We start from the raw sequence: 57,452 nt of genomic DNA, 5'->3' as shown, positions 1-57,452 counted from the left end.
TTTTTTGAATTGCGGATCGTCCTTACGCAGCATACAGCCGTAGGCTTCTTCCGATTGCGCGGTGCCGACGATATCCCACTGATCCGCATTTTTGGCTTTGGCGCGTTCGCCGGCCAGCAAGGCGTCATCCATCATAAAGGCCACCGCGCGGCCGCTTTCCAGCGTACGGAAAGAGTCGCCGTGGTCTTTGGCGCTGATGATGCGCAATTTCAGCTGTTTCTCTTCGTTCAGCTTATTGAGCAGAATCTCGGACGTGGTGCCGGAGGTCACCACCACGGTTTTACCCGCCAGATCCGGGAAATCTTTGATGCCGGAATCTTTTTTGGTCAACAAACGGGTGCCGACAACGAAAATCGTATTGGAGAAAGCGGCCTGTTTCTGGCGTTCAAGGTTGTTGGTCGTCGAGCCGCATTCCAGATCGAAGGTGCCGTTCTGCAAGAGCGGAATACGGTTTTGCGAGGTGATGGGCAACAATTTAACCTGCAGATTAGGCGCATCTATCTTCTGCTTGACGGCTTCGACGATTTTATCGGCGTAGGCCTGAGAATAGCCGACAACTTTTTGCTGGTTATCGTAGTAAGAAAAAGGAACGGATGACTCGCGATGGCCGATAACGATAACGCCATTATCTTTTACTTTTTTCAGCGTACCCGCCAATTCTTCGGCCTGAGCCGCCAGACTGGCTGTAGTACCAAGCAGAAGCAGTGATAGTGCCAGTTTACGCATTTGCATGTTCTAACTCCTTTGCTGTAGTGATGGCGCTGTAGTTGCAGATCTATAGCTGCGGATCTGTCATGGTCGATCTTGTTGTTGTCGATCTAGCGCAGTGCCGCTAAATCAGTGATGACGTTCCGCTCTGCGGTACAAAAATCATGCACCGCTAAAGAGCGAAGTAACGACGTATACTGTTAAAAAATAGCTCATTGTAAATGGATTGATGTAAAAATGTTTGTTTTTTGCGAGTTAATGCGCACCAAGGAGCAGCATAAAAATCGCGTCGCACTAATTTGGTGCGAGGCTTGCCCCAAATGTGAGCGCTTTCGCAGCAAAACCGCAAAAAAACATTGCGACAATCATTTACAAGATATTAAGAGGCAAAGATCGTGCCAATGAATGCCTCAAGGCATGGGTTAACATGCCTTTGGCGTGAAGTCTTGGAGAGGAGGGTTAACGGCGACGCAGGCTGAAGATAATGGCGCTAAAACCGCCCAGCAGGGTAATTACCCATAGCGGCCAGGAGCCGAAACGGGCGTAGGGAGTGAGCCCGGAAGCGGGAACGACCTGGGTATCCAGCACCGCGCGGGTAAACTGCGGCAGGCTGGCGCTGATGGCGCCGTCAGGGGAGATCACGGCGGTAACGCCGTTGTTGGTGCCGCGCACCAAAGGACGGCCCAACTCCAGCGCGCGCATCCGCGCCATCTGGAAGTGCTGCCACGGCCCGATGGAGTGGCCGAACCAGGCGTCGTTCGAAATGGTCAGCAGCATATCCGTGTCTTCACGGAAGTTATCCCGCATCTGCTGGCCCAGGATAATTTCGTAGCAGATGGCCGGGGTCAGCTTATGGCCGTCAACGTTCAACTGCGGCTGGATGTAATTGCCGCGGCTGAAAGAGGACATGGGTAAATCGAAAAGCGGCGCCAGCGGGCGCAGCAGCGCTTCCAGCGGAACAAATTCGCCAAACGGCACCAGGTGGTGCTTATTGTAACGGTTCGCGGTCGGATAGCGGTAAGGGGTTTTATCACCCAGCACGATAATGCTGTTGTAATCATCAAACAGGGAGCCATTGCGACGCGAGTCGACAATACCGGTAACCAGGCGGCTATTGTGGCTGCGCAGCAGCTCATCGAGCCGCGCAAGGTAAGGCTCCTGGCGTACCTCGATGTCCGGAATGGCCGATTCGGGCCAGATGATAATCGGCGCCTTATCCAGATAAGGCAGGCTGTTATCCAGATAGACTCTCAGCGTACTCAGCAGCTGTTCCGGGTTCCATTTCAGTTCCTGAGGAATATTGCCCTGCACCAGCGCGACATTTACCGCGCGTTCCGGCCGCAGGTCATACCATTGAATATTACGCAGCGACCATGGCAAGGCCAGCAGCGTCAGGGCGATAACCGCTGGTCCGATGCGGCGTTGATGCAGGGCGAAAACCAGCAGGCCGCTGATGCTCACCAGCAGGAAGGTAATGGCGTCGACGCCCAGAATTGGCGCGATTCCTTTCAGCGGGCCGCTAATCTGGCTGTAGCCGAACTGCAGCCACGGAAAACCGGTGAGCACCCAGCCGCGCAGAAATTCGGTCACCTGCCACAGCACGGGCGCGGCGATCGCCAGGCGCCACCAGGTGGTTTTGGGCCACAAACGCGCCAGCAGAACGGAAAGCAGCAACGGATAGAGCGCCAGATAGGCGGCCAGCAGCACCACCAGCGCGACGTTGACCGGCTCGGGCATGCCGCCGAACTGGGCAATGCTGACGTATACCCAGTTTACGCCGCTGCCGAACAGGCCGAATCCCCAGCCGAAGCCGATCCAGGCTGACTGGCGTACGGTTCGATTCAGCAGCAGGGCCTGCAATCCCATCAAGGCGAGCGGCGCCGCCGGCCAGATATCAAACGGAGAAAACGCCAATGTGCCGCAGGCGCCAAACAAGAGCGCCAGCAGGACGCGAACCTGCTGGCGTTGCAGTAAAGAGAGGACGGCCATTGTCAAATTAGTCTTCCAGTTGCGGTTGAGGCGCGTTGTCAGGGATCCGGACGTGTACCTGAATGATACGGCGGCTGTCGGCCATGGCAACTTTAAACAGGTAACCTTCTATTTCGATGGTTTCCCCGCGGGCGGGCAGGTGGCCGAAAGACTGCATGATTAAACCGCCGATGGTATCGACCTCTTCGTCGCTGAACTGCGTGCCGAACACTTCATTGAAGTCTTCAATGTCGGTGAGCGCGCGCACGGTATAGGTGTTGCGGTTGAGCTGGCGAATATCGCGGTCTTCCTCGTCGTCGTATTCGTCTTCAATCTCGCCGACGATCAATTCAAGAATGTCTTCAATGGTGACCAGACCGGAAACGCCGCCAAATTCGTCAATCACGATGGCCATGTGATAGCGCAGAGAGCGGAATTCGTTCAGCATCCGGTCGACGCGTTTGCTTTCCGGCACCACCACCGCGGAGCGCAGCACTTTATCCATGCTGAACGGCTCGGAATCGCTGCGCATAAACGGCAGCAGGTCCTTGGCCATCAGGATCCCTTCGATATGATCTTTATCTTCGCTGATGACGGGAAAGCGGGAATGGGCGGATTCGATAATGACATCCAGGCACTCTTCCAGCGTTTGATTCTGTTTCAGGGTAATCATCTGCGAACGCGGGATCATGATATCGCGCACGCGCTGCTCGGCGATATCCATCACGCCCTCGAGCATATCGCGGGTTTCCGGATCAATCAGGTCGTTCTGTTCCGAATCACGGATAAGCGTCAGCAGATCGTTGCGATCTTTTGGTTCACCGTGAAAAAGCTGATTGAGAATAAGGGAAAAGAAACCCTTCTTGGGACTGGGGCTATCGCTGTTTTGAGAATGGTCGTCGCTCATGGCGTTTTAGTGAATATCACTCATGTTAATGAATAATTATCAGCAGGTTGGGTGTAAACATGATGCAGCCTGACTGACGTGGAAATAAGCAATTGCGTAAAATCAAATTGGCTATTTAATCGGCAAGGCCGTCTTTTTCCGCAAGATAGGGATCGGCATACCCCATATTTTGCATAATCTCCGTTTCCAGCGCCTCCATCTCTTCGGCTTCGCTGTCTTCGATATGGTCATACCCTAGCAGATGCAGACTACCATGGACAACCATATGTGCCCAGTGCTCCTCCGGCGTCTTTTCCTGCTCGGCCGCTTCCTGTTCCACCACCTGACGGCAGATGATTAAATCGCCCAGCAGGGGAAGCTCCACTTCCGGCGGCGCTTCAAACGGGAAGGAGAGCACGTTGGTCGGCTTGTCTTTACCCCGGTAGGTGTGATTCAGGTGGCGGCTTTCCGCCTCGTCCACGATGCGGATGGTCACCTCTGAAACCGCCTGAAACTGGGGCAGCACCCCATCCAGCCAGCGCTGGAAATCTTTTTCATCAGGCAGGCCCAGGGTCTGCTCGCTGGCGATTTGTAAATCGAGAATGACCTGACTCATTTGCGTTCCTGCTCTGCGGCCGACTGCGCTTCCCGTTTGCGTTGTTCCGCCAGCGCGTCTTTGCGTTTCTGGTCTGCAATCTCCCAGGCTTCATAGGCATTGACGATTCGGGCCACTACCGGGTGGCGCACCACGTCTTCGCTGTTGAAGAAATTAAAGCTGATTTCCTCGACGTCGGCCAGTACTTCGATGGCGTGGCGCAGGCCCGATTTCTGGTTGCGCGGCAGGTCGATCTGCGTGACGTCGCCGGTGATCACCGCCTTGGAGTTAAAGCCGATGCGGGTCAGAAACATCTTCATTTGCTCAATGCTGGTATTCTGGCTTTCATCCAGAATGATAAACGCATCGTTCAGGGTACGGCCACGCATGTAAGCCAACGGCGCTACTTCGATCACATTACGTTCAATCAGCTTTTCGACTTTCTCGAACCCGAGCATCTCAAACAGGGCGTCATACAGCGGGCGCAGGTAGGGATCGACCTTCTGACTCAGATCGCCGGGCAGAAAGCCCAGTTTCTCGCCGGCTTCCACGGCGGGGCGCGTCAGCAGAATACGGCGGATTTCCTGACGTTCGAGGGCGTCGACGGCGGCGGCCACGGCCAGATAGGTTTTCCCCGTTCCCGCCGGGCCGACGCCGAAGGTGATGTCGTGATCCAGCACGTTGGCGATATATTGCGCCTGATTGGGGGTACGCGGTTTAATCACGCCGCGCTTGGTGCGGATGTTAATCGCTTTGCCGTAATCCGGAACGCTTTCGGCCGACTGTTCCAGCGCGCGCGATTCTTTAATGGCGAGGTGAATCTGCTCGGGCTCGACATCGCCGATGGCGCCGCGCACCGGAGCGGTATCGACGTACAGACGGTGCAGAATATCGGCGGCGGCCTCTACGCAGAGCGTTTTGCCGACCAGCTTGAATCTATTATCCTGCCGATTAATCTCAATGCCTAAACGGCGCTCCAACTGCTTAACGTTGTCGTCAAACGGGCCGCAGAGGCTTTGCAGGCGTTGGTTATCTGCGGGTTCAAGGGCAATCTCTCTTGTCGTTACGTTCAAATTATTCCTCTTGGTCTTTAGCGGCAGGCCGCGTGACGACCTGTATCAGATAGCGCAGTTTTCGCTGCGCCGCATGCATGAATTATTTATCGCTAATGGCAAATAGTGCAAGTAGCAATCTGCTGACAAAGTCCATGATACACCACGGTCTTCCTCCGCGGTCCCACTTCCGTCATTCCCGCGAAAGCGGGAATCTGCCGATGGCTGTTTGCGGTTTCAGGGGGAGATTCCCGCCTACTGCCGCGGGAATGACGGGGTTGGGAAGGTTTGTCAGCAACCTCAATGGGTGGCAACGCCACCCACAGTTTGGAGGTGCGACCCGCTTCGCAGATCAGGGCTGGTAGATCCCCACGCCGATTTCGTTCTCTTTACGGGTGCGGGCAATCACCGCGGAAGGGGATTCGTGCACGCGCAGATCCATCTGATCTTCGGTGCGCACCACAATACCGCGTAACGAGTTAGGGTAAACGTCGACGATTTCCACATCGACAAATTTACCGATCATGTCCGGCGTGCCTTCAAAGTTGACCACGCGGTTGTTCTCCGTGCGTCCTGACAGCTCCATCACGCTCTTGCGCGAGGTGCCTTCCACCAGAATGCGCTGGATGGTGCCCTGCATGCGGCGGCTGTATTGCATCGCCTGCTGACTGATGCGCTCCTGCAAAATGTACAGACGCTGCTTTTTCTCTTCTTCCGTGACGTCGTCCACCATGTCCGCCGCCGGGGTTCCCGGTCGAGCGGAGTATATAAAGCTGAAACTCATATCGAAATTGACATCGGCGATCAGCTTCATGGTCTGTTCAAAGTCCGCCTGCGTTTCGCCGGGGAAGCCGACGATAAAGTCGGAACTTACCTGAATATCCGGGCGCGCGTTGCGCAGCTTGCGAATGATCGCCTTATATTCAAGCGCGGTGTGGTTACGCTTCATCATGTTCAGCACGCGGTCGGAGCCGCTCTGTACCGGCAAATGCAGGAAGCTGACCAGTTCCGGCGTGTCTTCATAGACGCTGATGATGTCGTCGGTGAACTCAATCGGATAGCTGGTGGTGAAACGAATGCGGTCGATGCCGTCGATGGCCGCCACCAGGCGCAGCAGTTCGGCGAATGAGCAGATTTCACCATTGTAGGCGGCGCCGCGGTAGGCGTTGACGTTCTGCCCCAGCAGGTTTACTTCACGCACCCCTTGCGCGGCCAACTGGGCGATTTCAAACAGCACGTCATCGCACGGACGGCTGACTTCTTCGCCGCGGGTATAAGGCACGACGCAGTAGGTACAATATTTGTTGCACCCTTCCATAATGGAGACGAACGCCGTCGGGCCTTCCGCCTTCGGTTCCGGCAGCCGGTCGAACTTCTCTATTTCAGGGAAGCTGATATCCACTATCGGGCTACGGGTGCCCTGAACGTGGTTAATCATTTCCGGCAGGCGATGTAATGTTTGCGGGCCGAAAATGACATCGACATAGTGCGCGCGTTCCCGGATGTGCGCGCCTTCCTGCGAAGCCACGCAGCCGCCAACGCCGATAATCAGCTCTGGGTTGTTCTCTTTCAGCGCTCTCCAGCGGCCAAGTTGATGGAAGACCTTTTCCTGCGCTTTTTCACGGATGGAGCAGGTGTTCAGCAGCAGAACATCGGCCTCTTCCGCGATCTCGGTTAGTTCATAACCGTGCGTACTTCCCAGTAAGTCGGCTATCTTGGATGAGTCGTACTCATTCATCTGACAGCCCCAGGTTTTAATATGCAGTTTTTTTGTCATCGACTTGCCATTACTCAGTGCGGGTAAGAAAGCTTTCCCTTTATTGGGGGCGCGTATTGTAATCTTTTGCTGCCGTTGTGACCAGAGTCCGCAAACATTCGCCTTGGCGGGGCGGCCGGCTTTTATAAAAAGTCGGCCTGAAATCCAGTACACTGTTTTCTATTATATTGCTGATAAGAAGCATAGCCAGATAGGGATAAACCAGTATGCATTATGATGCGATCGTTGTCGGGGGCGGAATGGTGGGGGCTGCTGTTGCATTGGGATTGGCCCGCAATGGTTTTCAGGTGGCGGTGATCGAGCAGGAATTACCCGTCCCTTTTGACCCCGCCAGCCCGCCGGACTTACGCATTTCGGCGATCGGTCAGGGTTCCGTTGCCCTGCTGAAACAGCTTGGCGCCTGGCCGCGGGTACAACAGATGCGCAGCGCTCCTTATCGCCGTCTGGAAACCTGGGAATGGGATAATGCCCGCGTGGTGTTCGATGCGGCGGATATCCGGTTACCCGAGCTGGGTTTTATGGTGGAAAACCGGGTGTTGCAACTGGCGCTATGGTCCTCCCTGAATGAGGTTGAGCGCTGCCGTTGCTACTGCCCGAGCGGTCTGCAAGGCATGCAGCGCACGGACGCGGGATGGCGGCTGCGGCTTGATGACGGCCAGAGCCTGACGACGCCGCTGGTAATAGGCGCTGACGGCGCCAACTCCCGCATCCGCCAGTGGGCGGGGATTGGCGTCAGCGGCTGGCAGTATCGCCAGTCCTGCATGCTGATCGGCGTGGAGACCTCGCTCCCCCAGCAGGATGTTACCTGGCAGCAGTTTACGCCCGCCGGACCGCGCGCCTTTCTGCCGCTGTTCGACCACTGGGGATCGCTGGTGTGGTATGACAGCCCGCAGCGCATCCGTCAGCTTCAGGCCATGCCGCTCGCCCAGTTGGATAAGGAGATAGCGGCGACCTTCCCGCCGCGCCTGGGACGGGTGAAAGCGCTGGCCGCCGGCTCCTTTCCTTTGGTGCGGCGCCATGCGCAAACCTATGTGCAGCCGGGGCTGGCGCTGCTGGGCGACGCGGCGCATACCATCAATCCGCTGGCCGGGCAGGGGGTGAATCTGGGGTATCGGGACGTGGAAGCATTGCTGGAGGTATTAACCCATGCCCGCGATGCCGGCGAGGAGTGGTGCTCGGAGCCGGTATTACGCCGTTACCAGCGTCGCCGTATGCCGGATAATCTGCTGATGCAAAGCGGCATGGATTTGTTCTACAGCGCTTTCAGCAATTCGCTTGCGCCGCTCGGCGTGGCGCGCAATCTGGCATTGATGGCCGCGCAGCGCGCCGGCGGATTAAAACAGCGTGCGTTGAAGTATGCGATAGGTGTTTAAGCGGGAGATTATTGGCTTCGTACCGTCGGCAATCTTTATGATTGCCCGCCATAAAAAAAGCCCGCGTTAGCGGGCTCAGACTGTTGACAAAGTCCTGGCCTCCCGGTCAGGACTTTGATCTAATAAGGTCAGTGCAAAAAACGGACTGACCGCCATGCTCAGAGAACCCGCCCCACAGCAGTACCAGTTTGAAATGGTTACCCTCGAAGAACTGGTGCCTGAAGACCATCTGGTGCGCAAAATTGATGCCGCCATCGATTTCGAATTTATCCGCGACACCGTCGCCCACCTCTATTGCCCCAATAACGGACGTCCCGCCATCGACCCGGTGCGACTGATTAAAATGATGCTGCTCGGCTACCTCTTCGGTATCCCTTCCGAGCGCCGTCTGGTGAAAGAAATCCAGGTCAATAATGCCTACCGCTGGTTCCTGCGCATGGGCCTGACTGAAAAAGTGCCTGACGCCTCCACCCTCAGCCAGAACCGCATCCGCCGCTTCAACGACAGCGAGGTCTTCCAGCAGATTTTTGACCATATCGTCGAGCAGGCGCTGGCAAACGGCATGGCCAATGGCCGGGTGCTTTATACCGACAGCACACACCTCAAGGCGGACGCCAACCCGCGCAAGGCGGTGAATGAACTGCGCCCTGAAGGGGTGAGCGAGTATCTGGAACAGCTTAACGCCGCCGTGGAGGCCGACCGGAAGCAACACGAAAAAAAGCCGCTGCCCGCCGTAAAAAAGCAGCCAGAAAGCGAAGCCGCCGTTAAGAACACCAAGGCCAGCACCACCGACCCGGAAAGCGGCTTCATGCACCGGGACAACAAGCCGCAGGGCTTCTTCTATCTGGACCACCGCACGGTGGACGGGAAACACGGCATCATCATGGATACCCATGTGACGCCGGGCAACGTGCATGACAGCCAGCCGTATATAGGCCGACTTGAGCGGCAGATACAACGCTTCGGGCTGGAGCCGGTGGCGGCGGGGGTGGACGCGGGGTACTTTACGGCGGCGGTGTGTCATCTGACGCAGGAGATGGGCGTGGCGCTGGTGCCGGGTTACCGGCGACCGAACAAGGGAAAGAATGTCTATCAGAAAAAACACTTTACCTATGACCCGGAGCGGGATGTGTATATCTGTCCGGCGGAAAGGTTACTGACGTACGGTACGACAGACCGTAACGGCTACCGGCACTACCGTTCGGATGCCCGCGTCTGTGTCGGATGTCCGTTACGAGATAACTGTACGAAAAACAAAAAGGGAGAGAAAACCCTTACCCGACATGTCTGGGAAGAGGCAAAGGAGAAGGCGAATGCGCTGCGGCTGACGACATGGGGTAAAAAGATATACGCACGGCGCAAGGAAACGGTGGAGCGGAGCTTCGCGGATGCGAAACAACATCACGGTCATCGGTATGCGCGGTTCCGGGGGCTGATGAAAGTGCAGATGCAATGCCTGCTGGCGGCCACGGCGCAGAATATGAAGAAGATGGCGCTGCTGGCGCTGTTTTGTCTGGTGTTGCTGGCTGAATGCGGCCTGATAAGGCGCAATAAGAAGCGGATGATGACACTAAACGTGGTCATGGGCTGAAGGCAAAAAATATCGCGCTCGCGACCTACGGTCGCTTATAAAACAAGAACCCCACGGAAAATGTGGGGTTCGTCAGCAATCTGAGCCCGCGTTAGCGGGCTTCTTTATTTGGCTGGGGTACCAGGATTCGAACCTGGGAATGCCGGAATCAGAATCCGGTGCCTTACCGCTTGGCGATACCCCAAAAATGTGGTGGCTACGACGGGAATCGAACCTGTGACCCCAGCATTATGAGTGCTGTGCTCTAACCAGCTGAGCTACGTAGCCGAATTGTACTGCCGTTTTTGTTATGTTTCAACAAAAATCTTTAAACATCAATTAGATGGCTGGGGTACCTGGATTCGAACCAGGGAATGCTGGTATCAAAAACCAGTGCCTTACCGCTTGGCGATACCCCAACAGGGCAATTACTTTTCAGTAATGCTGCTTAAATATGGCTGGGGTACCAGGATTCGAACCTGGGAATGCTGGTATCAAAAACCAGTGCCTTACCGCTTGGCGATACCCCAAAACTAAATAAAACCATTATCAAGCTTCGAAAAGCTATTTCAAGCCGTGAAAGTAATGGTGCGGGAGGCGAGACTTGAACTCGCACACCTTGCGGCGCCAGAACCTAAATCTGGTGCGTCTACCAATTTCGCCACTCCCGCAAAAGATGGTGGCTACGACGGGAATCGAACCTGTGACCCCAGCATTATGAGTGCTGTGCTCTAACCAGCTGAGCTACGTAGCCATCTTTTCCGCGTCACCTTCATCGGCGTTGCGGGGCGCATTATGCGTAGTTGGCCTAATTGCGTCAACAAATTTTTTCCCGAAAAGGGCTTACCCTGCGCCGTTTGTTTGGGTTGTGAACAGTCTGGTGAGAAAAGCGTCAAAAAGCCGGCTTTACCACTAAATCAGATAGAAAAACGGGCCTGTGCGGCCCGTTGCAATAGCGAAAAATAAAACCGGCGATCAGTATGCGGACTGGTGTACGCCAACCGCGCGGCCTGAAGGATCGTCCATCTTTTTGAAGGATTCATCCCATTCAATGGCTTTAGCCGAAGAGCAGGCGACTGACGGGCCGCCAGGCACGCATTCCGCGGCGCTGGGAACCGGGAACAGCTCTTCGAAGATTTCACGGTACAGATAGCCTTCTTTGGAGGTCGGCGTGTTGTACGGGAAACGGAAGTGCGCGGTTTCCAACTGCTGGTCGCTAACCTGCTGCGCGGCAACTTCTTTCAGCGTATCAATCCAGCTATAGCCGACGCCGTCGGAGAATTGCTCTTTCTGACGCCATGCCACGCTGTGCGGCAGGTATGATTCGAAGCATTCGCGCAGAATGTGTTTTTCCATTTTGCCGTTGCCGCACATTTTATCGCGCGGGTTGATGCGCATCGCCACGTCCAGGAATTTTTTATCCAGGAACGGCACGCGCGCTTCCACGCCCCAGGCCGACATCGCCTTGTTGGCGCGCGCGCAGTCATACTGGTGCAGCGCCAGCAGTTTGCGCACGGTTTCCTCATGCAGCTCTTTGGCGTTCGGCGCCTTGTGGAAATAGAGATAGCCGCCAAACACTTCGTCGGAGCCTTCGCCGGACAGTACCATCTTGATGCCCATCGCCTTGATTTTACGGGACATCAGATACATCGGGGTAGAGGCGCGAATGGTCGTCACGTCATAGGTTTCAATGTGGTAAATCACATCGCGAATCGCATCCAGCCCTTCCTGCTCGGTGAAGTGGATTTCGTGGTGCACGGTGCCCAGATGTTCGGCGACTTCCTGAGCGGCTTTCAAGTCCGGCGCGCCTTTCAGGCCGACGGCGAAAGAGTGCAGTTGCGGCCACCAGGCTTCGCTGCGCTCGTCGTCTTCCACCCGGCGGGCGGCGTATTTTTTGGTGATGGCGGAGATCACCGAGGAGTCCAGGCCGCCGGAGAGCAGAACGCCGTAAGGCACATCCGACATCAGGTGGCTTTTTACCGACTCTTCCAGCGCGTCGCGCAGGGCAGCGGCGTCGGTTTCGTTGTCTTTTACGTTTTCGTAATCGAACCAGTCGCGATGATAGTATTCACGGATTTCTCCGTCCTTGCTCCACAGGTAGCTGCCGGCGGGGAATTCTTTAATCGTGCGGCACACCGGAACCAGCGCCTTCATTTCTGAAGCCACGTAGAAGTTGCCGAATTCGTCGTAGCCCATGTACAGCGGAATGATGCCCAGGTGGTCGCGGCCGATCAGGTAGGCGTCTTTTTCACTGTCGTAGAGCGCGAAGGCGAACATGCCTTGCAGATCGTCCAGGAATTCCGGGCCTTTTTCCTGGTACAGCGCCAGGATGACTTCACAGTCGGAGCCGGTCTGGAACGCGTAGCGGTCGCCATATTGCTGACGCAGCGCCTGGTGGTTATAAATTTCACCGTTAACGGCCAGGACGTGGGTGCGCGCGAGGTTGTACAACGGCTGGGCGCCGGTGTTCACATCAACGATGGATAGGCGCTCATGGGCCAGAATGGCTTTATCGCTGGCATAGACGCCGGACCAGTCCGGTCCGCGGTGACGCATCAGGCGTGATAATTCCAGCGCTTTTTTACGCATTTCAACAGGATCGGTCTTGAGATCAAGCACACCGAAGATAGAACACATGGATGACTCCTAATTATTTTAGATTAATCAGCTGCAATTTACGGATAGCAATGTCGCCGCCGTTTTTCCTGCATACTGATTACCAATGCCGTGTCAGTGACAATGATTTAGCATCAAAACGCTATAAGAATTCAATATCATCTAATAAAAAAAGCCATGCTGATGCTGTTTGAATAATTTATAGGGCGATTTGATGAATAATCGATAAATTCATCCGCTGGAATCGCCATGTTTTTAGTGATTCCATAACCCGTTCTTATGAGAAAAAACGGCGATCAGCGAATTTCCAGCAAATGTTGCAACAAAACGCCGTTTAACATGGCGCGTTTTACCAGCGCAAAGGCGCCAATCGCCGAGAGGTGGTTCAATGCGGATACTTCAACGGGCAGGCTATTGCGAAAATCTTTCAGCACCTGCGCATTGATGCAGCGTTGAATGGCGGGCAGCAGGATTTTTTCGGCGGCGGTAATTTCCCCGGCAATCACCACCTTTTGCGGATTAAACAGGTTGATGGCGATGGATATGGCTTTCCCCAGATATTGTCCCGCGTGTTCAATCACTTCGCGAGCCAGCGGATCGTCCCGGTTGGCGGCTTTGCAGATGGCGGCGATGGTGCAGTTATCCGGCTCTATTTTGCTGGGGTAGCCTTGCTGCAATAAATGCCGCACGCGTTGTTCGATGGCCCCATTGGCGACGACCGTTTCCAGACAGCCGAAATTGCCGCAGTGACAGCGCTCTCCCAGCGGATCAATCTGTATATGACCGATTTCTCCCACGTTGCCGTTAGTGCCGAGAAATATCTGTCCGTTAACCAGAATCCCGGCGCCGGTGCCGCGATGGACGCGCACCAGGAGCGAATCCAGCGAGTCGTGCGTGGCGCCGAAGTAGTGTTCCGCCAGCGCCAGGCTGCGAATATCGTGGCCGACAAAACTGGCGACCTGGAAACGGCGCTGGATATTATCCACCAGCGGCCAGTTGTTGACGCTGATATGGGGCATATAACGCACGATGCCGGCGCGGGGATCGACCAGGCCGGGCAACGCCACGGAAATGGCGATCAGCTCGCGGATGCGCGGCCGATGGTTATCAATAAAGTGGGCGATGGCTTTGAACAGGGCGGTTTCCACGCTTTCCTGGGTTTTTTCCGGCAGGTCGTAGTGCGCGTCCCCCAGGGATTTGCCCTGCAAATCGTACAGCGCGACGGTGGCGTCATTGCGCCCGAGACGCACGGCGATGGCATGAAACGGGTGCGTTTCGGTGACGATGGAAATGGCGCGTCTGCCGCCGGTGGAAGCCTGTTGCTCCACCTCTTTGATCAACCCGCGCTCCAGCAACTGACGGGTGATTTTGGTGACGCTGGCGGGGGCAAGCTGGCTCTGTTCCGCTATCTGGATGCGTGAAATCGGCCCTTGTTGATCGATCAGGCGGTACACGACCGCGCTGTTTAATTGTTTAACCAGATCAACATTCCCTATCTGCGCTTGTCCGCCAATGGTCATGAAAAGTTACCCGCGTATGGTCAATTCTTTGTCGCCGCCGTTAACAAAAGTATTGAGAATGTGATAGTTACGGTCGAAAACGGTCAAATTAGCGACTTTACCGCTTTCAATGCTGCCTAGCTGCCCGTCTATGCCGATGGCGCGCGCGGGATAAAGGGTCGCCATTCTGAGCGCCTCATCCAGCGGGATCCCCGCCAGTTCCACGCTGTTGCGCACCGCTTCTATCATCGTCAGGGCCGAACCGCTGAGCACGCCGTTTTCATCCACGCACAGGCCGTCGCGGTAGTATATGGTTTTACCGGCAAAAATGAACCGGTCAATCGTCGATCCCGCCGGCGCCACGGCGTCGGTGACCAGTACCAGCTTTTCGCCTTTAATCCGCTTGCTGTTACGGATATTGGCCCAGCTCACGTGGCAGCCGTCGGCGATAATGCCGCAATAGATTTCCGGGGCGTCATAAACGGCGCCGACCAGGCCGGGTTCGCGGCCGGTGATATAAGGCATGGCGTTGAACAGGTGGGTGGCGAAGCGAATGCCGCTGGCAAAGCCCTGCTTGGCCTGTTCCCAGGTGGCGTTGGAGTGGCCGGCGGAAACCACGATGCCGGCGTCCGCCAACTGACGGATTATCGCCGGGGCGACTTTTTCCGGCGCCAGGGTGATTTTGCTGATGACGTCCGCGTTGGCGCACAGGAAATCCACCAGTTCCTGCGTCGGCTGACGAATAAAGTCCGCGTTGTGCGTGCCTTTTTTTATCACGTTCAGCCAGGGACCTTCGAGGTGCAGGCCCAGCGCCTGGAAGCTGTTCTGCGCCAGATAGGCGCGCATCACTTCCACGCCGTGCTTCATAAACTCATCGCTGCAGGTGATAAGCGTAGGCAAAAAGCTGGTGCAGCCCGACTTCAGGTTGGCCTGATGCATGGTTTCCAGCGTTTGCACCGAGATGGATTCCAGCGAGTCGTTGAACTGAACCCCGCCACAGCCGTTTAGCTGGAGATCAATAAATCCTGGGGCGAGCGACGCGCCGCCGAGGTCATGCCTTTTCAGCCCGGCGGGAAGGTCGCTAACGGGGCAAACGTTATCTATCAGACCGTCGGCGATCACCACCGCGTGATTATCCAGCACCTGGTGGCCGGTATAAATCCGGCCGTTTGTTAAAGCGTACATCGTCAACTCCCGACCACTGATTAAAGATTTTTCATCTGTTCCGTTTCTAATTCACGGAAATATTTAACGGTTTTGACTTTCAGCTCCATCGTCGACGGCTCGTCGCATACCATTACCGCTTTGGCGTGAAGTTGCAGGCAACTGATGGTCCACATATGGTTTAGGTTTCCTTCCACCGCGGCCTGTAATGCCTGGGCCTTGTTGCGTCCGGTGACCAGGATCATCACCTCTTCGGCATCCAGCAGGGTGCCGACGCCGACGGTAAGGGCGAATTTCGGCACCAGATTAACATCGCCGCCAAAGAAACGAGAGTTGGCGAGGCGAGTCTCTTCCGTCAGGGTTTTTATTCGAGTCCGGGAAGCTAAAGAAGAGGCGGGTTCATTGAAGGCGATATGCCCGTCATTGCCTACTCCTCCCATAAACAGGTGGATCTTGCCGTAATACTTGATTTTCTCTTCGTAGCGGCGACACTCCGCTGCGATGTCTTCCGCGTTGCCATTCAACAGGTTAATGTTTTCCGGCGGAATATCAACGTGATTGAATAAATTCTGCTGCATAAAGCTGCGATAGCTTTGCGGATGTTCGGCGGGCAGGCCGACATATTCATCCATATTGAACGTTACCACGTGCTTAAAACTCACCTCTCCGGCCCGGTGCATCGCCACCAGCGCTTTGTAGGCTTCCAGCGGTGAACTGCCGGTGGGGAGGCCCAGCACGAAAGGGCGGGCGGCGCTGGGGTTGAATTCGTTGATTTTCTGCACGATATAGCGTGCGGCCCATTTGCCGACTTCAGCCGGGGTAGCGAGGGGAATCAGTCTCATCAGCGGTCTCCTGATTGTTGAGGACGATTAAACAAGTATCGGGCTAAATCGCCTTGGCGGCGCGTTTCAGCGGTGAAATAACAGTGCGCATCAGTGTAGCCTGTTTTTTTTTATCTTAAAATAAGTTGGCGTTTTATGCAGGTATAATCTTTTTATATGCGATTTTTTAGTGATTGTTATCACATAATGAAAGGGTTTAATTTGTGGAGCGAAATATTTTTCTTACACTCCATGCCAATACCACCCGCAGTGGTTTTACCCGGCAGTGAGCCAGTTTAACCGGCAGTTTTTTGTCCCACAGGGGAAGAGAGGAAAATGTGAGTATTCTTAGCTATTTGCAAAAAATCGGCCGGGCGTTGATGGTGCCAGTCGCCACGCTGCCCGCCGCCGCGCTCCTGATGGGGATTGGCTACTGGATCGATCCGGTCGGCTGGGGAAGTGAAAATGCCCTGGCGGCGCTGTTTATTAAATCGGGCGCGGCCATTATCGAAAATATGGCGGCGCTGTTTGCCGTCGGCGTGGCTTACGGCATGTCGAAGGATAAAGACGGCGCCGCGGCCTTGACCGGTTTCGTCGGCTATCTGGTGCTGACCACGCTCGGTTCGCCGGAAGCGGTGTCGATGATCCAGAAAATTCCGGTGGATCAGGTGCCCGCCGCGTTCGGCAATATTAAAAACCAGTTTATCGGTATTCTGGTCGGGGTGATTTCCGCGGAGTTGTATAACCGCTTTAGTCAGGTGGAACTGCCAAAAGCGCTGTCATTCTTTAGCGGACGGCGCCTGGTGCCGATCCTCACCTCATTCCTGATGATCCTGGTCGCCTTTATCCTGATGTATGTGTGGCCGGTCATTTATAACGCGCTGGTCGCTTTTGGCGAGTATATCCAGCAGTTGGGCGCGACCGGCGCCGGCCTTTACGCCTTCTTCAACCGCCTGTTGATCCCCGTCGGTCTGCACCACGCGCTGAACTCGGTGTTCTGGTTTGATGTGGCCGGAATTAACGACATCCCGAATTTCCTGGCCGGGCAACAGTCCATCGACGCGGGGAAAGCGGTCGCCGGCATTACCGGACGTTATCAGGCCGGGTTCTTCCCGATTATGATGTTCGGCCTGCCGGGGGCGGCGTTGGCTATTTATCACTGCTCGCGTCCGGAGAATAAAAGCAAGGTGGCGGGGATTATGCTTGCCGCGGCATTCGCCGCATTCTTTACCGGCATCACCGAGCCGCTGGAGTTCTCCTTTATGTTTGTGGCGCCGGTGCTGTATGTTCTGCACGCGCTGCTCACCGGGATCTCGGTGTTTATTGCGGCCAGCATGCATTGGATCGCCGGTTTCGGTTTCAGCGCCGGGCTGGTGGATATGGTGCTGTCGTCCCGCAACCCGCTGGCGACGCAGTGGTATATGCTGATACCGCAGGGGTTGGCGTTCTTCGTTATTTACTATCTGGCGTTCCGTTTCACCATCCTGCGCTTCAACCTGCTGACGCCGGGACGCGAACTGTCGGTAAGCGGCAGCGAAGCGGACGGCTATGATGTAAACGCCTCGGCGGCGGCGTCGGGCGATATGACCACGCTGGCCCGCGGCTATTTGCAGGCCGTCGGCGGTAAAGATAATCTGCTGGCCATTGATTCCTGCATCACCCGCTTGCGTTTGAACGTGGCGGATTCCAGCCGGGTGGATGAAGCCTTGGCCAAGCGGCTGGGCGCCGCGGGCATTATCCGGCTGAATAAGCAGAATGTGCAGATTGTGGTGGGCACCCAGGCGGAGTCCATCGCGTCCGCGCTGAAAAAAGTCAGCGAGGCGTAGCGTAAAGCGGAATCTTACTGTGTGAACCATGGTAAGTAGATGAAATCGCGGGGCGAGATTGCTATCTCGCCCCGTTTTTATTCATCACCGATAATTTAATCAAACTAACGGTTGTTTCCCGGCTTGGCTTGTTGGATCATTAGCGGTTATATGTCGTTTAAGCATTGAGGAACCAAGCATGAGTGAGGCTGAAGCCCGCCCAACCAACTTTATCCGCCAGATTATTGATGAAGATCTGGCGTCCGGTAAGCATGACCATATTCAGACGCGCTTCCCGCCGGAGCCTAACGGCTATCTGCATATCGGGCATGCGAAATCTATCTGTCTCAACTTCGGTATCGCCCGCGACTATAACGGGCAATGCAACCTGCGTTTTGACGATACCAACCCGGTAAAAGAAGATATTGAATACGTTGAGTCGATCAAACGCGACGTTAACTGGCTGGGTTTCTCATGGAGCGGCGACGTACGCTATTCCTCCGATTATTTCGATCAGCTGCATCAGTATGCGGTGGAGCTTATCAGCAAGGGGCTGGCGTACGTCGATGAACTGACGCCGGAGCAGATCCGCGAATACCGCGGTTCGCTGACGTCGCCGGGCAAAAACAGCCCCTTCCGCGATCGCAGCGTGCAGGAAAACCTGGAGCTGTTCGAAAAAATGCGTAACGGCGGCTTTGCCGAGGGAACCGCCTGTTTGCGCGCCAAGATTGATATGGCGTCGTCGTTTATCGTGATGCGTGACCCGGTGCTGTATCGGATCAAGTTCGCCGAACACCACCAGACCGGCAACAAGTGGTGCATCTACCCGATGTATGATTTTACCCACTGCATTTCCGATGCGCTGGAAGGGGTGACGCACTCGCTGTGTACGCTGGAATTCCAGGATAACCGCCGCCTGTATGACTGGGTGCTGGATAACATCACCATACCTTGCCATCCGCGGCAGTATGAATTCTCCCGCCTTAACCTTGAATACGCCATTATGTCCAAGCGTAAGCTGAACCAGCTGGTTACGGAAAAGATTGTTGAAGGGTGGGACGATCCGCGTATGCCGACCATTTCCGGTTTGCGTCGCCGTGGCTACAGCGCCGCGTCTATCCGCGAGTTTTGTTACCGTATCGGGGTCACCAAACAGGATAACAACGTTGAAATGGCGGCGCTGGAGTCCTGTATCCGCGACGACCTTAACGCCAATGCGCCGCGCGCCATGGCGGTGCTGGATCCGGTGAAGGTGGTGATTGAGAACCTTCCTGCGGATCATGAAGAGCTGGTTACCATGCCGAACCATCCGAATAAGCCGGAAATGGGCTCCCGCCAGGTGGCGTTCAGCCGAGAAGTGTATATCGATCGCGCGGATTTCCGCGAAGAGGCCAATAAGCAGTATAAGCGTCTGGTGCTGGGCAAGGAAGTTCGCCTGCGCAACGCCTATGTGATCAAAGCGGAGCGCATCGATAAAGACGAGCAGGGGGTTATCACCACCATCTATTGCAGCTACGATGCGGATACCTTAAGTAAGGATCCGGCCGATGGGCGCAAGGTCAAAGGCGTTATTCACTGGGTGTCGGTGGCGCATGGCCTGCCGGCGGAATTCCGGCTGTACGATCGGCTGTTCAGCGTGGCCAACCCCGGGGCGGCGGATGATTTCCTGTCAACCATCAATCCCGAGTCGCTGCAGGTGACCCGTGGTTTTGTCGAGGCGAGCCTGGCGCAGGCGGAAGCGGAAAAAGCGTATCAGTTTGAACGGGAAGGCTATTTCTGCGCCGACCGGGTTTATTCCACTCCGCAGCATCTGGTGTTTAACCGTACGGTGGGCCTGCGGGATACCTGGGTGGGATAATTGCTGGGGCGTCTACAGGATAAAAAAATAAAACCGCCTCGGCGGTTTTATTTGTTAAAAATCGCACCTGCGATTTTTTATGCGGTTGATTTATCTTTTTTCATCGTGCAGGGTTTCGTCTTCACGGCAATCCCCTTCACTGCAATGGCCATACAGATACAAGCTGTGGTTGGTCAGTTTTATGCTGTGTCTTTCCGCGATTTCACGTTGCCGCGCTTCGATATACTCGTCACGGAATTCAATCACTCTGCCACAATCCAGGCAAATCAGATGGTCATGATGATGTTGCTGGGTCAGTTCGAAAACCGACTTGCCGCCTTCAAAATTATGGCGGGTGACGATACCAGCATCATCAAACTGATTCAGTACGCGGTAGACGGTCGCCAAACCAATCTCTTCGCCCATATCAATCAGTTTTTTATATAAATCTTCCGCACTGACGTGATGGCACTCCGGGTCCTGCAATACTTCCAGAATTTTCAGTCTCGGAAGTGTGACTTTCAGGCCGGCCTTCTTTAATGCGATATTATTGTCAGTCATGCGGGTTTAGTCCTGTTGCTTACTTAATCAATGGGGGCTATCTAGCCTATGGCATCGGTCGGCTCAAAAAATGTAATAGCGTCTCAATTATAGAACCGTGCATTCAAAATGGAAACCATGGAATGTTAACAAGGTTATTCCCACACACAATACAGAGGTAGCACGCAATGCATTGTTGGCAAATGAGGAAAACGATGGTGAACATACATAACCGATGTGGGTATTGTACAGAATTGTGGCCGGAAGTTAAAAAAATGTATCAATCTTAATGAAAGGTTTTTTCTATTGATTTGGCTCTGACGAGGGAGTTGTCAGAGCCAAGGCGTGGTGTTAAGCCAGCAGCTCTGGCAAATTCAGCTCTTCGCTAATCTGTTTTACCCAGGCGGTGACGCGCTCGGCGGTCAGTTCAGGCTGACGATCTTCGTCGATAGCCAGGCCGATGAAATGCTTGTCATCCGCCAGACCTTTGGACGCTTCAAAGTAATAGCCTTCCGTCGGCCAATGTCCGATGATGGTCGCGCCGTGCGGTTCGATGATATCGCGGATGGTGCCCATGGCATCACAGAAGTATTCCGCATAGTCTTCCTGATCGCCGCAGCCAAACAGGGCAACCAGTTTGCCGCTAAAGTCGATATCTTCCAGCGTAGGGAAAAAGTCATCCCAGTCGCATTGGGCTTCACCGTAATACCAGGTGGGGATACCCAGCAATAGAATATCGAAAGCTTCAAGGTCTTCTTTACTGCTTTTGGCGATGTCATGAACTTCAGCAACGTCGGTTCCCAGCTGCTGTTGGATCGTCTTGGCAATGTTTTCGGTATTGCCGGTATCACTGCCAAAGAAAATTCCTATCAGTGCCATGAATTAAATAACCTCTTGATTCTTAATGGTATGGTGCCGTTTTTCACCCACTTATCGCCTAATAATAACAGACACTACCGGCATGAGAAACTCGTATCGGTAAGGAGACGTAAATTGTGGCGGGTAATTTTTAGCTGAAATTCCGGGGCTCAAAAAAATTTGTATTTATAGAATGTTATGAATTCGTTCACAGAATAGAAAACAAACTACGACAAGAGCCGTACCGGGGTTAAATGTTGTCTGAGTTTTGTCGATTAATTAAGTGATCTTATCTGTTCAATACCACGGAACACCAATGCCAGGGAGCGGCGACACTTCCCGGCGGCTTGAATTTCGTACTACAAAGCCGATTAACCATTAAAACATTTTTATTAATGCGTGCTTAGGTCTGGAGTGAACAATGAAACTTTTAAAGAACATTGCCATCAGAACGGCCATGTTGTGGGTGCTTGGCATTTTCTGCGTATTGTGGGGCGGCGTGTCGCTCTATACCATGTTTTCCTTCAAAGAGATGACGGCGACGTCCAAGACCAGCAGCCTGCTGGTGCAAAACATGAATTATGTCAATCAGGGCAACGATCAGTATTTCCGGATGGTTACGCGCCTGGCCCGCGCCGTTGATGCGCGCCGCAATGGCGATAATGAAACGGCCGATAAAGAACAGGCGTCGGCGCTGAATGCGCTCAATACATTAAAAGCGGATTTGGTGTCATTCAATGGTATCGACCATGCGGGGCTGGACGATGCGCTGGTTCAGGCGGTCAGCCGCGACTGGCATAATTTGATTGTTCAGGGCGTTGAGCTTTCATATCAAAAAGCGGCGGCGAACGAGCTTGATGAATACCAGGAGCAGGCTAAAAATGTGGTCCCGCCGCTAAGCCGTCAGTTCGGGGCTTCAATAAGCGCTTTCAATAAGGCGGGATCGGAGAAATTTGCCGCGGCCGGCGTACGTTTTGAACAGATCACCGCCATCGGTCAAAACATTCTGCTGACGGGGCTGGTTATCGGACTGCTGCTGCTGTTCTTTACCGATCGCTATCTGGTGACATGCCTGGTGCGGCCGTTAAATGATTTGCGCGATCACTTCGGCGTGATTGCCTCCGGCCAGTTGGGAAAGCCTATCAAGGATTTTGGCCGCAACTGCGTCGGCAGATTATTCCCGCTGTTGCGTGAAATGCAAACCAGCCTGGCGAACACGGTCAGCACCATCAGAAACAGCACCGACTCGATTTATCAGGGGGCGTCGGAAATCGCCGCGGGAAACAACGATCTGTCGTCGCGTACCGAACAGCAGGCTTCGGCGCTGGAAGAGACGGCCGCCAGCATGGAACAGTTGACCGCCACCGTAAAACAGAACGCGGAAAATGCCAACCATGCCAGTCAGTTGGCCTTACAGGCGTCCACCACGGCGAAGAAGGGGGGCGATATCGTCGAGAACGTGGTGAAAACCATGGCGGAAATTTCCGGCAGTTCGCGCAAGATCGCCGAAATCACCACGGTGATTAACGGTATCGCGTTCCAGACCAATATTCTGGCGCTGAACGCCGCCGTGGAAGCCGCGCGCGCCGGGGAACAGGGGCGTGGTTTCGCCGTTGTCGCCGGCGAAGTGCGTAATCTGGCGCAGCGCAGCGCGCAGGCGGCCAAGGAAATAGAAGGATTGATTTCCGAGTCCGTCAGATGTGTGGATACCGGTTCGAATCTGGTTGAGGATGCCGGCAACACCATGCACGACATTGTTCGCGCGGTGACGAATGTTACCGATATCATGGGTGAAATCGCCTCGGCATCGGAAGAGCAGAGCAAGGGGATAGCCCAGGTCGGGCAGGCGGTGGCGGAAATGGACAGCGTGACCCAGCAGAATGCGGCGCTGGTGGAACAGGCTTCGGCCGCCGCGCTGTCGCTGGAAGAGCAGGCGGCGCTGCTGAACCAGACCGTTTCGCTATTCCATCTCTCCGAACAGCAGAATCTGCAGCCGCGGTCCGCGGCGAAGTCAGCGCCGGCGCCCAAAGCCGTAGCGGCCGGGCCAGCCGCAAAAGCGCTGCCGCCCAGCCAGGATAACTGGGAAAAATTCTAAGTCCGGTTTTTTTATCGGCGTCAGGGATGACGCCGCTCAAGCCATAAGAGATCGTTATCTCAGAACGTTTGCTCGGCCAACTGCGCCAACAGCATCTGCTCGATAAGTTCACTGCGGCTGATGTTCCGCTGTTCAGCCAGGCTATTCAGGATATCGACCGCCTCGCCGTTGATTTTTAGTTCGACCCGCCGCAGCCCGCGTACCTTGTCGCGCCGCAGCTGATTACGCTTATTGATTCTTAGCTGTTCATCACGTGACAGCGGATTGGTCTTCGGGCGACCGGGGCGACGCTCATCTGCGAACAGATCCAGCGTGGTGCGATCCGTTTGTTCTTTTGCCATAGGTAATGATACTGCAAGGTCTTCGGACCAAAACGCCCGCCGACGCGCGCATTTTGATGATGTGGTTACAATGCTTGTGGCTGAATCAGCCGTTCCTCTACTGCGGGCGCCATCATACCCCAGCCGTGCTGGCGGCGACAACGGTTAATCCGGGCATCCCGGCTATCCGGCGGCGAGAAAACGATGAATGGCGCGCAATACCGCCTCGGGTTTTTCCGCATGGACCCAGTGACCCGCGTCGCTGATCACATAGGCGCGGGCCGCGGGGAACTGACGCAGCAGGGCGTCGCGGTGAACGTCATCCAGATAGGGCGAGTTTGCGCCGCGAATAAACAGAATCGGCCCCTGCCAGGCGGGAACCTCCTGCCAGCCGGCGATATTTTCGTATTGATCCCACAGCACTGGCACGTTAAAGCGCCATTCGCCCTGTTGGAACGATTTCAGCAGAAACTGAATCACCCCTTCTTCTTTAATAAACCGACGCATCAATTCGGCGGCGGCGGAACGCGATGCGGCGCCCGCCTCGGTGACGGCGTTGAGGGCGGCGAAAACGGCGTCGTGGCGGCGCGTCTGATAATCCACCGGGGCGATATCAATGGCCACCAGCTTTTCCAGCCGCTGCGGAATAAGGGCGCTGAGCGCCATGGCGACTTTGCCGCCCATCGAATGGCCGATAACAATCGCCCGCTCAATCCGCTGCTGGTCCATCAGCTCCGCCACGTCCTGCGCCATCGCCGGGTAGGTCATCTGCGGCGAACGCGGCGACAGGCCGTGATTGCGTAAATCCAGCTGCAGCACGTCGTACTGATTTTGCAAATCCCGGCCCAGCACGCCAAGATTATCCAGATTGCCGAACAGGCCGTGCATCAGGATAACGGGCGGCCTGCCATTGGGGTGAAGCGCATTTTGCCGGCGATAATTCAATTTCATAGTGAAGTTCATTCAGAGAGATAGGCGCTTAGGGTATCATGACTTTACGACGTTATGTTGCCGGGGAAGAAGCAACTATGATCGCTTAAACAGCAACAGGGGCGGCAAGGCATAATCCGAGTTTTTGCGTTGTCGTCGTTCTAGCGCTGTTCGAGTGCGCCGGATAGCTTGTATACTTATTGACGATTGATTTGAGTAAAAAAACAGTACTGGATAAAGATGAAAACTATTGAGGTCGACGAAGAGCTTTATCGTTATATAGCCAGCCATACGCAGCATATTGGTGAAAGCGCATCGGATATTTTACGCCGTATGCTGAAGTTTACCGCCGGTCAGTCCACGGTGACGCCGTCGGAGGAGGTCGCGCTCAATGCGAAGCCGGCCGCGTCCCCGCGTCCGGGCGATCGGGTTCGGGCGGTGCGCGAGCTGTTGTTGTCGGATGAATACGCCGAACAGAACAAGGCGATCAACCGTTTTATGCTGGTATTGTCTACGCTGTATCTGTTATCGCCGCCGGAATTCGCTCAGGCGACGGAATCGCTTCATGGGCGCACGCGGGTTTATTTCGCCGGCGACCAGCAAACCTTGCTGCAGAATGGCACGCATACCAAACCCAAACATATTCCGGGTACGCCATACTGGGTTATCACCAATACCAATACCGGTCGTAAACGCAGCATGATCGAACACATTATGCTGACGATGCAGTTCCCGGCGGAACTGACAGAGAAAGTTTGCGGAACTATCTAATCAATGACAGCGTCAGGGAGAAACGCCAATGGCTAATCACCCAAGAGCCGGACAGCCTACCCGGCAAAGCGATTTAATCAATGTGGCTCAGTTGACGTCACAATATTATGTTCTGCGTCCGGAAGTCGGAAATGCGGCGCATGCGGTGAAGTTCGGCACCTCAGGCCATCGCGGCAGCGCGGGGCGGCATAGTTTCAACGAAGCGCATATTCTGGCGATAGCGCAGGCCATTGCGGAAGAACGTAAAAAGCAGGGCGTCAGCGGCCCGTGCTATGTCGGCAAAGATACCCATGCGCTGTCCGAACCGGCTTTTATTTCGGTGCTGGAAGTGCTGGCGGCCAACGGCGTTGAGGTTATCGTCCAGCAGGACAATGGCTTTACCCCGACGCCCGCCGTCTCCAACGCCATTCTGGTGCATAACCGTCAGGGAGGCGCGCTGGCGGACGGCATCGTGATTACGCCGTCGCACAATCCGCCGGAAGACGGCGGTATTAAATACAACCCGCCCAACGGCGGCCCGGCGGATACCAACCTCACCAGCGTGATCGAACAGCGGGCGAACGCGCTGCTGGCGGATAATCTGCGGGAAGTGAAACGCATTACGCTGGATCAGGCCTGGAAAAGCGGCTATGTGCACCAACAGGATTTGGTGCAGCCCTACGTCGCAGGGCTGGGCGAGGTGGTGGATATGGCGGCGATTCAGCGCGCGGGTCTGAAACTGGGGGTCGATCCGCTGGGCGGTTCCGGTATCGCCTACTGGCAGCGCATCGCCGAGCATTACAAGCTGGATCTGACGCTGGTGAACGACGCCATCGATCAGACTTTCCGCTTTATGGCGCTGGATCACGACGGGGTGATCCGTATGGACTGCTCGTCGGTATCGGCCATGGCCGGGCTGCTGGCGCTGCGCGATAAATTCGATCTGGCGTTCGCCAACGATCCCGACTACGACCGTCACGGCATCGTTACCCCGGCGGGGCTGATGAACCCCAATCACTATCTGGCGGTATCCATCGATTACCTGTTCCAGCATCGTCCGCAGTGGGGCGAATCGGTGGCCGTCGGTAAAACGCTGGTCTCCAGCGCGATGATCGATCGCGTCGTCGCGCAGCTGGGCCGTAAACTGGTGGAAGTGCCGGTTGGCTTCAAATGGTTTGTCGACGGCCTGTTTGACGGCAGCTTCGGCTTCGGCGGCGAGGAGAGCGCGGGAGCATCGTTCCTGCGTTTTGACGGCACGCCGTGGTCGACGGACAAAGACGGCATCATTATGTGTCTGCTGGCGGCGGAAATTACCGCGGTGACGGGGAAAAATCCGCAGCAGCACTATGACGATCTGGCAAAACGCTTCGGCGCGCCAAGCTACAACCGCATCCAGGCTCCGGCGACCCAGGCGCAAAAAGCGGCGTTATCCCGCCTGTCGCCGGAACAGGTATCGGCCGATACGCTGGCGGGCGATGCGATCACCGCGCGTCTGACGGCGGCGCCGGGCAACGGCGCGGCTATCGGCGGGCTGAAAGTGATGACCGACAACGGCTGGTTCGCCGCGCGTCCTTCCGGTACGGAAGAAGCCTATAAAATCTACTGCGAGAGTTTCCTCGGCGCGGAGCACCGGGAGCGCATCGAGAAGGAAGCGGTGGAGATTGTCGGCGCGGTATTGGCTAACGCCAAGTAAGCGTGTAATTGGGCGCCGCGATGCGGCGCCTGTTATCCCAGCGCGACAAGCAGCGCGCCAACTGAAATTAACGCCACGCCTGCGCCGGCCAGCAGCGAAATCTTTTCCCCCAGCAACACCACGGCCAATACCACCGCAAACACCACGCTGAGCTTATCAATCGGCGCCACCTGGGCGACATTGCCGTTTTTCAGCGCCACAAAGTAAAACAGCCACGACATGGCGCCGGCCACGCCGCTGAGCAGAATAAACAGCAGGGCTTTTTTGTTGGCCATGATCTCGCCTACCAGTGCGACTTTTCCCTGCGCGATCACCACGCCGACCAGAAAAAGCGCCATCACCACGGCGCGGATGGCGGTTGCGGTATTGGCATCCAGATTTTGCAGGCCGATTTTGCCGAACAGGGCGACCAGCGCGGCGCACAGGGCGGAAAGCAGGGCGTAGATTAACCAGCTACTCATGATGAGAGTCCCCTGAATAAACGGAAATGGAAAGGTAATAGTGAAACGGATCAGACGGGCATGTTACGCCGGGAGACGGCGGATAACCAGAAAGCGCATCAACGCTGCCTGATAATCTCCTTTTCCTTAACAAGCTGAATATTTATCGTTAACCAATAAGTAACATAATGAAATAACAGAGAAAAAACTGGCGATTATTTGATCTTTTTCTGGTCCGATGAGTAGTAAACCTGCGCTAAAAACGGTAAAGTTTTAACCAGTTTTCCACTCGGATTTTATCGTTAATGTGAGTAACCAGCTGGCAAGGGGAGCTCGCCTTTAGAGGAGGATCGTTATGTCACTCTACACTGCTTATCCCTTACATCGCATTGTGCTGCGCCGTATTGCCGTGGTAATCATCGGCGTCGCCGCGTTACCGGTGATGCTGTTTCGCCGCGATCGGGCGCGTTTTTACAGCTATCTGCACCGTGTCTGGCTGAAAACCAGCGACAAGCCGGTGTGGCTGGCGCAATCGGAAAACGCGGCGTGCGATTTCTATTAATTTGATCGCAGGAAACATCTCTTTTATTGGACTGTGCCGTTCATGGGTGAACGGCATTTTTTTATCCTGCAATCGGCTGACCCCTCTTATCAAGCGCCTGCATTTGATTTTCCCCTAGGCCCGTCGCGGCGAACCCGGACGGCAATTTTTCTCGCCAATATCATGATTTCTTACCCTATTTTTCCCGCCGTTTAGCGTGGGTCGGGACGGGATCCGCTATGCTGATAACAGTGGATGATTTTTTATGAGGTAAAATCATGACGTTCGATCAGATCCCGGTTGGCATCAGTGCCTGCCTGCTCGGCAATCCGGTACGCTTTGACGGCGGCCACAAACGTCTGGCGTTTGCGGTTGAGCAACTGGCGCCTTATTTTCATTTTGAGCCGCTGTGTCCGGAAGTGGCGGTGGGATTACCGGTGCCGCGTCCGGCGTTGCGGCTGATAAAAGACGCGCAGGGAAACATTATGCTGCGCGCCAGTAATGGTTCGCCGCTGGATATGACCCGGAAAATGCACCGCTTCTGTGCGCAAAAAATCGCTCATTTACAGCATCTGTGCGGCTATATCGTCTGCGCCAAATCGCCCAGCTGCGGCATGGAACGGGTAAAGGTGTATGACGAGTCGCAAAAAAATGCGCGCAAAAGTGGTATTGGATTGTTTACCCAGGAACTGCTGTGTCAGTTTCCCTGGCTGCCGGTGGAAGAAGACGGCCGTTTGCACGATCCGGGACTGCGGGAAAATTTTATCGAGCGGGTGTATGCGCTGCATGAGCTACACCAGCTTTGGCGACAAGGCCTGAGCCGCGGCGCGCTGATCGCCTTTCACAGCCGCTATAAACTGCTGCTGCTGTCGCATTCGCAGCCGGAATACCGTGAGTTGGGGCGCTTTGTGGCGGATATTGACCAATGGCAATCGCTGGACGCTTTTGCGCAGGAATACCGCCTACGGCTGATGAAGCTGCTGGCGCATCCGGCAACGCGGCGTAATCACACCAATGTGCTGATGCACGTTCAGGGATATTTTCGCCGCCGGCTCAGTACGCCGCAGCGACAGGAACTGACCCAACTGATAGATCGCTATCGCCAGGGATTGCAACCCCTGCTGGCGCCGATCGCCCTGCTGAAGCATTACATGGCGCAATACCCGGACAGTTATCTGGCGGAGCAGCGTTACTTTGAGCCTTATCCGGAAGCGTTAAGATTACGCTACGGCCACTAACCGGCAGCCAGAGGATGATTTATGACCACGCATTTGGTTTGGCTGCGTAATGATTTACGCATCACCGATAATCCGGCGCTGCATGCCGCCTGCCAGGATCCGCAGGCGCGGGTTTCGGCCCTGTTTATCGCCACGCCGCAGCAGTGGCGGCAGCACGATATGGCGCCGCGGCAGGCGGCTTTCCTGCTGGCGCATCTGCACGCGCTGCAGCAGGCGTTAGCCGAAAAAGGGATTGCGCTTTATTACCATGAATGCGCCGATTTTGCCGCCGCGGCGCACTGGCTGCCGGATTTTTGTCAGCAGCACGCCGTTACCCATCTGTTCTATAACCGGCAGTATGAAATCAACGAACGCCGGCGCGACGAACAGGCGGAGGCGCAACTGGCCGGGCGCGTAGAGTGCCGGGGATTTGATGGCGGCCTGCTGTTGCCGCCGGGCAGCGTGCTGACCGCCAAGGGCGAGATGTACAAGGTCTTTACGCCATTTCGTCAGGCCTTTATTCAACGTCTGCTGGAAGCGGATACCGGCAGCGTGCCGGCGCCGGAACAGCGGCGCGGCGGGGCGGTTGACGTCACCACGGCGCTAACGCCATTCAGTTATCCGCAGCAGGACATCGATGGCGACTTTCCCGTCGGGGAGACGGCGGCTCTGCATCAGCTGCGCCGGTTCTGCCGCGAGCAGGTGCAGGATTATTCGCGCAAGCGGGATTTACCCGCGCTGGCAGGCACCAGCAAACTCTCGCCCTATCTGGCGTTGGGCGTGCTGTCGCCGCGCCAGTGTTTCAACCGGCTGCGCGCCGAATGCCCGGCTATGCTGGAACAGCGCGAAAGCGGGGGGTTTAGCTGGTTCAATGAGCTGGTCTGGCGCGAGTTTTATCATCATCTATTGGTGTTCTGGCCGGATCTCTGCCGGCATAAGCCGTTTACCGACTGGACGCGGCGGGTGCAATGGCGGCAGTCGCCGGATTTCCTGGCGGCGTGGCAGCAGGGGAAAACCGGCTATCCGATTGTGGATGCGGCGATGCGGCAACTGAACCAGACCGGCTGGATGCACAACCGTCTGCGGATGATTTGCGCCAGTTTTTTAGTAAAGGATTTACTTATCGACTGGCGTCAGGGGGAGCGCTATTTTATGTCGCAGCTGCTGGATGGCAGCCTGGCGGCGAATAACGGCGGCTGGCAGTGGGCGGCCTCCACCGGAACGGATGCGGCGCCCTATTTTCGTATTTTCAATCCGACCACCCAGGGCGAACGTTTTGATCCGCAGGGAACTTTTATCCGCCGCTGGCTGCCGGAATTGGCGGAGGTGGCGGATAAAGATATTCACCAGCCTCATCGATGGGCCGACCGCCAGCGGCGCGAGTTGCACTACCCGCTGCCGATTGTCGATCATCAACAGGCGAGACGGCAGACGCTGGCGGCTTTTGAAGCGGCGAAGCGGGCGGCAATGACCGATAACGATCAAGCAGAGAAGAGTACGTATGCGCAATAGCGAGTTGGAACAACTGATTAACCGGGAGCTTAACGTCGAGGAGTTTCAGGACTACGCCCCGAATGGCCTGCAGGTGGAAGGGCGCGCGGACGTGCGGCGTATCATTACCGGGGTGACGGCCTCGCAGGCGTTGCTGGACGCCGCCGTAGAGCAACAGGCCGATGCCGTTTTGGTCCATCACGGCTATTTCTGGAAAAACGAATCGCCCATTGTCAGCGGCATGAAGCGTAATCGGCTGAAAACCCTGCTGGTCAACGACATTAACCTCTATGGCTACCATTTGCCGCTGGACGCGCACCCGCGGTTGGGCAACAACGCCCAACTGGCTGATTTACTGGAGATCAAGGTGCTGGGCGCCATCGAGCCGCTGCTGCCGTACGGCGAGCTGACCCAGGCGCTGAGCGGCGATGCGCTGTGCCGCCGTCTGGAAAACCGTTTGGGGCGTTCGGTGCTGCATTGTGGGGATAATGCACCGCAACGGATACAGCGGCTGGCATGGTGTACCGGCGGAGGGCAGGGCTTTATCGAGCAGGCGGCCGGATTTGGCGTCGATGCGTTTATTACCGGCGAAGTGTCGGAGCAGACGATCCATATTGCCCGCGAAACGGGGCTGCATTTTTATGCCGCCGGGCATCACGCCACGGAGCGGGGCGGCATCCGCGCGCTGGGGGAGTGGTTGGCCCGGCAGCATGGGTTTGACGTAACCTTTATCGATATTCCCAACCCGGCCTGACGGTCGGCGCTTTTTTATTGCTTATTAGTGGTATGCATCAAAAAGCGAGAAAAAGAAGCATAAATAGGCATTTCGGTATCTTTCTTGCTTTCCCCATAATAAACAGGAAAAGCGCATAACGTGAGGCAGGAGAAAATATTGCAACGGGCACGATGTTATCTGCTGGGCGAGAGTACCGTGGTTCTGGAACTTGAGCCGCCGATGACGCTGCAAAGCCAGCAGCGCATCTGGGGGTTGGCGGAGCGTTTGAATCACCACCAGGCGGTGCGGGAAGCGATTCCCGGCATGAATAACCTGACGGTTTTGCTGGAAGAGCCGCAACAGGCGGCGCTGGACGCCATTGAACGTCTGCAGCGCTGGTGGGAAGAGAGCGAGTCGCTGGCATTCGATCCCCGGGACGTTGATATCCCGGTGGTGTATGGCGGCGAGTCGGGGCCGGATCTGGAACTGGTCGCCCATCACTGCGGCCTGACGGAAAAACAGGTGGTGGAAGCCCATGCGTCCGCCGGCTATATCGTCTATTTTCTTGGCTTTCAGCCCGGGTTCGCCTATCTGGGCGGGCTGGATGAAAAACTGCACGTTCCGCGCCGGGCCGAGCCTCGCCTGCGGGTGCCCGCCGGTTCGGTCGGCATCGGCGGCGGGCAAACCGGGATCTACCCGCTATCCACGCCGGGCGGCTGGCAGCTGATCGGCCGCACCTCGCTGGCCTTGTTCAACCCGCTGAAGATGCCGCCGACCCTGCTGCGTCCCGGAGACAATGTGCGGTTTGTGCCCCGGCGGGAGGGCGTATGCTGAAAATTATCCGTGCCGGCTTGCATACCTCGGTGCAGGATACCGGGCGTTTCGGCTTTCGCCGTCTGGGCATCAGCCAGTCCGGCGCGCTGGATATTCCCGCATTGAAGCTGGCCAATCTGCTGGTGGGCAACGCGGAAAATGCCGCCGCGCTGGAAATTACGCTGGGAAAATTTGTCGCTACCTTTACCTCGCCCTGCTGGGTGGCGCTGACCGGAGCCGACTGCCATGCCGATCTGGACGGTAAACCGCTGTGGACCGGCTGGCGTTTTGCGGTAAAAGCCGGACAAACGTTAAAAATGCATTTACCGCGTCACGGTATGCGCAGCTACCTGGCCTTCTCCGGCGGCGTTGACGTGCCGGAGGCGCTGGGATCGCGCAGCACCGATTTGAAAGCGGGTTTTGGCGGATTTGCCGGGCGCTTGCTGGCGGATGGCGATGAGCTGTCGCTGGGCGCCGCCGCCCGATTGCCAATCAGGGAAACCGGAGTTAAACAGCTGCTGTTCGGCAACCGCGTGCGGGCCTTGCCGGGGCCGGAATATCAGGAGTACGACGAAAATGCGCGGGAGGCTTTCTGGCGCACGCCCTGGCACCTGAGTCCGCAAAGCAATCGGATGGGGTATCGGCTGCAGGGGCCGGAATTGCAACGGACCGCGCAGCGTGAAATGCCGTCGCACGGTTTGCTGCCGGGGGTGGTGCAGGTGCCGCATAGCGGCCGGCCGATTGTGCTATTGGCCGATGCGCAGACCACCGGCGGCTATCCGCGTATTGCCTGCGTGATCGAGGCCGATCTCTATCATCTGGCGCAAATCCGCCTGGGCGAACCGGTGCATTTTATCCGTTGTACCCTGGCGGAGGCTCAGCAGGCGGCGGAGCAACAGCGGCGCTATCTGCAACAACTGGCGTGGAGGCTGCATGATTATTGATTTGAACGCCGACCTGGGGGAAGGCGGCGAGAATGATGAAGCGTTGTTGAAGTTGATCAGTTCGGCCAATATCGCCTGTGGATTTCATGCGGGAGACGCCCAGACCATGCGGCAGTCGGTGCGCTGGGGGATTAACTATGGCGTGGCGCTCGGCGCGCACCCGAGCTTTCCCGACCGTGAAAATTTCGGCCGCAAAGAGATGCACCTGCCGGCGGAGACGGTTTTTGCCCAGGTGGTTTATCAGATCGGCGCCTTGGCGGCGATAGCGGCCGCGGAAGGGGGGGAACTGGTTCACGTCAAGCCGCACGGCATGCTCTATAATCAGGCCGCCCGGGAGCCGGCGCTGGCGGACGCCGTCGCCCGCGCGGTGAAAGCGGTGAATCCGGCCCTGCGCCTGGTGGGGTTGGCCGGCAGCGAGTTGATTCGGGCCGGGCAGCGCGTGGGGCTGGCGACCCGGGAGGAAGTGTTTGCCGACAGGTGTTATCTGCCCGACGGTTCTCTGGTGCCGCGCAAACAGTCCGGCGCGCTGATCGGCAGCGACGATCTGGCGCTGGCGCAAACGCTGGAAATGATCCAGCGTCAGCGCGTGCGCGCCAGCGATGGTTCCTGGGTCAGCGTACGGGCGGATACCGTTTGCGTGCACGGCGACGGTCAACATGCGTTGATGCTGGCGCGCAAGCTGCGCAACTGCTTCTCGCAGCATCAGATAAACGTGGCGGCGTAAAAGGGTTTCATCAGCGTTAAATCGCCGGATTATTTTGTTATGGAGCAGCGATGCCGGAAGGACCAGAAATCCGCCGGGCGGCAGATCAGCTGGCCGCCGCGGTGGTGGGTAACACGTTGAAGCGCGCTTGGTTCGCTTTCCCGCGGTTGAAGCCGTATGAAACGGAGCTGATCGGTCAGCGCGTTGAACGGATCGCGACGCACGGCAAGGCCCTGTTAACCTATTTCAGCAATGGATTGGTTCTCTATAGTCATAACCAGCTCTATGGCGTCTGGCGGGTGGTCAAGGCCGGGGAATCGCCGCCGCAAACCGGGCGCGATTTGCGCGTGCGGCTGGAAACAGCGGATGCCGCCGTTCTGCTGTATAGCGCCTCCGATATCGCCATGCTGAGCGCGGAAACGGTGGCGTCGCACCCGTTTCTGCAGCGTATCGGCCCCGATGTGCTCGACCAGACGCTGACGGCGGACGCGGTGCGCGAGCGATTGCTCTCCGCGCGCTTCCGGCGCCGGCGCTTCAGCGGCCTGCTGCTCGATCAGGCGTTTCTCGCCGGGCTGGGGAATTACCTCAGAGCCGAAATTCTCTGGCACGCCAGCCTGGCGCCGCAGCATACCGCCGAGCAGTTGTATGCCGAACAGCTGCTGCGCCTGAGCCAGGCGTTGATCGCTATTCCCCGCTTGTCCTACAGTACGCGTGGCGGCGTGAATGAAAACAACCATCACGGCGCGATTTTCGCATTCAAGGTGTTCCATCGCGAGGGCGAGGCGTGCGAGCGGTGCGGCCATCGTATCGAGAGAACCGTTCTCTCTTCACGTCCGTTCTTCTGGTGTCCGCACTGTCAGAAGTGAAAGGGCCGGGATCTCCGGCCTTCGCGCTACCAGACTAAACCGATCACTCTTTCGGCAGATTGGATTTAAAGTCGCGTTTATCGTAGCCGGTGTAGAGCTGGCGCGGACGAGCGATCTTGATGCCGTCTTCGTGCATTTCATTCCAGTGGGCGATCCAGCCGACGGTGCGCGCCATGGCGAAGATAACGGTGAACATGGAGGACGGAATGCCCATCGCTTTCAGAATAATGCCCGAGTAGAAATCGACGTTCGGATACAGCTTCTTCTCGATAAAGTACGGGTCGTTCAGGGCGATGTTTTCCAGCTCCATGGCCACTTCCAGCAAATCATCCTTGCGGCCCAGTTCCCTCAGCACTTCGTGGCAGGTTTCACGCATTACGGTGGCGCGCGGGTCATGGTTTTTATACACCCGGTGACCGAAGCCCATCAGACGGAAAGAGTCATTTTTATCTTTGGCGCGTTTGATAAAGGCCGGGATATGCTCAACGGAGCTGATCTCTTCCAGCATGCGTAAACAGGCTTCGTTGGCGCCGCCGTGCGCGGGGCCCCATAGCGACGCGATCCCCGCGGCGATACAGGCGAACGGATTGGCGCCGGAAGAGCCGGCGGTGCGCACGGTTGACGTCGACGCATTCTGCTCATGGTCGGCGTGCAGGATCAGAATGCGATCCATCGCCCGTTCCAGCACCGGGTTTACCACATATTCCTCGCAGGGCGTGGAGAACATCATATGCAGGAAGTTGCCGGCGTAAGAGAGGTTGTTTCTCGGGTAAACAAAGGGTTGGCCCAATGAATACTTGTAACACATCGCGGCGACGGTCGGCATTTTAGACAGCAGGCGGTAGGCGGCGATTTCACGATGGCGATCGATACTGATATCCAGCGAATCGTGGTAGAACGCCGCCAGCGCGCCGGTTACGCCGCACAGCACCGCCATGGGGTGTGAGTCACGGCGGAAACCGTGGAACAGACGGGTGATCTGTTCGTGGATCATGGTATGGCGGGTGACGGTGGTTTTAAAGGTCTCGTATTGTTCTTGCGTCGGCGCTTCGCCGAACAGCAGGATGTAACACACTTCAAGATAGTTGGATTTTTCCGCCAATTGGGCAATCGGGTAGCCGCGGTGCAATAAAATGCCTTCCTCACCGTCGATATAGGTGATTTTGGATTCGCAGGATGCCGTTGAGGTAAAGCCGGGATCGAAGGTAAATAAGCCTTTGGAGCCGAGGGGGCGGATATCTATTTCATCATATCCCAACGTGCCGGAGAGAACGTTCAGTTCAATCGGATCTTTACCGTCTAGAGTAAGCGTTGCTTTTTTATCAGCCATTTACAGTCTCCTTAGCGCTTTAATTTTAAAATTTTCCACCGAAGAAATACCGTCATGCCTGTACACCGGATCAATAACCAACCAGCGAAACTCTGTTCTGTCGCGACAGCGTCGTCAGTAGGGGACAGAGTCGGGCTATGGCGAGCAGCCAGCCACATTCAGGATGAAAACATCGTTCTCCAGATAATTAACCATTCTTTGAACTAATCATAGCCAGTAGTGCTAACTTTTACGTGGCTTCTCTTATTCCCACTTTTACATAAGTTATGTCGGTGGGAAAGAATAACCGCTGAGCATTACTACATCATAGGGGAGTTTAGCGCGCTAGTTGTAATTTAAATGTTGAAATTTTGTCAAACGATATGGTTGTATTTGTATGAATTGTGAAATTTGTGATGAGAATCACTATTCAGGGGAAATGTCACCAAACAATTTGTATGGGATTTGTAATAAGAATGTGAAGTACCTATACTTCGGACAGGTCTCCGGAACCCCCTGTCGTAGGAGCCACCCAGTATGAATGATGCGCTGTTAGACACCGGAATGTTGATGTTTGAGCGCGTAGCATAAACCGCTTCCTGGTTTGCGACATTTATGCTGTCTGACCTTCAGGTCCGGAGGAAGATACAATAATAAAAGCTGTGTGGGCATATACGTGAAAAAACAAAGACCTGTTAATTTGGATCTGCAGACGATCCAGTTTCCCGTTACTGCGATAGCATCCATTCTCCACCGCGTCTCCGGCGTTATCACCTTTGTCGCTGTCGGCATCCTGCTGTGGCTGCTGGGACTCTCCCTTTCTTCCGCGGAGGGCTTCCTGCGGGCGGCGGAAATGCTGGATAGCGTTATCGTCAAATTCGTCGTTTGGGGCATCCTCACCGCGCTGGCTTACCATATTGTCGGTGGTCTGCGTCATCTGATGATGGATTTTGGCTATATAGAAGAGGACCTTGTTGCCGGCAAACGTTCGGCGAATATCTCTTTTATCATCACCGTCGCGCTTTCACTTCTGGCTGGAGTCCTCGTATGGTAAGCAATGCTTCTGCGTTAGGACGCAATGGCGTACAGGATTGGTTACTGATTCGCGCTTCCGCCATCGTCATTGTGCTGTATGTGATTTATCTGCTTGGCTTTATTATCGCCGTCGGCGAAATGACCTACCCGGTCTGGCGCGATTTTTTCGCTATGGCTCTCACCAAGGTATTCACCCTGCTTACGTTATTTTCCATCCTGGTGCATGCGTGGATAGGGATGTGGCAGGTGCTGACCGACTACATTAAACCGCTGGCCCTGCGCCTGACTTTACAGTTGGCGATCGTGGTTGCGCTGTTGGTGTACGTCATTTATGGAACTATTGTGGTGTGGGGGGCGTAATGAATTTGCCAGTCAGAGAGTTTGATGCTGTTGTAGTCGGCGCGGGCGGCGCAGGTATGCGCGCCGCGCTGCAAATATCCCAGATGGGCCTCTCCTGCGCCCTGTTGTCCAAAGTCTTTCCAACCCGTTCCCATACCGTGTCCGCGCAGGGGGGCATCACCGTCGCGCTGGGCAATACCCATGAAGACAACTGGGAATGGCATATGTATGACACGGTGAAAGGTTCCGACTATATCGGCGATCAGGACGCGATTGAATATATGTGCAAAACCGGCCCGGAAGCGGTGCTGGAGCTGGAACATATGGGACTGCCGTTTTCCCGCCTGGACGACGGCAAAATCTATCAGCGTCCGTTCGGCGGACAATCCAGGAATTTCGGCGGCGAGCAGGCCGCCCGTACCGCGGCGGCGGCCGACCGCACCGGCCACGCCCTGCTGCATACGCTATACCAGCAGAATCTGAAAAATCACACCACCATCTTTTCCGAATGGTACGCGCTCGATCTGGTGAAAAATCAGGACGGCGCGGTGGTGGGATGCACCGCCATCTGTATCGAAAGCGGCGAAGTGGTCTATTTCAAAGCGCGCGCCACCATACTGGCCACCGGCGGCGCGGGGCGTATTTATCAGTCCACCACCAATGCGCACATCAACACCGGCGACGGCGTCGGCATGGCGTTGCGCGCCGGCGTGCCGGTGCAGGACATGGAAATGTGGCAGTTCCATCCGACGGGGATCGCCGGCGCCGGGGTGTTGGTGACCGAAGGCTGTCGCGGCGAAGGGGGCTACCTGCTGAATAAGCACGGCGAACGCTTTATGGAACGCTACGCGCCGAACGCCAAAGATCTGGCCGGCCGCGACGTGGTGGCCCGTTCGATTATGATCGAAATCCGCGAAGGGCGCGGCTGTGAAGGCCCCTGGGGGCCGCATGCCAAGCTGAAGCTGGACCACCTGGGCAAAGAGGTGCTGGAATCCCGCCTGCCGGGCATTCTTGAGCTGTCCCGCACCTTTGCCCATGTCGATCCGGTGAAAGAACCGATCCCGGTTATTCCCACCTGTCACTATATGATGGGCGGCATCCCGACCAAAGTCAGCGGTCAGGCGCTGACGGTGAACGAAAAAGGGGAAGATGTGCCGATCCCCGGCCTGTTCGCCGTGGGGGAGATCGCCTGTGTTTCGGTGCATGGCGCCAACCGCCTGGGCGGTAACTCGCTGCTCGACCTGGTGGTGTTCGGCCGGGCGGCGGGAATGCATTTGCATGAGTCGCTGGATGAGCAGGGCGCAAGCCGCGACGCCAGCGAGTCGGATATCGAAGCCTCCCTCGAACGTCTTAACCGCTGGAACAACACGCCCTCGGGCGAAGATCCGGTGGAAATCCGCAAGGCGCTGCAATCCTGCATGCAGCATAACTTCTCGGTATTCCGCGAAGGAGACGCCATGGCGAAAGGTCTGGAAGAGCTGAAAACGATCCGCGAGCGGCTGAAAAATGCCCGGCTGGACGATAATTCCACCGAATTCAATACCCAGCGCGTTGAATGTCTGGAGCTGGATAACCTGATGGAAACCGCGTATGCGACGGCGGTTTCCGCCAATTTCCGCACCGAAAGCCGCGGAGCGCACAGCCGTTTCGACTATCCCGATCGTGATGATGAAAACTGGTTATGTCATTCGTTGTATCTGCCGCAAACCGACAGCATGACGCGCCGTGCGGTGAACATGCAGCCTAAACTGCGCCCGGCCTTTCCGCCGAAAGTGCGTACCTATTAATTGCGGGGGATTGATTGATGAAACTCGAATTTTCTATTTATCGTTATAACCCGGACGTGGATGATGCGCCGCGGATGCAGGACTACCGGTTGGAAGCGGAAGAGGGGCATGACATGATGCTGCTGGACGCGCTGATTCTGCTGAAGGAGCAGGATCCGACGCTGTCGTTCCGCCGTTCATGCCGCGAGGGGGTTTGCGGCTCGGACGGTGTTAATATGAACGGTAAAAACGGGCTGGCCTGCATCACGCCGATTTCGGCGCTGCGGCGCGGAAACCATAAAATCGTCGTCCGCCCGCTGCCCGGATTGCCGGTGGTGCGTGATTTGGTGGTGGACATGGGGCAATTCTATGCCCAATATGAGAAAATAAAACCTTACCTGTTGAATAATGGAAGAAATCCTCCGGCGCGCGAGCATTTGCAGTCGCCGGAGCAGCGCGCGAAACTGGATGGCTTATATGAATGCATCATGTGCGCCTGTTGTTCAACCTCTTGTCCGTCGTTCTGGTGGAACCCGGACAAGTTCGTCGGGCCGGCGGGCCTGCTGGCCGCGTACCGCTTCCTGATCGACAGTCGCGATACGGAAACCCAGCCCAGACTGGAAAATCTGGACGATGCTTTCAGCGTATTCCGCTGTCACAGCATTATGAATTGCGTCAGTGTTTGTCCGAAAGGGCTTAACCCGACGCGGGCGATCGGCCACATTAAGTCCATGCTGTTGCAGCGTAGCGCGTAACCAGCGCGTTGTTTATTTAGCGGATTGTTTGATTAGCGGATTGTTACGGATATCATCCCCCGCGGCGGATGCGGCGGGGGATGACAGGAAACCTTTAAAAGCGGGCTCAGGCGCCAGAACCGGTTTTTAAAGGTTCCTTAACGGGTAATGGATTCCCCGCCGGTACTGACCTACGGCAAGTGAACCCTTTACGGTAACCGATTTTATACGACACGATGACATGTTAACCACGGCGAAAACTGAAGCTTATTAGCTTAAGGGATCATGATGCAGAACGGCGCAATGAAGGCCTGGCTGGATTCCTCCTATCTGGCGGGCGCGAACCAGTCCTACATAGAGCAGCTCTATGAAGATTTTTTAACCGACCCGGATTCTATCGATCTCAGCTGGCGATCGATTTTCCAGCAGTTGCCTACGGCTGGGATTAAACCGGATCAACTCCACTCCAAAACCCGTGAATATTTTCGCCGCCTGGCGAAAGAGTCTTCACGTCACACCTCATCGGTTACCGACCCTGACAGCGATGCGAAGCAGGTCAAGGTGTTGCAGCTTATCAACGCCTTCCGCTTTCGCGGCCACCAGCAGGCTAATCTCGATCCCTTGAATTTGCGCCCCCAGATCCCGGTGCCCGAATTGGATCTCGATTACCACAATCTGACGCAGGATGATTTGCAGGAAACCTTTAACGTGGGGTCGTTCGCCATCGGCAAGGACACCATGCAGCTGGGCGAACTGTATCAGGCGCTGAAACAGACCTACTGCGGGCCGATCGGCGCGGAGTATATGCACATCACCAATACGGAAGAAAAACGCTGGATCCAGCACCGCATCGAGTCGGTGGTGGGGCAGCCCTCGTTCAGCGCCGAAGAGAAAAGGTGTTTCCTGAAGGAGCTGACCGCGGCGGAAGGCCTGGAGCGTTACCTCGGCGCCAAGTTCCCCGGCGCCAAGCGCTTCTCGCTGGAAGGGGGCGACGCCCTGGTGCCGATGCTGAAAGAGATGGTCCGTCATGCGGGCAAAAACGGCACGCGCGAAGTGGTTCTCGGCATGGCGCACCGCGGCCGCCTGAACGTACTGGTCAACGTGGTGGGAAAAAAACCGCAGGATTTGTTCGATGAATTTTCCGGCAAGCATAAAGAGCACCTGGGCACCGGCGATGTGAAATACCATCAGGGATTCTCCTCCGATCTGGAAACGGAAGGCGGGCTGGTGCATCTGGCGCTGGCGTTCAACCCTTCCCATCTGGAGATCGTCAGCCCGGTGGTGACCGGCTCGGTACGCGCCCGGCTCGACCGGCTGGACAATCCGGTTGATACGCTGGTGCTGCCGGTGACCATTCATGGCGATGCGGCCATCAGCGGGCAGGGCGTGGTGCAGGAAACGCTCAACATGTCCAAGGTGCGCGGTTATGAAGTCGGCGGCACGCTGCGTATCGTCATCAACAACCGCATCGGTTTCACCACCTCGAACCTGCTGGATATCCGCTCCACGGAATACTGCACCGATATCGGTAAAATGGTGCAGGCGCCGATTTTCCACGTTAATTCGGACGATCCGGAAGCGGTGGCCTTCGTTACCCGTCTGGCGCTGGATTTCCGCAACACCTTTAAGCGCGACGTGTTTATCGACCTGATCTGCTACCGCCGTCACGGTCATAACGAGGCGGACGAGCCTAGCGCCACCCAGCCGATGATGTACCAGAAAATCAAAAAACATCCGACGCCGCGCAAAGTGTATGCGGACCGTCTGGAACAGCAGCAGGTGGTCACGCTGGAAGACGCCACCGAGCTGGTCAACCTGTACCGCGACGCGCTGGACGGCGGCGACTGCGTGGTGGAAGAGTGGCGCGAGATGGACATGCAGTCCTTCACCTGGTCGCCCTATCTCAACCACGAGTGGGACGAACCCTATCCCAGCAAGGTCGAGATGAAGCGTTTGCAGGAACTGGCCAAGCGCATCAGCGAGATCCCGGAGGCGATAGAAATGCAGCCGCGGGTCGCCAAGGTGTATAACGACCGCGCTGAAATGGCGAACGGCAATAAGCCGTTTGACTGGGGCGCGGCGGAAATGCTGTCGTACGCCACCCTGGTTGACGAGGGGATTTCGATACGGCTGTCGGGTGAAGACACCGGCCGCGGCACCTTCTTCCATCGCCATGCGGTGGTGCATAATCAGAAAAACGGTTCCGGCTATACGCCGCTGGAGCATGTGCATAACGCCCAGGGAACCTTCAACGTCTGGGACTCGGTGCTTTCCGAAGAGGCGGTGCTGGCGTTTGAATACGGCTATGCCACGGCGGAGCCGCGCACCCTGACCATCTGGGAAGCGCAGTTCGGCGACTTCGCCAACGGCGCGCAGGTGGTTATCGACCAGTTCATCAGCTCCGGCGAACAAAAGTGGGGGCGGATGTGCGGACTGGTGATGCTGCTGCCGCACGGCTATGAAGGGCAGGGGCCGGAACACTCCTCGGCCAGGCTCGAACGCTACCTGCAGCTGTGCGCCGAACAGAATATGCAGGTGTGCATTCCTTCCACGCCGGCCCAGGTGTATCACATGCTGCGCCGTCAGGCGCTGCGCGGCATGCGTCGTCCGCTGATCGTCATGTCGCCGAAATCGCTGTTGCGTCATCCGCTGGCGATCTCCTCGCTGGAAGATCTGGCCGACGGTCATTTCCAGCCGGCGATTGGCGAAGTCGACGATCTGGATCCCAAGGCGGTCAAACGCGTCGTGCTCTGTTCCGGCAAGGTTTATTATGATCTGGTGGAGCAGCGGCGCAAAAATGATCAAAAAGATGTGGCTGTGGTGCGTATCGAACAGCTTTATCCCTTCCCGCACCAGGCGGTGCAGGCGGCGCTGGAGCCATTCTCCCAGGTGCACGATTTCGTGTGGTGTCAGGAAGAGCCGCTGAATCAGGGGGCCTGGTATTGCAGCCAGCATCATTTCCGTGAAGTTATTCCGTTTGGGGCTTCTTTACGTTACGCCGGACGTCCAGCTTCCGCTTCACCCGCGGTGGGCTATTTTTCCGTACACCAGAAACAGCAGCAAGATCTGGTTAATGACGCGCTGAACGTTGATTAAATAAAAGGATAGATAATGAGTAGCGTAGATATTCTCGTCCCCGACCTGCCCGAATCCGTCGCTGACGCCACGGTGGCGACCTGGCATAAAAAACCGGGCGACAGCGTCCAGCGTGATGAGGTGCTGGTCGAGATTGAAACCGACAAAGTCATACTGGAAGTGCCGGCATCCGAAGCCGGTATTCTGGATGCGGTGCTGGAAGAGGAAGGCGCCACGGTGACGGCGCGTCAGGTGCTGGGCCGCCTGCGCCGGGGCGACAGCTCCGGTAAGGAAACCAGCGAAAAGTCGCAGACCAAAGAGGCCAATCCGGCGCAGCGCCACACGGCCGCGCTGGAAGAGCAGAGCAGCGATGCGCTCAGCCCGGCGATCCGCCGTCTGATTGCCGAGCACGACCTGGATGCCGCCGCCATTAAAGGCAGCGGCGTCGGGGGGCGCATCACCCGGGAAGACGTTGACAAGCATCTGGCCGCGAGCAAGCAAGAGGCCAGGAAAGAGGATAAACCCGCCGCGCCGTCAGCCCCGGCCCCGGCGCTGGGGGCGCGCAGCGAAAAACGCGTGCCGATGACGCGCCTGCGCAAACGGGTGGCGGAACGTCTGCTGGAAGCGAAAAACAGCACCGCCATGTTGACCACGTTCAACGAAGTCAACATGAAGCCCATTATGGATCTGCGCAAGCAGTACGGCGAGGTGTTCGAGAAGCGCCACGGTATCCGTCTGGGCTTTATGTCTTTCTACCTTAAAGCGGTGGTTGAAGCGCTGAAGCGTTTCCCGGAAGTCAACGCCTCCATTGACGGCGAAGATGTGGTTTATCATAACTATTTCGACGTCAGCATCGCGGTATCGACGCCGCGCGGTCTGGTGACCCCGGTACTGCATGACGTCGATGCGCTGGGCATGGCCGACATTGAGAAGAAGATCAAAGAGCTGGCGGTAAAAGGCCGCGACGGCAAGTTGACGGTTGAAGAACTCACCGGCGGTAATTTCACTATTACCAACGGCGGCGTCTTCGGCTCGCTGATGTCCACTCCGATCATCAACCCGCCGCAAAGCGCCATCCTCGGCATGCATGCGATTAAAGATCGGCCGATGGCGGTGGACGGTCAGGTGGTCATCCTGCCCATGATGTATCTGGCGCTCTCCTACGATCATCGCCTGATCGATGGACGCGAATCCGTAAGCTTCCTGGTAACGGTGAAGGAGTTGCTGGAAGATCCCACTCGTCTACTGTTGGATATCTGATTCGCCCGGGCGGCGGGGCACGACTGCCCGCCGCCCTTCATTTATGTGCTATGCAGGCCGTTCTGTTTGCGGCATCATCAAAAAAATATAAGAAAGTCACTGACTTATCTTTAAACTTAGATGGATAGAACATCATGAATCTACATGAATATCAGGCAAAACAGCTATTTGCTCGGTATGGGCTACCGGCGCCGGTCGGCTATGCCTGTACGACCCCGCGCGAAGCGGAAGAAGCCGCCTCGAAAATCGGCGCGGGCCCGTGGGTGGTCAAATGCCAGGTTCACGCCGGCGGTCGCGGTAAAGCGGGCGGGGTGAAAGTCGTCGGCAACAAGGAAGATATCCGCGCATTCGCTGAAAGCTGGCTGGGTAGAAACCTGGTGACGTATCAAACCGATGCGCAAGGGCAGCCCGTTCATCAGATTCTGGTGGAAGCGGCGACGGAGATTGACCAGGAGCTCTATCTGGGGGCCGTGGTCGACCGCGGCAGCCGTCGCGTGGTGTTTATGGCCTCCACCGAAGGCGGCGTGGAGATCGAAAAGGTCGCGGAAGAAACCCCCGAACTGATTTATAAAGCGGCGCTGGATCCGCTGACCGGGCCGCAGCCCTATCAGGGGCGCGAACTGGCCTTTAAGCTGGGCCTGAGCGGCAAACAGGTGGCCCAGTTCACCAAAATCTTTATGGGGCTGGCGACGATGTTTCTGGAGCGCGATCTGGCGCTGGTGGAGATCAACCCGCTGGTGATTACCAAACAGGGCGATTTGATCTGTCTGGACGGCAAGCTGGCGGCCGACGGCAACGCCCTGTTCCGTCAGCCCGAGCTGCGCGAAATGCGCGACCCGAGCCAGGAAGACTCCCGCGAAGCGCACGCCGCCCAGTGGGAGCTGAACTATGTGGCGTTGGACGGCAATATCGGCTGTATGGTGAACGGCGCCGGTCTGGCGATGGGGACGATGGACATCGTCAAGCTGCACGGCGGGGCGCCGGCCAACTTCCTTGACGTGGGGGGCGGCGCCACCAAAGAGCGGGTGACCGAGGCGTTCAAAATCATCCTGTCCGACGACAAGGTCAAAGCCGTACTGGTCAATATCTTTGGCGGCATCGTGCGTTGCGATTTGATCGCCGACGGCATCATCGGCGCGGTTGCCGAAGTGGGGGTCAATGTCCCGGTGGTGGTGCGTCTGGAAGGGAATAACGCCGATCTTGGCGCCAAAAAGCTGGCCGACAGCGGCTTGAATATTATTGCCGCCACCAGCCTGACGGATGCGGCGCAGCAGGTCGTGGCCGCGACGGAGGAGAAATAATGTCCATTCTGATCGATAAAAACACCAAAGTCATCTGCCAGGGTTTTACCGGCAGTCAGGGGACGTTTCACTCGGAGCAAGCGCTTGCTTACGGCACGCAGATGGTCGGCGGCGTAACGCCGGGCAAAGGCGGCAGCGAACATCTGGGGCTGCCGGTGTTCAATACCGTGCGTGAAGCCATTGACGCGACCGGCGCTACCGCCTCGGTTATCTACGTTCCCGCGCCGTTTTGCAAAGATTCGATTCTGGAAGCCATCGACGCCGGCATCGAACTGATTATCTGCATCACCGAAGGGATCCCGACGCTGGATATGCTGAGCGTGAAGGTCAAGCTGGAGCAGAGCGGCGTGCGGATGATCGGCCCGAACTGTCCGGGGGTCATCACGCCGGGTGAATGCAAGATCGGCATCATGCCGGGCCATATCCATCTGCCGGGCAAAGTGGGGATCGTCTCCCGTTCCGGCACCCTGACTTACGAAGCGGTCAAGCAGACCACCGACGCCGGGCTGGGGCAATCCAGCTGCGTGGGTATCGGCGGCGACCCTATTCCCGGCTCCAGCTTTATCGATATCCTGCGGCTGTTCGAGCAGGACCCGCAAACGGAAGCGATTGTGATGATCGGTGAAATCGGCGGAACCGCCGAGGAAGAGGCCGCGGCCTATATCAAGGATCACGTGACCAAACCGGTGATTAGCTATATTGCGGGGGTAACCGCTCCCAAAGGTAAACGGATGGGGCATGCCGGGGCGATTATCGCCGGCGGCAAAGGCACCGCCGATGACAAGTTTGCGGCTTTGGACGCCGCCGGGGTGAAAACGGTGCGCAGTCTGGCCGATATCGGCGAGGCGGTCAAAGCGGTGCTGTCCCGCTGATGCGGCAATAACAACCTATTACCCTGGCAAAGTTCGACATGTTTGGCCACCTCCGGGTGGCCTTTTTTATCGGGAAAACCAGCCTATTCAGTCGGTTTATAACCGGTAATGAGCATTGTTAATTTATTGCAACAATGCGCTAACAATTAAAGCACTTAATTATAGTCTATAAATAGAGGGAATTAGCTAAAGGGGGACAACGGCAGTACGCATCAATAGACGCTGTTAAAGTAAAAAATATATTACCGAATTGGTTTTTATATCAACCATAAAAATACATTGCGTTAACAATGTGGGCTGGGCGGAATTAATATAACCCCTTAATTAACAAAAAAAGGGGAATTTGTTTTAGATCAAACTCTGCCTATGGATATATTTTTAGAAATGAGATTAAATTGCGCCAGGTCAATTATTGCTGGCAACATAGTTAGCAGGAAAGTTGATTTGAAACTAAAAATCCAATCTGGGTCACGTAAAAACCTATTTATTGTAGGGGATTAGAGGCGTAATATACCGTCACTCAGTCTTGGGGCTTAGGATTGGACCTGTAATATTTGTGATTTTTCTTTGGCTTGCCGTTGGATGCGCCGGGCGATAGCGCGGCGTTTGTTAAAGCCAGTGCTGAAGCAATTTCTTGTTGTGTTCTTTTTGAGTGTTTACTGACGGGTGTTTAGTGGCTTGTCAGATCCTGCAAGCTAAAACCTTCCTGCGAGGAGCAAGGAGTCAAGATGTTTGATATAGTCGAACTGTCACGCTTACAGTTTGCCTTAACCGCAATGTACCATTTTCTATTCGTGCCATTAACGCTGGGGATGGCGTTTTTGCTGGCGATTATGGAAACGGTATATGTGCTGTCGGGCAAACAAATCTATAAAGATATGACCAAGTTCTGGGGCAAGTTATTTGCAATCAACTTTGCCCTCGGCGTTGCCACCGGACTGACGATGGAATTTCAGTTCGGCACCAACTGGTCCTATTTCTCCCATTACGTCGGAGATATTTTCGGCGCTCCGCTGGCCATTGAAGGCCTGATGGCGTTCTTCCTCGAGTCCACCTTCGTCGGCCTGTTCTTTTTCGGCTGGGACCGGCTGGGGAAAGTTCAGCATATGGCGGTTACCTGGCTGGTCGCGCTGGGCTCCAACTTCTCCGCGCTGTGGATCCTGGTGGCCAACGGCTGGATGCAAAACCCCATCGCCTCTGATTTCAACTTTGAAACCATGCGCATGGAAATGGTGAGCTTCGCCGATCTGGTGCTGAACCCGGTCGCTCAGGTGAAATTCGTTCACACCGTCGCCGCGGGCTATTGCACCGGCGCCATGTTTATTCTGGGCATCAGTTCTTACTATCTGCTGAAAGGCCGCGACATCGCCTTTGCCAAACGCTCCTTCGCCATCGCCGCCAGTTTCGGTCTGGCTTCCGTGCTCTCCGTTATTGTACTGGGCGACGAATCCGGCTATGAAATGGGCGACGTGCAGAAAACCAAGCTGGCCGCGATAGAAGCCGAATGGGAAACCCAGCCGGCGCCGGCTTCATTCACGCTGATCGGCCTGCCGAATCAAGGCACCATGGAAAACGATTATGCTATTCGTATCCCCTATGTTCTTGGTTTGATCGCCACGCGTTCCACCGATAAGCAGGTGACCGGCCTGAAAGATCTGATGGAACAGCATCAGGTTCGTATCCGCAACGGCATGAAGGCTTACCAACTGCTGCAGGAACTGCGCGCCGGGAATACCGATCCCGCGGTTAAAGAAGCGTTTAACCAGTCTAAACAGGATCTGGGGTACGGTCTGCTGCTGAAACGCTATACGCCGCAGGTTTCCGACGCGACCGAAGCGCAAATTCAGCAGGCCACCAAGGACTCGATTCCGCGCGTGGCGCCGCTGTATATCTCTTTCCGCATAATGGTGGCGTGCGGCATCCTGATGCTGCTGATCATCGGCCTCTCTTTCTGGACCGTGCTGCGCGGCAAAATCGGCGAAAGAAAATGGCTGCACCGCGCCGCGTTGTACGGCATCCCTTTGCCGTGGATTGCGGTGGAAGCGGGCTGGTTCGTGGCCGAATACGGGCGTCAACCCTGGGCTATCGGTGAAATACTGCCGACCGCGGTCGCGACGTCGTCACTCACCGCGGGGGATATCCTGTTCTCTATGGCGCTGATTTGCGGTCTGTATACGCTGTTCCTGGTGGCGGAAATGTATCTGATGTTCAAATACGCGCGTCTGGGGCCAAGCAGCCTGAAAACGGGGCGCTATCACTTTGAACAGCCGCTGACGGTTGCGCAGGAAGCACGGTAAACAGGAGTCCACTATGTTTGAATATGAAGTGTTGCGTTTTATCTGGTGGCTGTTGATCGGCATTCTGCTGATTGGTTTCGCCGTCACCGATGGTTTTGATATGGGCGTAGGGATATTGGTCCGGCTGATGGGCCGGGGCGATACCGAGCGCCGTATAATGATCAACAGCATCGCCCCGCACTGGGACGGCAACCAGGTCTGGCTGATCACCGCCGGCGGCGCGCTGTTCGCCGCCTGGCCGATGGTCTACGCCGCGGCGTTTTCCGGTTTCTACATCGCCATGATCCTGGTGCTGGCGTCGCTGTTCTTCCGGCCCGTCGGTTTTGACTATCGTTCCAAAATTGAAGATCCGCGCTGGCGCGGCATGTGGGACTGGGGCCTGTTTATCGGCAGCTTTGTGCCGCCGGTGGTTATCGGCGTGGCCTTCGGCAACCTGTTGCAGGGCGTTCCCTTCCATGTCGACGAGTATCTGCGTCTGTACTACACCGGAAACTTCTTCCAACTGCTGAACCCGTTCGGGTTACTGGCCGGCATTGTCAGCCTGACGATGATCGTGGCGCAGGGGGCGACCTATCTGATGATGCGCACCACCGGCGATTTGCACGTGCGTTCAAAATCGGTGGCGCAGCTTTCCGCGCTGGCCATGCTGGTGGCTTTCGCTCTGGCGGGCGTCTGGGTGGTTTACGGCATTGACGGTTATGTGGTGACTTCCGCCATCAATACCGCGGCCGAGTCCAACCCACTGCATAAAGAAGTCGCTCATCAGGCGGGCGCCTGGTTGATTAACTTCAACAATCATCCGGTGCTGTGGGCGATCCCTGTGCTGGGCGTGGCGTTACCGCTGCTGACCATCATTTTCGCCCGGCTGGAGAAAGGCGCGTTCGCGTTCCTGTTCTCATCCCTGACCATTGCGTGCGTGATTCTGACGGCGGGCGTGGCGATGTTTCCGTTCATTATGCCGTCGGTCACCGCGCCCAACGTCAGCCTGACGATGTGGGATGCGACCTCAAGCCTGCTGACCCTGAAAGTGATGACGGTGGTGGCGATTATCTTCGTCCCGATTGTGCTTTCCTATACCGCGTGGTGTTACTACAAAATGTTCGGACGGATTACCAAAGAACATATTGAGCAGAACACCCACTCGCTGTACTAAGTAAGGAGCTTAATTTATGTGGTATTTTGCCTGGATACTCGGAACGCTTCTTGCTTGCTCGCTGGGGATTATTACCGCCCTGGCGCTTGAGCAAAGCGAGGCAAGCAAAGCGACCGACGATAAAACGCAATGAGCGATCTGGTGGATAAGCTATACCGCCTGATGGATAAGAGCCCGATTCGGGCTCTTTCCCTGATCATGGCGCTGGCGGCGGCCGGGTGTGTTTTCTGGGATCCCGCCCGCTTTGCGGCAAGAACCAGCGAATTATCGGTATGGCAGGGGCTGCTGCTGATCTGGGCGGTGTGCGCCGGCGTGATCCACGGGGTGGGTTTCCGCCCGCGGCGATTGTGCTGGCGCGCCTTTTTCAGTCCGCTTCCGGCCTTTGTCATTCTGGCGCTCGGCCTGTACTACTTTTTCAGCTAATCCCGCCGACTATTCCATTTGGTTATGGGTTGTCTGCAACCCATAATTATTTTCTTTCCGCTGTTGCAATCCATTCCCAACCTCATTCCTCTTGCGTATAGTAACGATGTTTATAGCATTGCCGGGATGTAGAGTGAGTAAGACGTTATTCTGCTGGCCAGTTCGGGTCTACTTTGAAGATACTGATGCAGGTGGTGTTGTTTATCACGCGCGTTATGTCGCCTTTTATGAGCGGGCCAGAACGGAAATGTTGCGTGAACGCAATTTTCACCAGCAGGCGTTGATGAGCGAACATATTGCTTTTGTCGTTCGCCGCATGTCGGTGGAGTATTTTGTTCCCGCGCGCCTTGACGATCTGTTGGAAGTGCAAAGCGAAATCATCGCGATGCGCGGCGCTTCTCTGACTTTCTCACAGCGCATTCTCAATTCATGCGGCAGCTTGCTGAGTCAAGCTGAAGTTTTGGTCGCATGCATCGATCCACACCAAATGAAGCCAATCGCGCTTCCTAAGTCTATTGTCGCGGAGTTCAAGCAGTGACTGACATGAATGTTCTTGATTTGTTCCTGAAGGCAAGCCTTCTGGTCAAACTAATCATGCTGATTTTAATCTGTTTTTCCATTGCTTCCTGGGCGATCATCATCCAGCGCACCCGTATCCTGAATGCGGCGACGCGCGATGCTGAAGCGTTTGAAGATAAATTTTGGTCAGGTATCGAGCTGTCTCGCCTGTATCAGGAGAGTCAGACGCGGCGCGACAGTCTGACGGGAACAGAACAAATCTTCTATTCCGGGTTCAAAGAGTTTGCTCGTCTGCATCGCGCCAACAACCACGCGCCGGAAGCGGTGGTGGAAGGGGCGTCGCGGGCGATGCGTATTTCCATGAATCGTGAGCTGGAGACGTTGGAAACCCATATTCCGTTTTTGGGAACCGTCGGCTCCATCAGCCCGTATATCGGCCTGTTTGGCACGGTGTGGGGGATTATGCACGCTTTCATCGCCCTGGGGGCGGTAAAGCAGGCGACGTTGCAAATGGTTGCGCCCGGTATCGCTGAGGCGTTGATTGCAACGGCGATCGGTCTGTTCGCCGCTATCCCCGCGGTTATGGCGTATAACCGCCTTAATCAGCGGGTGAACAAGCTGGAGCAGAACTATGACAACTTTATGGAAGAGTTTATCGCCATCCTGCATCGTCAAGCCTTCTCCAGCGATAACAGCAAATAATCAGGGGGGATCATGGCACGAGTACGCAGAGGTCGCCGTGAACTGAAATCCGAGATCAACATTGTTCCGCTGCTGGACGTGCTGCTGGTGCTGTTGCTGATCTTTATGGCGACGGCCCCCATCATCACCCAGAGCGTGGAGGTCGATCTACCGGAGGCGACGGATTCAAAGACGGTTTCCGGCAGCGATAATCCTCCGGTGATCGTTGAAGTATCGGGAATAGGGCAATACAGTCTGGTGATTGAGCAGAACCGAATGGAGCAGCTTCCGGCGGAACAGGTGGTGGCCGAAGCGCAGGCGCAACTGGCGGCCAACCCGAAAGCGGTATTTTTGATTGGCGGCGCGAAAGATGTTCCTTATGATGAAATCATCAAGGCGCTGAACCTGCTGCATCAGGCCGGGGTCAAATCCGTTGGGCTGATGACGCAACCGATCTGAAACAGCGTGACGATCGTCGGGCATATTGTTGGCAATACTGTTTTTGGGAATCGATTGTGCTAAAAGCAACCGAACAAAACGATAAGCTGAAACGCGCCGTTATTATTTCGGTGGTTCTGCATATCTTACTGATTGCTTTGCTGATCTGGAGTTCATTCACGCAAACGATGGATGCCAGCGGAGGCGGCGGCGGTTCATCGATTGATGCCGTTATGGTCGACCCGAGCGCCGTTGTCGAGCAATACAACCGCCAGCAGCAACAGCAGACCGACGCACAGCGCTCCGAGCAGCTGCGTAAAAGGCAGGCGGAGCAGCAGGCCGAAGAGCTGCAGCAGAAACAGGCGGCGGAGCAGCAGCGGCTGAAAGAGCTGGAAAAAGAGCGCCTGCAGGCGCAGGAAGAGGCCAAACGGCAGGCGCAGGAGCAGGCCGTGCAGCGCAAGCAGGCTGAAGAGGCCGCGCAGCAGGCGAAAGAACAGCAGCAACAGGCCGAGGCCGCCGCGGCCAAAGCCAGGGCGGAAGCGGAACAGCAGGCGAAGGCCGCCGCCGACGCGAAGAGAAAAGCCGAAGAAGAAATTCAACGCCAAGCGGCTGCGGCCGCCGCTGCGAAGAAAAAGGCGGAAGAGGAAGCCAAAGCCGCCGCGGAAGCCGCGAAGCAGAAAGCGCAGGAGGCGGCTAAAGCGGAAGCGGCAAAAGCCGCCGAGTTGGCGAAACAAAAAGCGGCCGCGGATGCGGCGAAGCAAAAGGCGGCGACAGAGGCCGCGAAGAAAGCCGAGGCCGCCGCCGCGGCTAAAAAAGCGGCGGAAGATAAAAAACGAGCCGCCGCGGAAGCCGCCAAACAGGAAAATACCGTTGATGACCTGCTTGGCGGACTGGCATCGTCAAAAAACGCGCCCAGATCGGGCGGCGGCGCGCCGGCGGGAACGGGAAACAACAAGCAAAGCGGCGCGTCCGGCGCGGCGCTGGACAGCTACGGCAGTCAGGTACGCGCGGCGATCCAGAACAAGTTTTATGACTGGCAGCTGTATAAAGGGCGGACCTGCACGTTGCGTATCAAACTGGCGCCGGATGGACTGTTGATTGATGTGAATGCCGAGGGCGGCGATCCCGCTTTGTGCCAGGCGGCGATTGCCGCGGCGAAACAGGCCAGAATTCCGAAGCCGCCAAGCTCGGATGTGTATGAGGCTTTCAAAAATGCGCCGATAGACTTTAAACCGCAGTAACCAGGCCGTTTACCGATATGGGTTTAAGATTATTACTATGGTAAACAAACCAGGTTATAGTGTTTTGTTGACATTGGTTTGTTTTTGTTAAAATTCTGCTAATTATCGTAGACGCTGCGTCTGGATAAGGGAGATTAAATGAAGCAGGTACTTAAGGTCGCATTAAGTTTTTTAATGCTGTGGGCCGTGGCGCTGCATGCGGAAGTGCGCATCGAGATCACCCAGGGGGTGGACTCGGCGCGTCCGATCGGCGTTGTTCCCTTTAAATGGGCGGGACCGGGCGCCGCGCCTGAGGATATCGGCGGCATTGTCGGCGCCGATTTACGCAACAGCGGCAAGTTCAACCCGATTGAAGCCGGCCGTATGCCGCAGCAACCCGCCACCGCATCCGAAGTGACGCCGGCCGCCTGGACGGCGCTGGGCATTGATGCCGTGGTCGTCGGACAGGTGCAGCCCAGCGCCGACGGCAGCTATGTTATTTCCTACCAACTGGTGGATACCGCCGCTAATCCGGGCACCGTTTTGGCGCAGAACCAATTCAAGGTCACCAGGCAGTGGCTGCGCTACGCCGCGCATACCGCCAGCGACGAGGTGTTTGAAAAACTGAGCGGCATCAAGGGCGCCTTCCGTACCCGTATCGCCTATGTGGTGCAGACCAATGGCGGCCAGTTCCCTTTTGAACTGCGCGTTGCGGACTATGACGGTCATAACCAGTTTGTGGTTCACCGTTCTCCCGAGCCGTTGATGTCTCCGGCATGGTCGCCGGACGGCAGCAAACTGGCCTATGTGACCTTTGAAAGCGGACGTTCGGCGCTGGTGGTGCAGACGCTGGCGAACGGCGCCATCCGCCAGATCGCCTCTTTCCCGCGTCACAACGGGGCGCCTTCTTTCTCTCCTGACGGCAGCAAGCTGGCGTTTGCCTTGTCGAAAAGCGGCAGCCTGAATCTGTATGTGATGAATCTGGGGTCCGGTCAAATCAGCCAGGTAACCGACGGGCGCAGCAATAACACCGAACCCAGCTGGTTCCCGGATAACCAGACCCTGGCCTATACTTCGGATCAGGCCGGTCGTCCTCAGGTTTATAAAACGAATATCAACGGCGGTTCGCCTCAGCGTCTGACTTGGGAAGGTGCCCAAAATCAGGATTCTGAAGTGAGCGCCGACGGTAAATTTCTGGTAATGGTGAGCTCCAACGCCGGCGTTCAGCATATTGCCAAACAGGATCTGGTAACGGGCGCCGTGCAAGTATTAACGGACACGTTCCTGGACGAAACGCCAAGTATCGCGCCTAATGGCACCATGGTTATCTATAGCTCCAAACAGGGGCTGGGTTCGGTGTTACAGCTGGTTTCGACGGATGGGCGTTTCAAAGCGCGTCTTCCGGCTACTGATGGACAGGTCAAGTTCCCTGCCTGGTCGCCGTATCTATAAGTGCAGACTATGTACAATAAACTATTTAAAGGACACAAACAGATGCAATTCAATAAAGTGCTGAAAGGCCTGATGTTGGCTCTGCCGGTACTGGCAGTTGCCGCATGTAGTTCTAATAAAAATGCGGATAGCGACCAATCCTCCATCGGCGCCGGCGGTAGCGGCAGCGGTTTCGAGAACGGCAGTGGCTCTTCTTCCGAGCAGGCTCGTCTTCAGGTGCAGGAATTACAGCGTAACAATATCGTTTACTTCGATCTGGACAAGTACGATATTCGCTCTGATTTCGCTCAACTGCTGGACGCGCATGCGGCATTCCTGCGCAGCAACCCGTCTTACAAAGTGACCATTGAAGGTCATGCGGATGAACGCGGTACGCCGGAATACAACATTGCTCTGGGCGAACGCCGCGCCAATGCGGTACAAATGTACCTGCAGGGTAAAGGCGTTTCTTCCGACCAAATCTCTATCGTATCTTACGGTAAAGAAAAACCAGCCGTACTGGGTCATGACGAAGCGGCTTATGCCAAAAACCGTCGTGCCGTCCTGGTATATTAAGAGAATCGCATGATCGGTAACTTCAGACGTCACTCGTTGGGTCTGTCGTTACTGGTTGGCGTAGCGGCCCTGTGGGCCGCTACTGCCCAGGCAGCGCCAATCAGTAATGCCGGCTCTGGCTCGGTGGAAGATCGAGTCACTCAATTGGAGCGTATTTCCAACGCTCACGGTCAGCTTTTAACCCAACTTCAGCAACAGCTTTCCGATACGCAGCGCGATATCGATAATTTGCGCGGGCAGATTCAGGAAAGTCAGTACCAACTGAATCAGGTGGTGGAGCGGCAAAAACAGATTTATCAGCAAATTGATGGCTTAAGCTCATCGCCGGCCGCGACGCCGACGCCGAGTGCGCCAGCAGCGGATAGCGGCGCCGACAATAGCGCGCCGACCGGTTCCGGCGATGCAAACGGCGATTACAATGAGGCCGTCGCCCTGGTGCTGGAGAAAAAACAGTACGATCAGGCCATCAGCGCATTTCAGACTTTCGTCAAGAAATACCCGGATTCAACCTACCAGCCCAACGCCCAATACTGGCTCGGGCAGTTGAATTACAACAAGGGCAAGAAAGACGATGCCGCCTACTACTTTGCCAATGTGGTAAAAAACTACCCCAAATCGCCGAAAAGCGCGGAAGCGCTGCTGAAGGTCGGGGTGATCATGCAGGAAAAAGGGCAGCTTGATAAAGCCAAAGCCGTTTACCAGCAGGTGGTAAAAGCCTATCCCAATACGGAAAGCGCAAAGCAGGCGCAAAAACGTCTATCAGCCTCTTGATCTCCTTTCGTCAGGCACAAAAGTTGCTCTTTATGGGCAATTTTTGTGCCTGAACGTGCGAAGAATAAGCAGTCGAACCGTTTTTATGGAAAATAGGTTGCGCTGAAAATTTAAGTTAGTAATATATGCCGCCGTTGCCAAGGCATGAACGAAATGCCTGAAGCTGCATGAAATTTGGGTCGTTAGCTCAGTTGGTAGAGCAGTTGACTTTTAATCAATTGGTCGCAGGTTCGAATCCTGCACGACCCACCAATTTCAAATTAAGAAAGTGGTTTAGAATCGTGAAGGATGAGAACCCTAAGGTTCGACAAAATCGACATCGTCGATTTTGAACAACGCGTCAAGCGTTGGCCCGAAGGGCGAGGCCGCAGGCCGAGTAATCCTGCACGACCCACCAATTTCAGCAGTAGGCTTTTCAGCAGTTCCGCATTGCGGGTCGTTAGCTCAGTTGGTAGAGCAGTTGACTTTTAATCAATTGGTCGCAGGTTCGAATCCTGCACGACCCACCAATTTCAAATTAAGAAAGTGACTTAGAATCGTGAAGGATGAGAACCGTAAGGTTCGACAAAATCGATATCGTCGATTTTGAACAACGCGTCAAGCGTTGGCCCGAAGGGCGAGGCCGTAGGCCGAGTAATCCTGCACGACCCACCAATATCCGCAAAGTTTCCCCTTTCTGAAGTACATTCATTCAAAATTACCATGTTGCACGTGTCGTGCGGGTGAGAAAAAATCGTCAGGAACGATTTTTAACAACGCTCGCGTTGGCCCTGCAAGGGTGAGTCTCAGGATGAGACGAATAACCTGCGTTTAGGTTCGAGCCGAGCGGAGCGAGACAGCATGGTTTGCCGCGAAGAAAACCAAACCGATCATAACTGGATAGTCGTATTTGTGCTAATGTGGGTTTGTGGTAATTTATGGGGGTGATCTTATGAGCCGTCTGACTATCGATATAACCGAGCATCAACACCAGAGCCTGAAAGCCCTGGCGGCGCTGGAAGGCAAGACAATCAAGCAATACGCTATAGAACGACTTTTCCCCGGTGATACGAATGCTGACCAGACATGGGAAGATCTTAAAAACCTGCTGGGCGAGCGTATCAGTGAAGGCTTGTCTGGAAAGGTTTCAGCCAAAAGCATCAGCGAAATCCTTGATGATGAGCTGTCCGGAGGCAAGCGTTCTTGACCCGGAATTATGTCCTGACGGATGCGGCGGAAGCCGATATGCGCGGTATCATCCGTTATACGCGCAAACAATGGGGCGATGCGCAGGTGCGCAGCTACATCAAAAAACTGGAGGTCGGCATTACCGCTCTTGCGGCCGGTGATGAAGCTTTCAAGGACATGAGCGAACTCTGGCCGACGCTGCGTATGGCGCATTGTGAACACCATTATGTATTCTGCCTGCCGCGAGAGAATGAACCAGTGCTGGTTGTGGCGATCTTTCACGAACGTATGGAGCTGATGGCAAGGTTGGCGGAAAGACTGAATGCCTGAAAATAAATTCTCCTGACGACCCACCACCGACCATTCCTGATGGGAGTGTTAGAAATTCCGTGTCATTCCAGTAATATATCCCAAAAAGGAATGATACATGACCCAACCTTTCGATTTCGACAAAGCGCTGAAAGCGCTCCAGTCTGGCCAAGCCCTGACCGGGAAAGA

52 protein-coding genes, 8 tRNA genes and 2 other RNA genes (1 of these 62 running past the window's edge) are annotated in these 57,452 nt (G+C 55.9%); 40 read left to right on the top strand and 22 right to left on the bottom strand.

Annotated elements, in window-relative coordinates; translation table 11 throughout:
• The 6 genes from MFP24_RS08900 to miaB all read right to left on the bottom strand — a co-directional run.
• Positions 1 to 732, bottom strand: the 5' portion of a protein-coding gene (locus MFP24_RS08900; RefSeq protein WP_249230140.1) for an amino acid ABC transporter substrate-binding protein. Its footprint begins 168 nt before the window's first position; the window shows 732 of its 900 coding nt (coding positions 1-732); its start codon is at positions 730 to 732; the stop codon falls past the left edge of the window.
• 435 nt (positions 733 to 1,167) lie between these two features.
• A complete protein-coding gene (gene lnt / locus MFP24_RS08895; RefSeq protein ID WP_249230153.1) occupies positions 1,168 to 2,697 on the bottom strand; it encodes an apolipoprotein N-acyltransferase in 1,530 nt (509 codons plus the stop codon).
• A gap of 7 nt (positions 2,698 to 2,704) precedes the next feature.
• Entirely contained in the window at positions 2,705 to 3,583 is an 879-nt protein-coding gene (corC, locus tag MFP24_RS08890; protein ID WP_249230141.1) for a CNNM family magnesium/cobalt transport protein CorC, read from the bottom strand.
• A 115-nt stretch (positions 3,584 to 3,698) separates the two neighbouring features.
• Complete coding sequence (gene ybeY / locus MFP24_RS08885) at positions 3,699 to 4,178, bottom strand: rRNA maturation RNase YbeY (protein WP_249230142.1); 480 nt, start codon at positions 4,176 to 4,178, stop codon at positions 3,699 to 3,701.
• The gene (locus tag MFP24_RS08880) at positions 4,175 to 5,230 is read right to left on the bottom strand and encodes a PhoH family protein (RefSeq protein WP_249230143.1); all 1,056 of its coding nucleotides are present in this window, start codon (positions 5,228 to 5,230) and stop codon (positions 4,175 to 4,177) included. Before MFP24_RS08880 ends, ybeY begins: the two co-directional genes overlap by 4 nt.
• Positions 5,231 to 5,561: 331 nt before the next feature.
• A complete protein-coding gene (gene miaB / locus MFP24_RS08875; protein ID WP_249230144.1) occupies positions 5,562 to 6,986 on the bottom strand; it encodes a tRNA (N6-isopentenyl adenosine(37)-C2)-methylthiotransferase MiaB in 1,425 nt (474 codons plus the stop codon).
• A 206-nt stretch (positions 6,987 to 7,192) separates the two neighbouring features.
• Here miaB and ubiF point away from each other — a divergent pair, with 206 nt between their 5' ends.
• Together ubiF and MFP24_RS08865 are read left to right on the top strand one after the other, a co-directional pair.
• A complete protein-coding gene (gene ubiF / locus MFP24_RS08870; RefSeq protein ID WP_249230145.1) occupies positions 7,193 to 8,359 on the top strand; it encodes a 3-demethoxyubiquinol 3-hydroxylase in 1,167 nt (388 codons plus the stop codon).
• Between the two features lie 154 nt (positions 8,360 to 8,513).
• Positions 8,514 to 9,991 (top strand): IS1182 family transposase gene (locus MFP24_RS08865; RefSeq protein WP_407062003.1). Its coding sequence is split into 2 segments (ribosomal slippage): positions 8,514 to 9,948 and positions 9,948 to 9,991, totalling 1,479 coding nucleotides; the frame shifts between segments, so codons are not numbered across the junction.
• A gap of 68 nt (positions 9,992 to 10,059) precedes the next feature.
• Here MFP24_RS08865 and MFP24_RS08860 read toward each other — a convergent pair.
• From MFP24_RS08860 to nagB, 10 genes are all read right to left on the bottom strand, one after another.
• Positions 10,060 to 10,134 (bottom strand) — tRNA-Gln (locus MFP24_RS08860).
• Positions 10,135 to 10,140: 6 nt separating this feature from the next.
• Positions 10,141 to 10,217, bottom strand: a tRNA-Met gene (locus MFP24_RS08855).
• 56 nt (positions 10,218 to 10,273) lie between these two features.
• A tRNA-Gln gene (locus MFP24_RS08850) sits at positions 10,274 to 10,348 on the bottom strand.
• A 36-nt stretch (positions 10,349 to 10,384) separates the two neighbouring features.
• A tRNA-Gln gene (locus tag MFP24_RS08845) sits at positions 10,385 to 10,459 on the bottom strand.
• Between the two features lie 56 nt (positions 10,460 to 10,515).
• Positions 10,516 to 10,600, bottom strand: a tRNA-Leu gene (locus MFP24_RS08840).
• Between the two features lie 6 nt (positions 10,601 to 10,606).
• Positions 10,607 to 10,683: transfer RNA gene (locus tag MFP24_RS08835), tRNA-Met, on the bottom strand.
• 221 nt (positions 10,684 to 10,904) lie between these two features.
• Positions 10,905 to 12,566, bottom strand: a complete 1,662-nt coding sequence (gene asnB / locus MFP24_RS08830) for an asparagine synthase B (RefSeq protein ID WP_249228797.1) — start codon at positions 12,564 to 12,566, stop codon at positions 10,905 to 10,907.
• A gap of 275 nt (positions 12,567 to 12,841) precedes the next feature.
• Entirely contained in the window at positions 12,842 to 14,065 is a 1,224-nt protein-coding gene (gene nagC, locus MFP24_RS08825; RefSeq protein ID WP_249228798.1) for a DNA-binding transcriptional regulator NagC, read from the bottom strand.
• A gap of 6 nt (positions 14,066 to 14,071) precedes the next feature.
• Positions 14,072 to 15,229, bottom strand: a complete 1,158-nt coding sequence (nagA, locus tag MFP24_RS08820) for an N-acetylglucosamine-6-phosphate deacetylase (RefSeq protein WP_249228799.1) — start codon at positions 15,227 to 15,229, stop codon at positions 14,072 to 14,074.
• Between the two features lie 20 nt (positions 15,230 to 15,249).
• Positions 15,250 to 16,050: a glucosamine-6-phosphate deaminase gene (nagB, locus tag MFP24_RS08815; RefSeq protein ID WP_249228800.1), complete on the bottom strand. Its 801-nt coding sequence runs from the start codon at positions 16,048 to 16,050 to the stop codon at positions 15,250 to 15,252.
• 317 nt (positions 16,051 to 16,367) lie between these two features.
• On the opposite strand from nagB, the gene nagE reads away from it, so the two are divergent.
• Together nagE and glnS are read left to right on the top strand one after the other, a co-directional pair.
• Positions 16,368 to 17,855, top strand: coding sequence for an N-acetylglucosamine-specific PTS transporter subunit IIBC (gene nagE / locus MFP24_RS08810; protein ID WP_249228801.1), 1,488 nt, complete (start codon positions 16,368 to 16,370; stop codon positions 17,853 to 17,855).
• A gap of 178 nt (positions 17,856 to 18,033) precedes the next feature.
• Entirely contained in the window at positions 18,034 to 19,692 is a 1,659-nt protein-coding gene (glnS, locus tag MFP24_RS08805) for a glutamine--tRNA ligase (RefSeq protein ID WP_249228802.1), read from the top strand.
• 90 nt (positions 19,693 to 19,782) lie between these two features.
• On the opposite strand, the gene fur is transcribed toward glnS, so the two are convergent.
• The gene (gene fur / locus MFP24_RS08800) at positions 19,783 to 20,232 is read right to left on the bottom strand and encodes a ferric iron uptake transcriptional regulator (RefSeq protein WP_009113795.1); all 450 of its coding nucleotides are present in this window, start codon (positions 20,230 to 20,232) and stop codon (positions 19,783 to 19,785) included.
• Between the two features lie 330 nt (positions 20,233 to 20,562).
• Entirely contained in the window at positions 20,563 to 21,090 is a 528-nt protein-coding gene (fldA, locus tag MFP24_RS08795) for a flavodoxin FldA (RefSeq protein WP_249228803.1), read from the bottom strand.
• Between the two features lie 400 nt (positions 21,091 to 21,490).
• On the opposite strand from fldA, the gene MFP24_RS08790 reads away from it, so the two are divergent.
• The gene (locus MFP24_RS08790) at positions 21,491 to 23,164 is read left to right on the top strand and encodes a methyl-accepting chemotaxis protein (RefSeq protein WP_249228804.1); all 1,674 of its coding nucleotides are present in this window, start codon (positions 21,491 to 21,493) and stop codon (positions 23,162 to 23,164) included.
• A gap of 59 nt (positions 23,165 to 23,223) precedes the next feature.
• Here MFP24_RS08790 and ybfE read toward each other — a convergent pair whose 3' ends face one another.
• The gene (gene ybfE / locus MFP24_RS08785; protein WP_249228805.1) at positions 23,224 to 23,505 is read right to left on the bottom strand and encodes a LexA regulated protein; all 282 of its coding nucleotides are present in this window, start codon (positions 23,503 to 23,505) and stop codon (positions 23,224 to 23,226) included.
• A gap of 162 nt (positions 23,506 to 23,667) precedes the next feature.
• Positions 23,668 to 24,435: an esterase gene (gene ybfF / locus MFP24_RS08780; RefSeq protein ID WP_249228806.1), complete on the bottom strand. Its 768-nt coding sequence runs from the start codon at positions 24,433 to 24,435 to the stop codon at positions 23,668 to 23,670.
• A gap of 219 nt (positions 24,436 to 24,654) precedes the next feature.
• Here ybfF and seqA point away from each other — a divergent pair, with 219 nt between their 5' ends.
• Positions 24,655 to 25,185, top strand: a complete 531-nt coding sequence (gene seqA / locus MFP24_RS08775) for a replication initiation negative regulator SeqA (protein WP_249228807.1) — start codon at positions 24,655 to 24,657, stop codon at positions 25,183 to 25,185.
• Between the two features lie 28 nt (positions 25,186 to 25,213).
• A complete protein-coding gene (gene pgm / locus MFP24_RS08770) occupies positions 25,214 to 26,857 on the top strand; it encodes a phosphoglucomutase (alpha-D-glucose-1,6-bisphosphate-dependent) (RefSeq protein WP_249228808.1) in 1,644 nt (547 codons plus the stop codon).
• A gap of 32 nt (positions 26,858 to 26,889) precedes the next feature.
• On the opposite strand, the gene MFP24_RS08765 is transcribed toward pgm, so the two are convergent.
• Positions 26,890 to 27,318 (bottom strand): EamA family transporter, encoded by a 429-nt coding sequence (locus MFP24_RS08765; RefSeq protein ID WP_249228809.1) that lies wholly within the window; start codon positions 27,316 to 27,318, stop codon positions 26,890 to 26,892.
• Positions 27,319 to 27,652: 334 nt separating this feature from the next.
• On the opposite strand from MFP24_RS08765, the gene MFP24_RS08760 reads away from it, so the two are divergent.
• The 8 genes from MFP24_RS08760 (at position 27,653) to nei (ending at position 34,587) form a co-directional block, all read left to right on the top strand.
• Positions 27,653 to 27,859 (top strand): YbfA family protein, encoded by a 207-nt coding sequence (locus MFP24_RS08760; RefSeq protein WP_249228810.1) that lies wholly within the window; start codon positions 27,653 to 27,655, stop codon positions 27,857 to 27,859.
• A gap of 257 nt (positions 27,860 to 28,116) precedes the next feature.
• A complete protein-coding gene (locus tag MFP24_RS08755; RefSeq protein WP_249228811.1) occupies positions 28,117 to 29,076 on the top strand; it encodes a YbgA family protein in 960 nt (319 codons plus the stop codon).
• A gap of 21 nt (positions 29,077 to 29,097) precedes the next feature.
• Positions 29,098 to 30,567, top strand: coding sequence for a deoxyribodipyrimidine photo-lyase (phrB, locus tag MFP24_RS08750; protein WP_249228812.1), 1,470 nt, complete (start codon positions 29,098 to 29,100; stop codon positions 30,565 to 30,567).
• Positions 30,557 to 31,300: a type 2 GTP cyclohydrolase I gene (locus MFP24_RS08745; protein ID WP_249228813.1), complete on the top strand. Its 744-nt coding sequence runs from the start codon at positions 30,557 to 30,559 to the stop codon at positions 31,298 to 31,300. Before phrB ends, MFP24_RS08745 begins: the two co-directional genes overlap by 11 nt.
• A 138-nt stretch (positions 31,301 to 31,438) precedes the next feature.
• Positions 31,439 to 32,095, top strand: coding sequence for a 5-oxoprolinase subunit PxpB (pxpB, locus tag MFP24_RS08740; RefSeq protein WP_249228814.1), 657 nt, complete (start codon positions 31,439 to 31,441; stop codon positions 32,093 to 32,095).
• The gene (pxpC, locus tag MFP24_RS08735) at positions 32,089 to 33,018 is read left to right on the top strand and encodes a 5-oxoprolinase subunit PxpC (RefSeq protein WP_249228815.1); all 930 of its coding nucleotides are present in this window, start codon (positions 32,089 to 32,091) and stop codon (positions 33,016 to 33,018) included. Before pxpB ends, pxpC begins: the two co-directional genes overlap by 7 nt.
• Positions 33,008 to 33,742 (top strand): 5-oxoprolinase subunit PxpA, encoded by a 735-nt coding sequence (gene pxpA, locus MFP24_RS08730; protein WP_249228816.1) that lies wholly within the window; start codon positions 33,008 to 33,010, stop codon positions 33,740 to 33,742. Before pxpC ends, pxpA begins: the two co-directional genes overlap by 11 nt.
• Before the next feature lie 50 nt (positions 33,743 to 33,792).
• Entirely contained in the window at positions 33,793 to 34,587 is a 795-nt protein-coding gene (nei, locus tag MFP24_RS08725; protein WP_249228817.1) for an endonuclease VIII, read from the top strand.
• A gap of 43 nt (positions 34,588 to 34,630) precedes the next feature.
• Here nei and MFP24_RS08720 read toward each other — a convergent pair whose 3' ends face one another.
• The gene (locus MFP24_RS08720) at positions 34,631 to 35,917 is read right to left on the bottom strand and encodes a citrate synthase (RefSeq protein WP_249228818.1); all 1,287 of its coding nucleotides are present in this window, start codon (positions 35,915 to 35,917) and stop codon (positions 34,631 to 34,633) included.
• 643 nt (positions 35,918 to 36,560) lie between these two features.
• On the opposite strand from MFP24_RS08720, the gene sdhC reads away from it, so the two are divergent.
• The 25 genes from sdhC (at position 36,561) to MFP24_RS08595 (ending at position 57,284) form a co-directional block, all read left to right on the top strand.
• Positions 36,561 to 36,950, top strand: a complete 390-nt coding sequence (gene sdhC / locus MFP24_RS08715; RefSeq protein ID WP_249228819.1) for a succinate dehydrogenase cytochrome b556 subunit — start codon at positions 36,561 to 36,563, stop codon at positions 36,948 to 36,950.
• Complete coding sequence (sdhD, locus tag MFP24_RS08710; protein WP_249228820.1) at positions 36,944 to 37,291, top strand: succinate dehydrogenase membrane anchor subunit; 348 nt, start codon at positions 36,944 to 36,946, stop codon at positions 37,289 to 37,291. Before sdhC ends, sdhD begins: the two co-directional genes overlap by 7 nt.
• A complete protein-coding gene (sdhA, locus tag MFP24_RS08705) occupies positions 37,291 to 39,057 on the top strand; it encodes a succinate dehydrogenase flavoprotein subunit (protein ID WP_249228821.1) in 1,767 nt (588 codons plus the stop codon). Before sdhD ends, sdhA begins: the two co-directional genes overlap by 1 nt.
• A 17-nt stretch (positions 39,058 to 39,074) precedes the next feature.
• Entirely contained in the window at positions 39,075 to 39,791 is a 717-nt protein-coding gene (locus MFP24_RS08700; protein WP_249228822.1) for a succinate dehydrogenase iron-sulfur subunit, read from the top strand.
• A 267-nt stretch (positions 39,792 to 40,058) separates the two neighbouring features.
• Positions 40,059 to 42,866, top strand: a complete 2,808-nt coding sequence (gene sucA, locus MFP24_RS08695; RefSeq protein WP_249228823.1) for a 2-oxoglutarate dehydrogenase E1 component — start codon at positions 40,059 to 40,061, stop codon at positions 42,864 to 42,866.
• A gap of 15 nt (positions 42,867 to 42,881) precedes the next feature.
• Complete coding sequence (gene odhB, locus MFP24_RS08690) at positions 42,882 to 44,105, top strand: 2-oxoglutarate dehydrogenase complex dihydrolipoyllysine-residue succinyltransferase (protein WP_249228824.1); 1,224 nt, start codon at positions 42,882 to 42,884, stop codon at positions 44,103 to 44,105.
• A gap of 134 nt (positions 44,106 to 44,239) precedes the next feature.
• On the top strand, positions 44,240 to 45,406 hold the full coding sequence (gene sucC, locus MFP24_RS08685) for an ADP-forming succinate--CoA ligase subunit beta (RefSeq protein ID WP_249228825.1): 1,167 nt from the start codon (positions 44,240 to 44,242) through the stop codon (positions 45,404 to 45,406).
• The gene (gene sucD / locus MFP24_RS08680) at positions 45,406 to 46,278 is read left to right on the top strand and encodes a succinate--CoA ligase subunit alpha (RefSeq protein ID WP_249228826.1); all 873 of its coding nucleotides are present in this window, start codon (positions 45,406 to 45,408) and stop codon (positions 46,276 to 46,278) included. Before sucC ends, sucD begins: the two co-directional genes overlap by 1 nt.
• Before the next feature lie 728 nt (positions 46,279 to 47,006).
• Positions 47,007 to 48,575 (top strand): cytochrome ubiquinol oxidase subunit I, encoded by a 1,569-nt coding sequence (gene cydA, locus MFP24_RS08675; RefSeq protein ID WP_249228827.1) that lies wholly within the window; start codon positions 47,007 to 47,009, stop codon positions 48,573 to 48,575.
• A 13-nt stretch (positions 48,576 to 48,588) separates the two neighbouring features.
• Positions 48,589 to 49,728, top strand: coding sequence for a cytochrome d ubiquinol oxidase subunit II (gene cydB / locus MFP24_RS08670; RefSeq protein WP_249228828.1), 1,140 nt, complete (start codon positions 48,589 to 48,591; stop codon positions 49,726 to 49,728).
• 16 nt (positions 49,729 to 49,744) lie between these two features.
• Positions 49,745 to 49,861: a cytochrome bd-I oxidase subunit CydX gene (cydX, locus tag MFP24_RS08665; protein WP_009113768.1), complete on the top strand. Its 117-nt coding sequence runs from the start codon at positions 49,745 to 49,747 to the stop codon at positions 49,859 to 49,861.
• Complete coding sequence (gene ybgE / locus MFP24_RS08660) at positions 49,858 to 50,151, top strand: cyd operon protein YbgE (RefSeq protein WP_249228829.1); 294 nt, start codon at positions 49,858 to 49,860, stop codon at positions 50,149 to 50,151. The genes cydX and ybgE overlap by 4 nt, the downstream gene beginning before the upstream one ends.
• Before the next feature lie 133 nt (positions 50,152 to 50,284).
• Positions 50,285 to 50,689: a tol-pal system-associated acyl-CoA thioesterase gene (gene ybgC / locus MFP24_RS08655; protein ID WP_249228830.1), complete on the top strand. Its 405-nt coding sequence runs from the start codon at positions 50,285 to 50,287 to the stop codon at positions 50,687 to 50,689.
• Entirely contained in the window at positions 50,686 to 51,372 is a 687-nt protein-coding gene (gene tolQ, locus MFP24_RS08650) for a Tol-Pal system protein TolQ (protein WP_136167962.1), read from the top strand. The genes ybgC and tolQ overlap by 4 nt, the downstream gene beginning before the upstream one ends.
• Positions 51,373 to 51,384: 12 nt before the next feature.
• Complete coding sequence (gene tolR / locus MFP24_RS08645; protein ID WP_249228831.1) at positions 51,385 to 51,810, top strand: colicin uptake protein TolR; 426 nt, start codon at positions 51,385 to 51,387, stop codon at positions 51,808 to 51,810.
• Positions 51,811 to 51,866: 56 nt separating this feature from the next.
• Positions 51,867 to 53,030, top strand: coding sequence for a cell envelope integrity protein TolA (tolA, locus tag MFP24_RS08640; RefSeq protein ID WP_249228832.1), 1,164 nt, complete (start codon positions 51,867 to 51,869; stop codon positions 53,028 to 53,030).
• Between the two features lie 138 nt (positions 53,031 to 53,168).
• Complete coding sequence (gene tolB, locus MFP24_RS08635) at positions 53,169 to 54,461, top strand: Tol-Pal system beta propeller repeat protein TolB (RefSeq protein ID WP_249228833.1); 1,293 nt, start codon at positions 53,169 to 53,171, stop codon at positions 54,459 to 54,461.
• Positions 54,462 to 54,503: 42 nt separating this feature from the next.
• Positions 54,504 to 55,016 (top strand): peptidoglycan-associated lipoprotein Pal, encoded by a 513-nt coding sequence (gene pal / locus MFP24_RS08630; RefSeq protein WP_009113761.1) that lies wholly within the window; start codon positions 54,504 to 54,506, stop codon positions 55,014 to 55,016.
• Positions 55,017 to 55,025: 9 nt separating this feature from the next.
• Entirely contained in the window at positions 55,026 to 55,787 is a 762-nt protein-coding gene (gene cpoB / locus MFP24_RS08625) for a cell division protein CpoB (protein WP_249228834.1), read from the top strand.
• Positions 55,788 to 55,963: 176 nt separating this feature from the next.
• Positions 55,964 to 56,039, top strand: a tRNA-Lys gene (locus MFP24_RS08620).
• A 15-nt stretch (positions 56,040 to 56,054) separates the two neighbouring features.
• A non-coding RNA gene (locus tag MFP24_RS08615) (RtT sRNA) lies at positions 56,055 to 56,184 on the top strand.
• A gap of 36 nt (positions 56,185 to 56,220) precedes the next feature.
• Positions 56,221 to 56,296: transfer RNA gene (locus MFP24_RS08610), tRNA-Lys, on the top strand.
• 15 nt (positions 56,297 to 56,311) lie between these two features.
• Positions 56,312 to 56,441: non-coding RNA, RtT sRNA (locus MFP24_RS08605), on the top strand.
• A 277-nt stretch (positions 56,442 to 56,718) separates the two neighbouring features.
• On the top strand, positions 56,719 to 56,973 hold the full coding sequence (locus MFP24_RS08600) for a type II TA system antitoxin, ParD family (protein WP_249228835.1): 255 nt from the start codon (positions 56,719 to 56,721) through the stop codon (positions 56,971 to 56,973).
• Positions 56,970 to 57,284 (top strand): type II toxin-antitoxin system RelE/ParE family toxin, encoded by a 315-nt coding sequence (locus MFP24_RS08595; RefSeq protein WP_263458447.1) that lies wholly within the window; start codon positions 56,970 to 56,972, stop codon positions 57,282 to 57,284. The genes MFP24_RS08600 and MFP24_RS08595 overlap by 4 nt, the downstream gene beginning before the upstream one ends.
• Positions 57,285 to 57,452: the final 168 nt, after the last annotated feature.

This window comes from Brenneria tiliae (assembly GCF_023347575.1).
Taxonomy (GTDB): domain Bacteria; phylum Pseudomonadota; class Gammaproteobacteria; order Enterobacterales; family Enterobacteriaceae; genus Brenneria; species Brenneria corticis.
The sequence above is the reverse complement of the archived record's forward strand: the minus strand, read 5'-3'. Positions and strand labels throughout refer to the sequence as shown.

Bases quoted from the DNA above. Each gene is read 5' to 3' on its own strand.
- lnt (WP_249230153.1), bottom strand. From the start codon at position 2,697: ATGGCCGTCCTCTCTTTACTGCAACGCCAGCAGGTTCGCGTCCTGCTG.
- corC (WP_249230141.1), bottom strand. From the start codon at position 3,583: ATGAGCGACGACCATTCTCAAAACAGCGATAGCCCCAGTCCCAAGAAG.
- ybeY (WP_249230142.1), bottom strand. From the start codon at position 4,178: ATGAGTCAGGTCATTCTCGATTTACAAATCGCCAGCGAGCAGACCCTG.
- miaB (WP_249230144.1), bottom strand. From the start codon at position 6,986: ATGACAAAAAAACTGCATATTAAAACCTGGGGCTGTCAGATGAATGAG.
- ubiF (WP_249230145.1), top strand. From the start codon at position 7,193: ATGCATTATGATGCGATCGTTGTCGGGGGCGGAATGGTGGGGGCTGCT.
- asnB (WP_249228797.1), bottom strand. From the start codon at position 12,566: ATGTGTTCTATCTTCGGTGTGCTTGATCTCAAGACCGATCCTGTTGAA.
- nagC (WP_249228798.1), bottom strand. From the start codon at position 14,065: ATGACCATTGGCGGACAAGCGCAGATAGGGAATGTTGATCTGGTTAAA.
- nagA (WP_249228799.1), bottom strand. From the start codon at position 15,229: ATGTACGCTTTAACAAACGGCCGGATTTATACCGGCCACCAGGTGCTG.
- nagB (WP_249228800.1), bottom strand. From the start codon at position 16,050: ATGAGACTGATTCCCCTCGCTACCCCGGCTGAAGTCGGCAAATGGGCC.
- glnS (WP_249228802.1), top strand. From the start codon at position 18,034: ATGAGTGAGGCTGAAGCCCGCCCAACCAACTTTATCCGCCAGATTATT.
- fur (WP_009113795.1), bottom strand. From the start codon at position 20,232: ATGACTGACAATAATATCGCATTAAAGAAGGCCGGCCTGAAAGTCACA.
- fldA (WP_249228803.1), bottom strand. From the start codon at position 21,090: ATGGCACTGATAGGAATTTTCTTTGGCAGTGATACCGGCAATACCGAA.
- MFP24_RS08790 (WP_249228804.1), top strand. From the start codon at position 21,491: ATGAAACTTTTAAAGAACATTGCCATCAGAACGGCCATGTTGTGGGTG.
- ybfE (WP_249228805.1), bottom strand. From the start codon at position 23,505: ATGGCAAAAGAACAAACGGATCGCACCACGCTGGATCTGTTCGCAGAT.
- ybfF (WP_249228806.1), bottom strand. From the start codon at position 24,435: ATGAAATTGAATTATCGCCGGCAAAATGCGCTTCACCCCAATGGCAGG.
- seqA (WP_249228807.1), top strand. From the start codon at position 24,655: ATGAAAACTATTGAGGTCGACGAAGAGCTTTATCGTTATATAGCCAGC.
- pgm (WP_249228808.1), top strand. From the start codon at position 25,214: ATGGCTAATCACCCAAGAGCCGGACAGCCTACCCGGCAAAGCGATTTA.
- MFP24_RS08765 (WP_249228809.1), bottom strand. From the start codon at position 27,318: ATGAGTAGCTGGTTAATCTACGCCCTGCTTTCCGCCCTGTGCGCCGCG.
- MFP24_RS08760 (WP_249228810.1), top strand. From the start codon at position 27,653: ATGTCACTCTACACTGCTTATCCCTTACATCGCATTGTGCTGCGCCGT.
- MFP24_RS08755 (WP_249228811.1), top strand. From the start codon at position 28,117: ATGACGTTCGATCAGATCCCGGTTGGCATCAGTGCCTGCCTGCTCGGC.
- phrB (WP_249228812.1), top strand. From the start codon at position 29,098: ATGACCACGCATTTGGTTTGGCTGCGTAATGATTTACGCATCACCGAT.
- MFP24_RS08745 (WP_249228813.1), top strand. From the start codon at position 30,557: ATGCGCAATAGCGAGTTGGAACAACTGATTAACCGGGAGCTTAACGTC.
- pxpC (WP_249228815.1), top strand. From the start codon at position 32,089: ATGCTGAAAATTATCCGTGCCGGCTTGCATACCTCGGTGCAGGATACC.
- pxpA (WP_249228816.1), top strand. From the start codon at position 33,008: ATGATTATTGATTTGAACGCCGACCTGGGGGAAGGCGGCGAGAATGAT.
- nei (WP_249228817.1), top strand. From the start codon at position 33,793: ATGCCGGAAGGACCAGAAATCCGCCGGGCGGCAGATCAGCTGGCCGCC.
- MFP24_RS08720 (WP_249228818.1), bottom strand. From the start codon at position 35,917: ATGGCTGATAAAAAAGCAACGCTTACTCTAGACGGTAAAGATCCGATT.
- sdhD (WP_249228820.1), top strand. From the start codon at position 36,944: ATGGTAAGCAATGCTTCTGCGTTAGGACGCAATGGCGTACAGGATTGG.
- sdhA (WP_249228821.1), top strand. From the start codon at position 37,291: ATGAATTTGCCAGTCAGAGAGTTTGATGCTGTTGTAGTCGGCGCGGGC.
- MFP24_RS08700 (WP_249228822.1), top strand. From the start codon at position 39,075: ATGAAACTCGAATTTTCTATTTATCGTTATAACCCGGACGTGGATGAT.
- sucA (WP_249228823.1), top strand. From the start codon at position 40,059: ATGCAGAACGGCGCAATGAAGGCCTGGCTGGATTCCTCCTATCTGGCG.
- odhB (WP_249228824.1), top strand. From the start codon at position 42,882: ATGAGTAGCGTAGATATTCTCGTCCCCGACCTGCCCGAATCCGTCGCT.
- sucC (WP_249228825.1), top strand. From the start codon at position 44,240: ATGAATCTACATGAATATCAGGCAAAACAGCTATTTGCTCGGTATGGG.
- sucD (WP_249228826.1), top strand. From the start codon at position 45,406: ATGTCCATTCTGATCGATAAAAACACCAAAGTCATCTGCCAGGGTTTT.
- cydA (WP_249228827.1), top strand. From the start codon at position 47,007: ATGTTTGATATAGTCGAACTGTCACGCTTACAGTTTGCCTTAACCGCA.
- cydB (WP_249228828.1), top strand. From the start codon at position 48,589: ATGTTTGAATATGAAGTGTTGCGTTTTATCTGGTGGCTGTTGATCGGC.
- cydX (WP_009113768.1), top strand. From the start codon at position 49,745: ATGTGGTATTTTGCCTGGATACTCGGAACGCTTCTTGCTTGCTCGCTG.
- ybgE (WP_249228829.1), top strand. From the start codon at position 49,858: ATGAGCGATCTGGTGGATAAGCTATACCGCCTGATGGATAAGAGCCCG.
- tolR (WP_249228831.1), top strand. From the start codon at position 51,385: ATGGCACGAGTACGCAGAGGTCGCCGTGAACTGAAATCCGAGATCAAC.
- tolB (WP_249228833.1), top strand. From the start codon at position 53,169: ATGAAGCAGGTACTTAAGGTCGCATTAAGTTTTTTAATGCTGTGGGCC.
- pal (WP_009113761.1), top strand. From the start codon at position 54,504: ATGCAATTCAATAAAGTGCTGAAAGGCCTGATGTTGGCTCTGCCGGTA.
- cpoB (WP_249228834.1), top strand. From the start codon at position 55,026: ATGATCGGTAACTTCAGACGTCACTCGTTGGGTCTGTCGTTACTGGTT.
- MFP24_RS08600 (WP_249228835.1), top strand. From the start codon at position 56,719: ATGAGCCGTCTGACTATCGATATAACCGAGCATCAACACCAGAGCCTG.